A 56,264-nucleotide genomic window follows, 5' to 3' on the forward strand; every position below is an offset into this window, starting at 1 on the left:
TGTATAGTCAAATGAGAAAATGTTTGAAGTTGTAACGAAGGGAGCATGTTCTCTTACGAACAGCTCCCGTCTTCGTGAATAACTTACTCGCCAGGCTGATCCCGCAAAAACACCAGATGATCCGCCTTCGACTGCTCGGCACTGTAGTAGTACCCCTGCACGTCGAACTGCTTCAACTGCTCTGGGTCGCTGATGCGCTGCTCGATCACGAATCGGCTCATCATCCCGCGGGCTTTCTTGGCGTAGAAGCTGATGATCTTGTACTGGCCGTTCTTGAAGTCTTTGAAGTCGACGTTGATCACGCGGGCCTTCAGGGCGCTGCGTTTTACCGCGCTGAAGTACTCATTGCTGGCCAGGTTCAGCAGCACGTCATCACCTTGGTCGGCCAGGGCCTGGTTCAGCCATTCGCTGATGCGCGTGCCCCAGAAGGCATACAGGTCCTTGCCGCGGGCGTTGGCCAGCTTGGTGCCCATTTCCAGGCGGTACGGCTGCATCAGGTCGAGCGGGCGCAGCAGGCCGTAAAGGCCAGAGAGCATGCGCAGGTGGTCCTGGGCGTAGCTGAAGTCGTCTTCGCCAAGGCTCTCGGCATCGAGGCCGGTGTACACGTCACCTTTGAACGCCAGCAACGCTTGCTTGGCGTTGGCCGGTGTGAAGTCTGGGGTCCAGCTGCCGAAACGGGCGGCGTTGAGGCCGGCGAGTTTGTCGGACAGGTGCATCAGTTCACTGATCTGGGCGGGCGACAGCTCGCGCAGTTGCACGATCAGTGCCTGGGAGTCGTCCAGGTACTGGGGGAGGGTGAAACGCTCGGTCACCGGCGGGGTGTCGTAGTCGAGGGTCTTGGCGGGGGAAATCACCGTCAGCATCGGGTCGGCTCCTGGAATCGTTGCCGGGGATTCTACGGGCTGGGCCTGGCAAGTCCAAACTATGCCGACGATAGTCACAGACCATCGCCAAGCCAGGCGCTATAGTGCGCGTTTTGCTGTTGCGGAGCTTCCCACCGTGCGCATTGCATCGGCCTTGCTGGCCACGTTGTTGAGCCTGGCCGTGCAGGCCGCCCCATCACCCCAGGCAAGCCTGGACCGCAGCCTATGGCCCGAGCAGTTGGACAGCCCGGCGCTGTTCGATGTGGCCTCGCGGGCCGAGATCCTCTCGTTCGCCCAGGTGCTGCACGAGAGCGAACTGCTGGACGATGGCGCACTGGCAGCCCGGTTAGGGTTGCGGCAGATCAACCTGCAAAAGGTCCGCCTGGTGCGGGCACGCCTGTGGCAGCGTTTGTGGCAGGGTTATCAACAGGCCCAGCGCAGCTGCGAACAGGATGCTTCGTTCTGCTACCCGGTCACGTCGATGGCGGAATTGCGTACGCAGGCAGCGACGTTCGCTGCAGATGTCGGCACATTTTATACCGGCTGGGTCGAGCCGAGCCATCAGTTCCATGTCCGTTACCTGGATGAGCAGCTGCGCAAGGCAGCCCTGTTGCCGAACACCAGCAGCGAGGTCGAGCGCCTTTCCAACCGGGAACGCAATGGCGATGAGCTCAACGATCGCATGTTCCTGCTGACCTTCGTGGGGGGCCCAGGGCCCGACGGGGGCTATACCGATACCCTCACCCATTACCTGCGCCGGCAAAAGCTTGAAGGCACGTTCTTCGTGCTTGGCAATCGCCTGCAGCAACGCCGTGACGCTGCCACCGTGGAGGCCCTGCGACAGGTCTATCGCGGGCAATGCGTGGGTATTCAGGGCTGGGAGTACCGCTCTCATGCCCAGTGGCAGGGCTGGCAGGATTCGTTGCGGCGCAGCCAGGCGCGGGTGCAGGCTGACCTGCCGGCGCAGTACGTGCCGCTGTTCCGCCCGCCTTATGGCCAGCGTCGGGCCGATGGCGAAGCGTTCATGGCCAGCCAGCAGTTGCAGGTGTCGTTGTGGGATATCGATGCACAGGATGAGGGCCCGTTGAGCGCAGAGGCCTCGGCGCAGCGGGTGCTGACCTTGATGCTGCTGTGGCGCAAGGGGGTGATCCAATTCCACGACAGCCTGCCCAAGGCACAGCCGGCGGTGGAATGGTTGTTGCGCAACACCGCGCAGAGCGGCATTGGCTGGGAGGGCTGCCAGGCTTATGGGCATCGTGAGCAGGGGGACTAATATCTGACTGTAGACCTCACTCGCCCCCTCGCCAACCCCTGTTCGTCAATCGGAAAAATAAACTTCACCTGCGCGTAAAAATGCTTTTTTTAGTCATCGTTTATGCGGTATGAAGAAACCAGACAGCCGAGCCCTGCAGCACAGGTGGCGTCATCCACCGTGTCAGGTTCGCTTCCCGCCCGTAGCAACGCGGATACGGGAAGACCGGCAGTCACTCTGCGGCGCAGCAGACCGCGCCGTGTGGCTTCGACATAAGGTGACCGAGTATGGATGACCAAGGACGCAACCCTTCCTCCAGCAAGCCAATCCTGTATGTGCTCGATACCAACGTCCTGATTCACGACCCCAACGCATTGCTCAACTTCGAGGAGCACCACGTCGCCATTCCGATGACGGTGCTGGAGGAACTCGACAAGCTCAAGACCGGTAAACAAAGCATCGCCGCCGAATGCCGCCAGGCCATTCGCCTGATCGACCAGACCTTAGGTAACGCCTCGCCCAGCGATGTCGAGCAGGGCGTGCCGATCCAGCGCAACAAGAGTGGGCCCAAGGGCTTCCTGTCCATCCTGATGACCCCGCGCAACGAGCCGAACAAGCTGCTGCCGGAAAACCTCAACGACAACATCATCATCAACCAGTTGCTCGAAGTACGGGCCCGGCGCACCGACCTTGACGTGGTGCTGGTCACCAAAGACATCAACATGCGCCTGAAGGCGCGTGCTTGCGGTATCGCGGCCGAGGACTACAGCACCGACCAGTTGGTCGATGACGTGTCGCTGTTGTCCAAGGGCTACCATTCGGTCACCGGCTCGTTCTGGGACCGGGTCAGCAAGGTCGACACCCGCCAGGAACGGGGCCGCACCTGGCATCGTGTGCAAATGATCGACAACTTGCCGGCAGTGCACATCAACGAGTTCATCATCGATGAACAAGGCTTCGTCGGCTGGATCAAGGGCATCCGCGATGATGAACTGCTGCTGCTCGACCTTCACCAGGAACCCCTGTTGCACCAGGAAGCCTGGGGCCTGAAACCGCGAGACATCCATCAGAGCCTGGCCCTGTTCGCCTTGCTCGACCCGGATATCCACCTGGTCAACCTGACCGGCGCCGCTGGCTCGGGCAAGACCATCCTGGCCCTGGCCGCGGCCATCGAGCAGACCATGGTCAGCAAGCGTTACCGGCGCATCATCGCTACCCGCAGCGTGCAGGGGCTGGACCAGGAGATCGGCTTCCTGCCGGGCACCGAAGCGGAGAAGATGGAACCCTGGCTGGGTGCCATCACCGACAACCTCGAAGCCTTGCACATGGATGACGAGAGCACCCACGGCAGCGTCGAGTACATCCTTGAGCGGGTGCCGCTGCAGTTCAAGTCGCTGAACTACATTCGCGGTCGCAGCTTCCAGCAGAGCCTGATCCTGATCGACGAGTGCCAGAACCTCACGCCGCACCAGATGAAAACCATCATCACCCGTGCCGGTTCCGGTTCCAAGGTGGTCTGCCTGGGCAACCTGGCGCAGATCGATACCCCTTACCTGTCCGCGACCAGCTCGGGCCTGACCTACCTGACCGAGCGCTTCAAGGACTTCCCCCATGGCGTGCACATCACCCTGCAGGGTGTGCCACGGTCGGTACTGGCCGAGTACGCCGAGTCGCATCTGTAACCCACCCAGCCGGGCGGTACGCCGCCCGGCCTCTTCGCGGGGCAAGCCCGCTCCCACAGTAGATCCACTCGATTCAAGGCCAGTGGAGATCCTGTGGGAGCGGGCTTGCCCCGCGAAGAGGCCAGCACCGACAGTACATGCCACTGCTCAAACCTGACCCACAGGTTTACACTCTGTGTTCCCTTCACAGGAGCAGAGCAGTGCTGACACATCTTGATTCCCAGGGGCGGGCCAACATGGTCGACGTCACTGAAAAGGCCGTGACCGAGCGCGAGGCGATTGCCGAGGCGCGGGTGCGCATGTTGCCGCAGACCTTGCAGATGATCGTCGACGGTGAGCACCCCAAGGGCGATGTGTTCGCCGTGGCGCGCATTGCCGGTATCCAGGCGGCGAAAAAAACCAGCGACCTGATCCCGCTGTGCCATCCGCTGATGCTGACCAGCGTCAAGGTCGAGCTCAGCGCCGAAGGGCAGGACGCAGTGCGCATCGTCGCCCGCTGCAAGCTGGCCGGCCAGACAGGCGTCGAGATGGAGGCACTGACCGCTGCCAGCGTTGCCGCACTGACGATCTACGACATGTGCAAGGCCGTGGACAAGGGCATGGTGATCGAGCAGGTGCGCCTGCTGGAAAAACTCGGCGGCAAGAGCGGCCACTACAAGGTGGACGCGTAATGAAGGTCAAGGTGATGTATTTCGCCCGTTACCGGGAATTGCTCGGGCTCGATGCCGAACGTGTGGAAGGTGACTTCGCGGTGATCGACGATGTGCGCAAGGCGCTGGTGGCCAAGGGCGGGCAATATGAATTGCTGGCGGAGCAGAACCTGATGTGCGCGCGCAACGAAGAGCTGTGCCGGCTCGACGAGCCGCTGCAAGAGGGCGACGAAGTGGCGTTCTTCCCACCGGTGACCGGAGGCTGAGCATGACGGTGCGAGTGCAGCACGGGGCGTTTGACCCGGGTGTCGAGGTCAATGCCATGCATGCCGCGAATGTCGGCGTGGGCGCGGTGGTCGGGTTTGTCGGCTACGTGCGTGATTTCAATGATGGCCGCGAGGTGGCCGGGATGTTCCTTGAGCACTACCCGGGGATGACCGAGAAGGCGTTGGCCAAGATCGTGGTCGAGGCCGAGCAGCGCTGGCCCTTGCTCAAGGTCGAGGTGTTGCACCGGATTGGCGCGTTGGAGCCTGGCGAACCGATCGTTTTCGTCGGTGTGGCCAGTGCCCATCGGCAGGCGGCGTTCGATGCCTGCAACTTCATCATGGATTACCTGAAGACCCGGGCGCCGTTCTGGAAGAAGGAAAACACCCAGGACGGGCCGCGCTGGGTGGAAGGGAAGCAGAGTGACCAGGATGCGGCGGGGCGCTGGTTAGCCGATCGGTGTACTTCGGAAGCAGCACGGCCTCTGTAGGAGCAGCCTTGTGCTGCGAAAGGGCCAGTGCTAACACCAACGATGACTGTGTTGTCACCGGCCTCTTCGCAGCACAAGGCTGCTCCTACAGAGATCGCGAATTACCTGGGCTCTGCGTGCCTCAATGATGCTTGCGCGGCACCGGCTTGAGCAGCTCATCCGGCGGCATCTCGCATTTGATCTTGCGCCCCAGCAGCTCTTCGATCGCCGGCAGTTGGTAGGAATCGTCCTCGCCGGCAAAGCTGATCGACACGCCACTGGTCCCCGCGCGGCCGGTACGGCCGATGCGGTGAACATAGTCATCGGCATCTTCGGGCAGGGTGAAGTTGATCACGTGGCTGATGCCATCGATATGGATACCGCGGCCCGCCACGTCGGTGGCCACCAGCACGGTAATCCGGCCTTCACGGAAGCTCTCCAGCGTACGAATGCGCTTGTGCTGCGGCACGTCACCCGACAGTTGGGCGGCGTTGATGCCGTCGCGCACCAGCTTCTCTTCGATACGCCGTACTTCATCTTTGCGGTTGGCGAACACCATCACCCGTTCCCACTTGTTCTGGGTCACCAGGTTGTACAGCAGCTTGTACTTGTCGCTGCCGGCCACCGCGTAGACGTGCTGCTCGACCGTCTCGCTGGCGACGTTTTCTGGCTCGATCTCGACGATGGCGGGGTTGGTGGTCCACTGCTTGGCCAGGTTCATCACGTCTTCGGTGAAGGTGGCGGAGAACAGCAGCGTCTGGCGTTCGCTTTTCGGCGGGGTCTGGCGAATGATCTGACGTACCTGTGGGATAAAGCCCATGTCGAGCATGCGGTCGGCTTCGTCCAGCACCATCACTTCGACCATGTCCAGGTGCACTTCACCGCGCTGGTTGAAGTCCAGCAGGCGGCCCGGCGTGGCGACCAGGATGTCGCAATGACGCGCTTCCAGGGCCTTGAGCTGCTTGTCGAAGTCCATGCCACCGACAAAGCTCATGACGTTCAGGCCGGTGTACTTGGTCAGGGCGGCGGCGTCCTTGGCGATCTGCACCACCAGTTCGCGGGTTGGCGCGATGATCAGCGCGCGCGGTTCGCCCATGAAGCGTTCTTTGGGCGGCGGCGTCTGCTGCAGCTGGGAAATGATCGAGATCAGGAACGCGGCGGTCTTGCCGGTGCCGGTCTGGGCCCGGCCGATAGCATCCTGGCCGCGCAGGGTGTAACCCAATACCTGCGCCTGAATCGGCGTGCAGTAGGGGAAGCCCAGGTCGTGGATCGCGTGCATCACTTCACTGGACAGCTTGAAGTCGTGGAAGCGGGTTTTACCTTCCTGCGGCTCTACCGCGAAATCTTCCAGCTTCCACAGGCTGGCCTGCGGCTTTGGCTTGCGTTCGCGGCGCGGTTTGTCCTTGGCCGGTTTGTCGGTGGCGGCAGGCGCTTGGGCCTCAGGGCTGGCGTCGGCGAGTGTTGGGGCCGGCTGAGGCGCTGGCTGAGACTGGGGCTGAGCCACAGCAGCGGGAGCAGGCGCGGGCGTTTTCACGCTGGCAGCGGGATCGACGGCCTGAGGCGCGGCGTCTCCTTTGCCGAATATTTTTTTGAGTGCCTTGAGCACGATCGTCTCATCAACTGGTTAAGGAATGTACGCCGGGCAGTGTAAAGCAAGAACTGGACACGGCGTAGCGGAATACACCTACAACGACGGGCGAGCCTGGCTTATTGCAATTGCTTGCTCAACCAGTCGTGGATATCGCTCAGTTCCTCGATGGCCACTTCATGCTCCATCGGGTACTCGTGCCATTGGGCGGCAACACCCCAAGTATTCAGGTATTCGAAGGCCGTGCGCCCCATCGAAGGGATCACCACCGGGTCGTGCACGCCATGCAGGCACAGGGCCGGGGTGCGTTGCTGGCAGGCGCTGAGTTCGTGGGCATCGTTGAAGGTTGGCGCGTAGGTGGACAGCGCGATCACCCCGCCAAGGGCTTCTTGCCACTTTATATAAGCCGTGTGCAGCACCACGGCGCCACCTTGGGAGAAACCGGCCAGGAAAATCCGCGACAGATTGATGCCCTTGGCCTGTTCGGCCTTGATCAGGGCGATCACCTGGTCGGCCGATTCCTCCAGTTGCGCCTCGTCGATGGCGCGCGCTGGGGTCATGGCCTTGATGTCATACCAGCTGGGCATGGCATAGCCGCCATTGATGGTGACTGGGCGGGTAGGGGCCTGGGGCATGATGAACCGGGTACTGAGCAGTCGTTCCTGCATGAATTCGGCAACCGGTAGGAAGTCGTAACGGTCGGCGCCCAGGCCGTGCAACCAGATCACACAGGCGTCGGCGGTTTTCTGCGGTTCGAGAATCAGCGGGTTGGTCATGACTGCTCCGAAAGTGTGCGTGTCTTGTTTTCGTGTGCGTAAAAAGAAGGCGCTGCAAATGATTGTCGGAAAAAGAATGTCGCAACGATACAACTTTCCCTACTTGACGAGCGCTTAAACGCTTTAGCCGTCAACTGTGGTACGCCCTTTGCTATGAATCATTCGATGCAAGGGTCAGGCCGTGACGGTAACACCCTTTGCACGTGAAGGCTGTCATAGAACAGCCCATTGCGCCATTGACCCAATAACAAGCCAACACGGGTCGGATACGCCTCAAAAGGGTGCGGTGCAATTCCGGCTCGGTACAACAAGAGCGATTTGGAGGTTGTGAATGAAGATGTTGAAAACCACCCTGGCAGTCCTGACCGCTGCCGCTGCGCTGGGCGCTGTGACAACCGCCCAGGCCGGCGCCACGCTTGATGCGGTAAAGAAGAAGGGCTTCGTCCAGTGTGGCGTGAGCGACGGTCTTCCAGGCTTCTCGGTACCTGATGCGCAAGGCAAGATCGTCGGTATCGACGCCGATGTCTGCCGCGCCGTCGCTGCCGCCGTGTTCGGCGATGCGACCAAGGTCAAGTTCAGCCAGCTCAACGCCAAGGAACGCTTCACTGCGCTGCAGTCTGGCGAAGTCGACGTGCTGTCGCGCAACACCACCTGGACCAGCTCGCGCGATGCCGGCATGGGCCTGGTGTTCGCCGGTGTCACCTACTATGACGGCGTCGGCTTCCTGGTCAACAAGAAGCTGGGGGTTTCCAGTGCCAAAGAGCTCGATGGCGCGACCATCTGCATCCAGGCCGGTACCACCACCGAGCTGAACGTTTCCGACTACTTCCGCGCCAATAACCTGAAGTACACCCCGATCACCTTCGACACCTCCGACGAAAGCGCCAAGTCGCTGGAGTCCGGCCGTTGCGACGTGCTGACCTCGGACAAGTCGCAGCTGTTCGCCCAGCGTTCCAAGCTGGCCGCGCCGACCGACTACGTGGTGCTGCCGGAAACCATCTCCAAGGAACCCTTGGGCCCGGTGGTACGCAAGGGCGACGAAGAATGGTTCAGCATCGTCAAGTGGACCCTGTTCGCCATGCTCAACGCCGAAGAGGCCGGCATCACTTCGAAGAACGTCGAGGCTGAGGCCAAATCCACCAAGAACCCGGACAACGCCCGCCTGCTTGGCGCTGACGGCGAGTACGGCAAAGACCTCAAGCTGCCCAAAGACTGGGTAGTCCAGATCGTCAAGCAAGTGGGCAACTATGGCGAAGTGTTCGAGAAGAACCTGGGCCAGAGCACTGACTTGAAGATCGACCGTGGCATGAACGCCCTGTGGAACAACGGCGGCATCCAGTACGCGCCACCTGTGCGCTGATGGCTGCACCCTGCGGCGGCATCCCGCCGCCGCAGGCTGTTCGAATCCCTACTGTCCGGGGCACTTCATGCAAAATCGAATCGGCGCACAAAAGGGGCTATCCCTGAACGATCCGCGTGTGCGCGCGTGGTTGTTCCAGGTTCTCACGATCGTCTTCGTGGTGGGCCTGGGCTGGTACCTGTTCCACAACACGCAAACCAACCTGCAACACCGGGGCATCACCTCGGGCTTCGACTTCCTCGACCGCAGTGCCGGCTTCGGCATCGCCCAGCACCTGATTCCTTATGTGGAATCCGACAGCTACGCGCGGGTGTTCGTCATCGGCCTGCTCAACACGCTGCTGGTGACGTTCATCGGCGTCATCCTGGCGACCGTTTTGGGGTTCATCATCGGTGTGGCACGGCTTTCACCGAACTGGATGATCAACAAACTGGCGACCGTGTATGTGGAGACGTTTCGCAACATTCCGCCTTTGCTGCAGATTCTGTTCTGGTATTTCGCGGTGTTCCTGACCCTGCCAGGGCCGCGGGGCAGCATCAACATCAACGACCTGTTCTTCATCAGCAACCGGGGCCTGAACATGCCCGGCGCCTCGATGGCCGATGGCTTCTGGCCGTTTGTCATTGCCCTGGCGCTGGCGATCGCGGCCATCGTGGTGATGGTGCGTGTTGCCAACAAACGCTTCAACGAGACCGGTGAGCCGTTTCACAAGTTCTGGGTGGGGCTGGCGCTGTTCATTGCCATCCCTGGCCTCTGCGTGCTGCTGTTCGGCAGCCCCGTGCACTGGGAAGTGCCGCAGTTGAAGGGCTTCAACTTCGTCGGTGGCTGGGTGCTGATCCCCGAACTGCTGGCATTGACCCTGGCGCTGACGATCTATACCGCGGCGTTCATTGCCGAAATCGTGCGCTCCGGTATCCGTTCGGTCAGCCATGGCCAAACTGAAGCTGCGCGTTCGCTGGGCCTGCGCGAGGGCCCGACCCTGCGCAAGGTGATCATCCCCCAGGCACTGCGGGTGATCATTCCGCCGCTGACCAGCCAGTACCTGAACCTGGCGAAGAACTCGTCGCTGGCGGCCGGTATCGGCTACCCAGAGATGGTCTCGCTGTTCGCCGGTACGGTGCTCAACCAGACCGGCCAGGCCATCGAGGTGATTGCCATCACCATGAGTGTCTATCTCGCCATCAGCATCAGCATTTCGCTGCTGATGAACTGGTACAACAAGCGCATTGCGCTGATCGAGCGGTGAGGATACGCCCGTGAATGCTCACGTTTTCAAACCTGACATGCCGCCACCGGTGAAGACCGTCGGCGTGCTCGCATGGATGCGTGCCAACCTGTTCTCCAGCTGGCTCAATACCCTGCTAACCCTGTTCGCCCTTTATTTGGTGTGGCTGATCGTACCGCCTTTGCTGCAGTGGGCGCTGATTGATGCCAACTGGGTCGGCACCACCCGCGCAGACTGCACCAAGGAGGGCGCCTGCTGGGTGTTCGTGCAGCAGCGCTTTGGCCAGTTCATGTACGGCTACTACCCGACGGAACTGCGCTGGCGCGTGGACCTGACCGTGTGGCTGGCCGTGCTCGGCGCCGCGCCGCTGTTCATCAAGCGCTTCCCGCGCAAGGCCGTGTATGGCCTGGGCTTCCTGGTGCTGTACCCGGTTCTCGCCTACACCCTGCTGCATGGCGGCTACCTGGGCCTGGAAAGCGTGCCGACTAGCCAGTGGGGCGGGCTGATGCTGACCCTGGTGATCGCCACCGTGGGTATCGTCGGTGCGTTGCCGCTGGGCATCCTGCTGGCATTGGGGCGGCGTTCGCGGATGCCGGCGGTGAAGGTGGTCTGCGTGACCTTCATCGAGTTCTGGCGCGGCGTACCGTTGATCACCGTGCTGTTCATGTCCTCGGTGATGCTGCCGCTGTTCCTGCCCGAAGGCATGAGCTTCGACAAGCTGCTGCGGGCGATGATCGGCGTGATCCTGTTCCAGTCGGCGTACATCGCCGAGGTGGTGCGCGGTGGCCTGCAGGCGATCCCCAAGGGGCAATACGAAGCGGCTGCGGCCATGGGCCTGGGCTACTGGCGGTCGATGGGCCTGGTGATCCTGCCCCAGGCGCTGAAGCTGGTGATCCCCGGCATCGTCAACACCTTCATTGCCCTGTTCAAGGACACCAGCCTGGTCATCATCATCGGCCTGTTCGACCTGCTCAACAGCGTCAAGCAAGCGGCGGCCGACCCGGCCTGGCTGGGCATGGCCACCGAGGGCTACGTGTTCGCTGCGCTGGTTTTCTGGATTTTCTGTTTCGGTATGTCCCGCTACTCCATGCACCTGGAGCGCAAGCTGGACACTGGCCACAAGCGTTAGGAGTTTCGAAATGAGTGAAGCGATCAAGCAGCCTGCTGGCCCCGAAGGCATCATCCAGATGCAGGGTGTGAACAAATGGTACGGCCAGTTCCATGTGCTCAAGGACATCAACCTGAATGTGCGCCAGGGCGAGCGCATCGTGCTGTGCGGGCCATCCGGGTCGGGCAAGTCGACCACCATCCGCTGCCTTAACCGGCTTGAAGAGCACCAGCAGGGGCGCATCGTCGTCGATGGCGTCGAGCTGACCAACGACCTCAAGCAGATCGAGGCGATCCGCCGTGAGGTGGGCATGGTGTTCCAGCACTTCAACCTGTTCCCGCACCTGAGCATTCTGGAAAACTGCACACTGGCGCCGATGTGGGTGCGCAAGATGCCGCGGCGCAAGGCCGAGGAAATCGCCATGCATTATCTGGAGCGGGTGCGGATCCCTGAGCAGGCGCACAAGTACCCGGGGCAGTTGTCGGGTGGCCAACAGCAGCGTGTGGCGATTGCCCGGGCGCTGTGCATGAAACCGAAGATCATGCTGTTCGACGAGCCGACGTCGGCGCTCGACCCAGAGATGGTCAAGGAAGTGCTCGATACCATGGTGGGCCTGGCCGAGGATGGTATGACCATGCTCTGTGTCACCCACGAGATGGGCTTTGCCCGCACCGTGGCGAACCGGGTGATCTTCATGGACAAGGGGGAGATTGTGGAGCAGGCGGCGCCGGATGATTTCTTCGACCGGCCGCGCAGTGATCGGACCAAGTTGTTCTTGAGTCAGATTTTGCATTGATGCTGGTGGGGCCGCTTTGCGGCCCATTCGCAGCGCAAGGCTGCTCCTACAAGGCAATGCGATCCCCCTGTAGGAGCAGCCTTGTGCTGCGAATGGGCTGCACAGCAGCCCCAGTGTTACTTCTCTTCCTGCGTCGTCGCCGGAGCAGGCGGCGGCCGCAGCCCCACTTCGGCGACCAGCTTCAATTGCTGCCCATTGCGCATCACCTCGATGGTGATCTTCTCGTTGGGCTTGATCCGCGCCACCTGGTTCATCGACTTGCGCCCGTCACCCGCCGGCTCGCCGTTGATGCTCATGATCACGTCACCCAGCTGCAGCCCGGCTTTTTGCGCCGGCCCTTCGCGGAAGATCCCCGCCACGACGATGCCTGGGCGATTCTGCATACCGAACGACTCAGCCAGTTCCTGGCTCAGCGGCTGCACTTCGATGCCCAACCAGCCACGGATCACCTGGCCGTGTTCGACGATCGACTTCATCACCTCCAGCGCCAGCTTCACCGGGATGGCGAAACCAATGCCCTGAGAGCCGCCGGACTTGGAGAAAATGGCCGTGTTGATGCCGATCAGGTTGCCGTTGGCATCGACCAGTGCACCGCCGGAGTTACCCGGGTTGATCGCCGCGTCGGTCTGGATGAAGTCTTCGTAGTTGTTCAGGCCCAGCTGGTTACGGCCGGTGGCACTGATGATGCCCATGGTCACGGTCTGGCCGACGCCAAAGGGGTTGCCGATGGCCAGCGAGACATCACCAATGTGGATGTTGTCGGAGCGGCCGATGGTAATGGCCGGCAGGCTCTTCAAGTCGATCTTCAGCACCGCCAGGTCGGTTTCCGGGTCGCTGCCGATCACCCGCGCCAAGGTCTCGCGGCCATCCTTGAGCGCTACCACGATCTGGTCGGCGCCACTGGTGACGTGGTTGTTGGTCAGCAGGTAGCCCTCGGGGCTCATGATTACCGCCGAGCCCAGGCTCGACTCCCAGCGCTTCTGCTTGGGCAGGTTGTCGCCAAAGAAGCGGCGGAACTGCGGGTCTTCGAACAGTGGATGGGCGCTCTTGTTGACCACCTTGGTGGTGTACAGGTTGACCACCGCCGGTGCGGCCAGGGTCACGGCGTCGGCATACGACACCGGGCCCTGCATGATCCGGGTGGTTTGCGGGGCCTGCTGCAGGTTGACGTCCTGGCTGGGCAGGCCGACCCATTGCGGGAAGCGCTGGATGATCAGCATGGCGATCAACACACCGGTGAGCAGGGGCCAGCCAAAGTAACGCAGAGCCTTGAACATGAACGAATCCTGGGAGTAGGGCGGGAGCCAGATAGCAGCGCCACGGGGCGCGAGCGCGCGCGATCATACACCTGAAACCGCTGATCGGCGAAGGCTTGTCTGGCCTGCACCCAGGCGGCTGACGCCGGTTTCCCCAAGGCCGGCGACGGCTCATAATGGCGGCCAGTATACGGGTGTTGAACCCGGCAAAAACGCAGATTTCGAGGAGATTTTCATGGCCGTCGCTCTGAACACCCTGGTCGAGGAAGCCGAGCGCTACCTGGGCAGTGCGAAGATCCAGGATTATTGCCCCAACGGGCTGCAGGTCGAGGGCCGTCCGCAGGTCAGCCGCATTGTCAGCGGTGTCACGGCCAGCCAAGCGTTGCTGGATGCCGCAGTCGAGGCCGAGGCCGACCTGGTGCTGGTGCACCATGGCTACTTCTGGAAGGGCGAGAACCCGTGCATCACGGGGATCAAGCAGCGCCGTTTGAAAACCCTGCTCAAGCACGACATCAGCCTGCTGGCGTTCCACCTGCCGCTGGATGTACACCCGGAGGTGGGCAACAACGTGCAGCTGGCGCGCCAGTTGGATATCACCGTCGAGGGGCCGCTGGACCCGGAAAACCCGAAAGTGGTTGGCTTGGTCGGGTCGCTGGCTGAGCCGATGACTGCACGGGATTTTGCCCGGCGGGTGCAAGAGGTGATGGGGCGTGAGCCGTTGCTGGTTGAAGGCGAGCAGATGATCCGCCGCGTGGGCTGGTGCACCGGGGGCGGGCAGGGGTATATCGATACCGCGATTGCCGCAGGGGTGGACCTGTTCATCAGTGGCGAGGCGTCGGAACAGACCTTCCACAGTGCTCGCGAAAACGGCGTCAGCTTCATCGCCGCCGGGCACCATGCCACCGAGCGCTATGGCGTGCAGGCCCTGGGCGACTACCTGGCCCGGCGCTTCGCCGTGGAACATCTGTTCATCGATTGCCCCAACCCGATCTAACCCTTCCGGATCTCCCACAACCCCTGTAGGAGCAGCCTTGCGCTGCGAAGAGGCCGGTACAGGTAAAGTGCCACCACTGGCCTCTTCGCAGCCCAAGGCTGCTCCTACAACGGCTGGTGGTGAGTAGCCAGAGCCCAAACCCCCAGTCATATCGTTAGATTGTTTCGATCTAGCCCGCCTCCTAAATAGAATCAGCCGCTGTGATAAAGTGGCTCGCTCGAACACGGCCCGCAGGCCGTCCATAAGATCGTTTTTCGTGAGTAGCCATGGTCGACAAACTGACGCACTTGAAACAGCTGGAGGCGGAGAGCATCCACATCATCCGCGAGGTGGCCGCCGAGTTCGACAACCCGGTGATGCTGTACTCGATCGGCAAGGATTCCGCCGTGATGCTGCACCTGGCGCGCAAGGCCTTCTTCCCGGGCAAGCTGCCGTTCCCGGTGATGCACGTCGACACCCAGTGGAAATTCCAGGAGATGTACAGCTTCCGCGACAAGATGGTCGAGGAAATGGGCCTGGAGCTGATCACCCACGTCAACCCTGAGGGTGTGGCGCAGGGCATCAACCCCTTCACCCATGGCAGCTCCAAGCACACCGATATCATGAAGACCCAGGGCCTCAAGCAGGCGCTGGACAAGCATGGTTTCGACGCCGCCTTCGGTGGTGCCCGCCGTGACGAAGAGAAGTCGCGCGCCAAGGAACGCGTCTACTCGTTCCGCGACAGCAAGCACCGTTGGGACCCGAAGAACCAGCGCCCCGAGCTGTGGAACGTGTACAACGGCAAGGTCAACAAGGGCGAGTCGATCCGCGTCTTCCCGCTGTCGAACTGGACCGAGCTGGACATCTGGCAGTACATCTACCTCGAAGGCATCCCGATCGTGCCGCTGTACTTCGCCGCCGAGCGTGAAGTCATCGAGAAGAACGGCACCCTGATCATGATCGACGACGAGCGCATCCTCGAGCACCTCTCCGAGGAAGAAAAGGCCCGCATCGTCAAGAAGAAGGTGCGTTTCCGTACCCTCGGTTGCTACCCGCTGACGGGTGCTGTCGAGTCCGAAGCCGAGACCCTGACGGACATCATTCAGGAAATGCTCCTGACCCGTACGTCCGAACGCCAGGGCCGTGTCATCGACCACGATGGCGCCGGCTCCATGGAAGACAAGAAACGCCAAGGCTACTTCTAATTTCAGGGTTACTCCATGTCGCACCAATCTGATCTGATCAGCGAGGACATCCTCGCCTACCTGGCCCAGCACGAGCGCAAGGAACTGCTGCGTTTCCTGACCTGCGGCAACGTCGACGACGGCAAGAGCACCCTGATCGGGCGCCTGCTGCACGACTCGAAGATGATCTACGAGGACCACCTCGAAGCCATCACCCGTGATTCGAAGAAGTCCGGCACCACCGGCGAAGAAGTCGACCTGGCGCTGCTGGTCGACGGCCTGCAGGCCGAGCGTGAGCAGGGCATCACCATTGATGTCGCCTACCGCTACTTCTCCACCGCCAAGCGCAAGTTCATCATTGCCGACACCCCGGGCCACGAGCAGTACACCCGTAACATGGCCACCGGTGCATCCACCTGTGACCTGGCGATCATCCTGGTCGATGCCCGCTACGGCGTGCAGACCCAGACCCGTCGTCACAGCTACATCGCCTCGTTGCTGGGCATCAAGCACATCGTCGTCGCCGTCAACAAGATGGACCTCAAAGGGTTCGACGAAGGCGTGTTCGAAGAAATCAAGGCCGACTACCTGAAGTTCGCCGATGCCATCAACCTGACGCCGAGCAGCCTGCACTTCGTGCCGATGTCGGCGCTCAAGGGCGACAACGTGGTCAACCGCAGCGAGCGTTCGCCGTGGTACACCGGCCCTGCGCTGATGGAAATCCTCGAGACCGTGGAAGTCGCGGCCGACCGCAACTTCACCGACCTGCGCTTCCCGGTGCAGTACGTCAACCGTCCGAACCTGAACTTCCGCGGCTTTGCCGGCACCCTCGCCAGTGGTGTGGTGCACAAGGGCGACGAAATCGTCGTGCTGCCGTCGGGCAAGAGCAGCCGGGTCAAGTCGATCGTCACCTACGAAGGTGAGCTGGAAAACGCCGGCCCAGGCCAGGCCGTGACCCTGACCATGGAAGACGAAATCGACATCTCCCGTGGCGACCTGCTGGTGCATGCCGACAACGTCCCGCCGGTGACCGACCAGTTCGACGCGATGCTGGTGTGGATGGCCGAAGAGCCCATGCTCCCCGGCAAGAAATACGACATCAAGCGTGCCACCAGCTATGTGCCGGGCTCGATCGCCAGCATCACCCACAAGGTCGATGTGAACACCCTCGAAAAGGATGCGGCCAGCGCGCTGCAGCTGAACGAGATCGGTCGCGTCAAGGTGTCCCTGGACAGCGCCATCGCGCTGGACGGCTATGACAGCAACCGCACCACCGGTGCATTCATCGTCATCGACCGCCTGACCAACGGCACCGTTGGCGCCGGCATGATCATCGCACAGCCAGTGCTGCCGCACGGCAGCACCGGCCAGCATGGCAAGCAGGCTCACGTGTCCACCGAAGAGCGCGCCCTGCGCTTCGGCCAGCAGCCGGCCACCGTGCTGTTCAGCGGCCTGTCCGGTGCTGGCAAGAGCACCTTGGCCTACGCCGTGGAGCGCAAGCTGTTCGACATGGGCCGTGCGGTGTACGTGCTCGATGGCCAGAACCTGCGCCACGACCTGAACAAGGGCCTGCCACAGGACCGCGCCGGCCGCACCGAGAACTGGCGCCGCGCCGCCCATGTGGCGCGCCAGTTCAACGAAGCCGGCATGCTGACCCTGGCCGCCTTCGTCGCCCCGGATGCCGAAGGCCGCGAACAGGCCAAGGCGCTGATCGGCAAGGAGCGTCTGGTGACCGTTTACGTCCAGGCCTCGCCAATCGCCTGCCGCGAGCGCGACCCGCAGGGCCTGTATGCTGCCGGTGGCGACAACATCCCGGGTGAAAGCTTCCCGTTCGATGTGCCGCTGGACGCTGACCTGGTGATCGATACCCAGAACACCAGTGTCGACGAAGGCGTGAAGCAGGTGCTGGATGTGCTGCGCCAGCGTGGCGCGATCTAAGCGCTGAGGCTGCATGAAAAACCCCGCTTCGGCGGGGTTTTTTGTTTGTGTCCGGACGTGCAAATCTCACAGGTCTGGAACGCACTATTTTTTAAGGAGTAACACCCCGTATGAGCGGGGTGTTGGATTTACTCTGCTTTAAATCCTGGCTTGCCGTTAGCTGCGCGCCACTCTTTTATGATGCGTACGATTTCCTCTGGCGTATCAAGGCCGTCTGCCTCAGGCCAGTATATTAAGTCCGAGCCATTCGGATGTTCGCTTAGCGATTTAAATCTCATGATGTGTGAATCTAAATCCTGTTCGCTTATATTGTTGGGTGGGTTTGTAATTGAGGTTATAAATTCAAGGAATTCCAGTTCTGTGAATTCAGATATGCTGTTTTTTGGAGTCATTCTGATGCCCCGTAATGTATGTTGTGATGCGCTGCCGGCGTGACAATCTTCAAGTTGTCAGCATCGTATACAGCTCCATGTTCGGAAATTGGAATCACGTGATGGAGTATAAAAGTAGCGTGCCCCTTGTAGTGATCTTTGTCACGTGCTTTGGGGGCGTGTCCTCTAGCCATGAGATTTCTATTTGCAGTGTTAAATTGACTAGACAGCTCGGGGTGTTCGGCTACAGCCTTCCAGAATGCGGCTCGGAAAGCATCGAAATCTCGAAATTCCCGTCCCCTCAGCACATCCGCAATCTGTGTTGGAATTTCTGCCCCGGTCTGCCTGGCTGCTTCATCGAGCCAGATACCAGTGATTGGCGAGCCTAACCCTGTAGCAATCCCTGGCTCATATCGCGGGCTCTTGAACACCACCAGAATAGGCGGCAAACCCGAATCCAGCGGAAAGGTGATTATCAGCCGTTCTTGATCCAGTAGCTCCAGAGCCGGATAACCGTCCTGCTCGGTGCTTACAGGATTAAGGCTGCTGCCGGTGTAAACGACAGTCCCAGGTGGTGCCGGCGGAAGACTGGTAGAGCTTCCCTGTTCATCCCCCGGTGCGCTGGCTGGGGTCCAGGTCAGAATTCGCTGAGGGTTCTCCAGTGCCAGGCTGTAAAGCTGGCGCTCGCTGTCGAAAGTCGCGGCGCGAACGGGTACTGGCTTAGCGCCAGGTACCACGTAGAGATCCAGCCCATGTTGGTCTTCGGCCCCTGCAAGAAGGTAAGGTAAATCGATACTGGTTGATGAGAGGGCAAGGGCGACTAGATCCGGACCGTTCGGAGGTGAAAGGTTAGCGAGGGGCGTGCTGATGAGGTAGTGACGTTCGCTGTTGGCCAACGTCGACGGCCAGGCCATAGCCAGGGAGCCCACCGCTAGGGCGGGAGTGGAAGCCGCAATAATCCTGGTCAAAGCTGCAGATATTGCAGCCCCTAACGCTGTATAGGCGGTCTCGGCGATTGCGAACGTTGCAGCACCGATGGGGATGATTGCAGGGACCGATGCCGCCAGTCGGCCTTCGTGGTTGTAACTTATACGTTTGAGCAACGTCTCGAGCTGCTGCCGTTCCGCCTCGGCAGCTAAACGCTCAGTTTCGGCTTGCTGGCGTGCCGCTTCTTCTGCGGCCAATCGCTCAGCTTCGGCTTGCTGCCTCACCACTTCCTCGGCAGCCAGGCGCTCAGCCTCAGCCTGTAGCCAAGCGGCTTCCTCAGCCGCCGCCTGTTGCGCTGCAAACTGAGCTTGTAAGTGTTCAACTTCGGCCGCGCGCTGGTTAAGATTCTGCGTAGCACTTGTGAAGGTATCGAGGAACCTGATCGATTCGCTCAATGCAAGGGCCTGGTGATATTCCTTCCAGCGCTGACCAGCTCGGCGCAATCTTTGCTCATCCACAAGATGCAACAGCCCTTCCAGTTGGGGTTTCGACAGAGGGCTGCTGATCCGCGGATTTTGATCTGGGTACTGCGGTATTTGCGATTGTTTGCTCTGCACCAGAGCAGAGGCGGTGGCCAAGTAAGCATTGAACGTTTGGGCGAATGTGTACGCGTCCCCAATGACGGTTTGCCCGAGCTCATGCTGAATAACATTAGGCAAACATTCGAAGTGAATTTGCCGCTCTACGTGAATCTGCGCTGTTCTACGCGCAATCACCTTCAGCAGGTCTAAAGGCTGCTGGGTCAGCTCCTCTTGATCTACCTGTCCTGCCAGCCCTTTGAGTTCATCCGCTAGCGACTGATGCTTCTGGGCTAGCAGGTGTAAACGATAGGCGCCGTCCCACGACCTCTGCAGTTTTGTGGCCCATTCCGCACCCAAGGCTTCACCCGTTGTTGATTCGATGAAGCCAGGGTCGAGAAACCGACTCATCATTGAATCGCCGCGCTTATAGAACGCGGGTACGCCAAAATAGCTATTTGCGTCGGGTAAAATCTGCAGGTAGTCCTCACGCATCTGGCTGATACGTGAGGTCAAAACCTGTTGTTCAACTATTGCTTTTAAAGATTGGTTGGGTGTGTTCTGCGCGTCGGATCTGATTTGAGCTTTTAATGCGGCAATCGTTTCTGGGAGCTGGTTTATCTCTTGAGTATATTTTTCTTCGTGGTCTTTCTCGATGACCTGATATTCCTCTGTCAACACTCTCCGTGTTGAAATGACCCGCGCAATATCATTTTTGGTTGGGCTGGTACCGCGAGGGTAGCCTTCACTCAGCCCCCAGCCCCCAGCCCCCTCCGCCTGGTCCGCCTCCACCGCCACCCATTAACCTGAGTTCAGCACCCGTGGGGGCAGCGGCGCTAATCCAAAGCCCTTCGGTGAGATAATACGTTTTGTCCTGTGCCATGTAGGTTCTCCTGATCACTACATGGCAAAGCTTTTCGTGTATTGAATGTGCAGTATGTCAGTTGCGGCCTATCCATCGGTAGGACCCTTCCTGCCGTTCGGAAAGGTCTGAATCAGATATGCTTCTCCGACACAGGAATCACGCGCCTCTCTTTCACTGCCTTGTACGAAAAACTCGAATAAATTTCTTTAACTCCTGGCAACCGCTGCAGTACTTCCCGGGTGAATTCCCCAAACGATTCAAGGTCCCGCGCCAGTATTTCCAGCAAGAAGTCATAGCGCCCGGAAATATTATGGCAGGCAACGATTTCGGGTATTTCCATCAACCGCTTCTCAAAGGCCAAGGCCATGTCTTTGGTATGCGAATCCATCATGATGCTGACAAAAGCGGTGACGCCAAACCCCAATGACTTAGGGGAAAGAATGGCCTGGTAGCCGGTGATATAACCGTTATCTTCCAGCAATTTGACCCGCCGCCAGCAAGGCGAGGTGGTCAGCGCTACCTGGTCGGCAAGCTCGGAGACGGTAAGGCGGGCGTTGTCCTGCAGGGCGGCGAGCAGGGCGCGGTCGGTGCGGTCGAGGCTCGAAGGCATGTTTTGCCCTCCTGATCGAATAATTGTTGTTTTTGTTCCAAAAAGTGCTCGATTGCGTGGGCTATTTTGGAAAAACTCAGGCAGCTCGGTGGCATAAGCTTATAACAAACCACCAGAGGCTGTTGCCATGCGCGACTCCCATAACAACACCGGTTTTTCCACACGGGCCATCCACCATGGTTATGACCCGCTTTCCCACGGGGGCGCACTCGTGCCGCCGGTGTATCAAACAGCGACCTATGCCTTCCCCACCGTCGAATACGGCGCTGCCTGCTTTGCAGGGGAGGAAGCGGGGCACTTCTACAGCCGTATTTCCAACCCGACGCTGGCCTTGCTGGAACGGCGCATGGCGTCGCTGGAAGGGGGTGAGGCCGGGCTGGCGTTGGCTTCGGGGATGGGGGCCATTACCTCGACGATCTGGACCCTGCTGCGGCCGGGTGATGAACTGATTGTCGGGCGCACGTTGTATGGCTGTACCTTTGCCTTCCTGCACCATGGCATTGGCGAGTTCGGGGTGAAAATCCGTCACGTCGACCTTAACGACATCAAGGCACTCAAGGCGACGATCACCAGCAAAACACGGATGATCTACTTCGAAACACCCGCCAACCCCAACATGCAACTGGTCGATATCGCGGCCGTGGCGGATGCCGCGCGTGGGCATGATTTGCATATCGTGGTCGACAACACCTACTGCACGCCTTATTTGCAGCGGCCCCTGGAAATGGGAGCCGAACTGGTGGTGCATTCGGCCACCAAGTACTTGAGCGGCCATGGTGATCTCACCGCAGGGCTGGTGGTGGGGCGCAAGGCGCTGATTGACCGGATACGCCTGGAAGGCCTCAAAGACATGACAGGCGCGGTGCTGTCGCCCCATGACGCTTCGCTGTTGATGCGCGGTATCAAGACCCTGGCCCTGCGCATGGACCGCCATTGCGCCAACGCCCAGCAGGTGGCGGAGTTTATCGCGCGCCAGCCGCAGGTCGAGTTTATCCACTATCCAGGGCTGCCCTCGTTTACCCAGTACCAACTCGCTCAACGGCAGATGCGCCTGCCGGGCGGCATGATCGCCTTTGAGCTCAAGGGCGGCATCGAAGCCGGGCGGCGCTTCATGAATGCCCTGCAGCTGTTCGCGCGGGCGGTGAGCCTGGGCGATGCCGAGTCGCTGGCGCAGCATCCGGCGAGCATGACCCATTCCAGCTATACGCCGAAGGAGCGGGCGCATCACGGGATATCAGAAGGTTTGGTTCGTTTATCGGTGGGGCTTGAGGATGTGGAGGATCTTATCGAGGATGTACGACAGGCGTTGACGGTTTGCAATTGATTCGGTTGTGCTGGTCCTGACGCTGGCTTGCCAGCGCCAGAGGCCAACGCCTGGCGATCAAACTTCGTCAGGGTCGTTCAAGTAGGCGGCGTTTCTTTCCAGAATATTCAGGCGCAGTTCCAGAGGTTGCTGGCCCTGCGTGGAAACATAGGTGAAAGGATTATCTTTGAACGTTTGCAGCATGAGTGGCGCACGTTCGCCAGCTGGGGTCAGGCGCACGGTGGCTTGGTCATCAAGGTCGCCGAATGCCAGAGGTGCGTTGTTGGTATCCAACAAGTCGAACGGTGTTGGGTAGACGCCATTGAACGGTGAGGTTAAAGCACACACACAGTTCTCGTCGTGAAGGTAAAGTGCGTGCTTGTAGCGCACGGAAGAACGAACAAACAGCCGATAACCCTCATCCACGCAGCGAAAGTACAGTTGCAAGGGGGCGACGTCGATTGTGTCAGGTGAATGTCCCCAATAATTCGACTTGATTTTTTTCTTGCCGGGTATTACCTCGGCTGGCAGATCTACATAATGCGGTGCAAATCGTGGTAGTGAGATGTTGGTTCTTCTGGCAGGGAGGTAGGTTGAAGGGGTCATGAATTCGGCTGGCTTGCCCAGCAGTTCGTCGAGAAAGTTCAAGCTACCGTCCACAGCCTCAACAGTGGCAATGAATGAGCGTTGTCGGTGAGTCAGCATAAGAGTTCTCCTGGGTTGGATAGACTTATGCAGGTTCAGGTAATACGTGGCCGAGAGGCACTCGGAAATGTGTGCTGAGTAAGTTGCGTGAACCTGTTGCAGGCTCGGTGCCGATTGCTAGGCAATGCTGCCCCTCAGAAAAACAAAAGGCCTCTTTCGAGGCCTTTTTCAATGCATCAGCTCAACGCTTGAGCCCGTAGCTCTCATCGAGCATACCCGGCGAGTTCGGCGTTTTTGGCGCGTAGTCGCGTGGCACTTCGGCGGTGTCCTTCGGCGGGGTCAGACGGTCGCGTGGGCCTTGGGCCGCTTCGGAGTGCAGGGCGGCCAGCAGGCGCTGGCGGGTGACGTCGTCGAGGGCCAGGGTGTTGGCGCCATCGGCGAGGTGATCCTGGACATCCTGGTAGCTCTGGGTGAGTTTCTTGACCAGTACGGCGGTGCTGTTGAAGTGGGTGACCACTTCGTTCTGGTAGCTGTCGAAACGCTGCTGGATGTCATCCAGTTGACGTTGCGTGCTGCTCGGCGCGGCATTGGGCAGCAGGCGGGCTACGACGAAACCAACCACCACGCCGATGACCAGGGCCAGGGTCGGCAACAACCAAACAAGGAGCGAGAGTTCCACGAGTCCTTCCTCTATAAACGGCTTTGCTTTACGTTAACGGCTCAGACCTGCGCTGTATACCGCGAGCGATCGCAAATCAGAACAGAATTCCTCACCTAGACGAATCGACCCTTCCCGAGGTCACGGAGTAGTGCCTTGCTTGTCCGCGAAACCCCCTTGTTCATCGATGGCCCTTGTGGCCAGTTGGAAGCCTTGTACCTGGACGTGGCCGATGCCCGCGGCGTGGTGCTGATCTGCCACCCCAACCCGGTCCAGGGCGGCACCATGCTCAACAAGGTAGTTTCGACGTTGCAACGCACCGCGCGTGACGCCGGTTACGTGACCCTGCGCTTCAACTACCGGGGTGTCGGCCAAAGCGCCGGCAGCCATGATATGGGCGCGGGCGAGGTAGCCGATGCCGAGGCAGCGGCTGCCTGGTTGCGCGCAAAGCACCCTGAGCTGCCGGTGGTGCTGATGGGCTTCTCGTTCGGTGGTTTCGTCGCGACCAGCCTGGCAGGGCGCCTGGAAAGCGCTGGCGTTGAGTTGCAACACCTGTTCATGATCGCCCCGGCGGTGATGCGCCTGACAGACGAATTCCCGTTGCCGCAGCGCTGCCCGATCACCCTGGTGCAGCCCGACAGCGACGAGGTCGTCGATCCGCAGTTGGTCTACGAATGGTCTGACACCCTGTCGCGCCCCCATGAGCTGCTGAAAGTGGCAGAATGCGGACACTTCTTCCATGGCAAGCTGACCGATCTGAAGGATCTGCTGCTGCCGCGCCTTTCGAATTGAGCCAAGCCTGAATAAGCGAACACCCATGACCACGCGCATCCTTACCGGTATCACCACCACCGGCACCCCGCACCTGGGCAACTACGCCGGCGCCATTCGCCCGGCGATCCGCGCCAGCCAGCAACCCGGTGCCGATTCGTTCTACTTCCTGGCCGACTACCACGCCCTGATCAAGTGCGACGACCCGCTGCGCATCCAGCGCTCGCGCCTGGAAATCGCTGCCACCTGGCTGGCCGGTGGCCTCGATCCGGACAAGGTGACCTTCTACCGCCAGTCCGACATCCCGGAAATCCCCGAGCTGACCTGGTTGCTGACCTGCGTTGCTGCAAAGGGCCTGCTTAACCGTGCCCATGCCTACAAGGCCTCGGTGGACAAGAACGTCGAGAACGGTGAAGACCCGGACGCCGGCGTGACCATGGGGCTGTTCAGCTACCCGGTGCTGATGGCCGCCGACATCCTGATGTTCAACGCCCACAAGGTGCCGGTCGGCCGTGACCAGATCCAGCACGTGGAAATGGCCCGTGACATTGGCCAGCGCTTCAACCACCTGTTCGGCCAGGGCAAGGACTTCTTCGCCCTGCCGGAGGCGGTGATCGAAGAGAGCGTGGCGACGTTGCCGGGCCTGGACGGGCGCAAGATGTCCAAGAGTTACGACAACACCATCCCGCTGTTCACCAGCGCCAAGGACATGAAAGACGCCATTTCGCGCATCGTGACCGACTCGCGCGCGCCGGGCGAAGCGAAAGACCCGGACAATTCGCACTTGTTCACCCTGTATCAGGCCTTCTCGACGCCGGAGCAATGCGCCGGGTTCCGCGAAGAGCTGCTGCAGGGCCTGGGCTGGGGCGACGCCAAGCAGCGTCTGTTCCAGCTGCTGGATGGGCAACTGGCCGAGAAGCGCGACCACTACCATCAACTGATCTCGCGTCCATCGGACCTGGAAGACATCCTGTTGGCCGGCGCCGCCAAGGCCCGCAAGATCGCCACGCCGTTCCTCGAGCAGCTGCGCGAAGCCGTTGGCCTGCGTTCGTTCCGCAGCAGCGTGCAGGCCAACACCGAAGTGAAGAAAAAGGCCGCCAAGAGCGCGCGTTTCGTCAGCTTCCGTGACGAGGATGGCAGTTTCCGCTTCCGCCTGCTGGCCGCCGACGGCGAGCAACTACTGCTGTCGCGCAGCTTCGCCGACGGCAAAAGCGCCGGCGCCGTAAGCAAGCAACTGCAGCAAGGTGGCGAAGCCGATGTGCGTGCTGAAGGGCTGAGCTTCAGCCTGTGGCTGAATGGCGAGCAGGTGGCTGAAGGGCCGCAGTTCGACACGGCCGAAGCCCGTGATGCGGCTGTTCAAAGCCTGCACGAGGCCCTGGTGCCACAGCAGGACTGAGACAGTTTGACGCAAGTCTGATTGCCATTAAGCGGGCCTGTCGCTACAGTGACGGCCCGTTTTTTGTTGCCTCGCTAACGAAATCATGACGCCCCTAGAACGATACCAAGCAGATCTGAAACGTCCCGACTTCTTCCATGATGCGGCGCAGGAGACTGCGGTGCGTCACTTGCAGCGCCTGTACGACGACCTGGTACACGCGCAGAACAACAAGCCGGGCGTGTTCGGCAAGCTGTTCGGCAAGAAAGAGCAGACGCCGGTCAAGGGCCTGTACTTCTGGGGTGGGGTAGGGCGTGGCAAGACCTACCTGGTCGACACCTTCTACGAGGCGCTGCCGTTCAAGCAGAAGATGCGGACGCACTTCCACCGCTTCATGAAGCGCGTGCACGAGGAAATGAAAACCCTCAAGGGCGAGAAAAACCCGCTGACCCTCATCGCCAAGCGTTTCAGCGATGAAGCCAAAGTCATCTGCTTCGACGAGTTCTTCGTCTCCGACATTACCGATGCGATGATCCTCGGCACCTTGATGGAGGAGCTGTTCAAGAACGGCGTGTCCTTGGTGGCGACGTCCAACATCGTGCCGGACGGCCTGTACAAGGACGGCCTGCAGCGTGCGCGCTTCCTGCCTGCCATTGCCATGATCAAGCAGTACACCGACGTGGTGAACGTCGACAGTGGCGTCGACTATCGCTTGCGTCACCTGGAGCAGGCCGAACTGTTCCACTTCCCGCTCGATGACGCCGCACACCAGAGCATGCGTGCCAGCTTCAAGGCGCTGACCCCTGAGTGCACCCAGGCTGTCGAGAACGACGTGCTGATGATCGAGAACCGCCCGATCAACGCCCTGCGCACCTGCGATGACGTCGCCTGGTTCGACTTCCGCGCCCTGTGCGACGGGCCGCGTAGCCAGAACGACTACATCGAGCTGGGCAAGATCTTCCATGCCGTGTTGCTGAGCAATGTCGAGCAGATGGGCGTTGCCACCGATGATATCGCCCGCCGGTTCATCAACATGGTCGACGAATTCTACGACCGCAACGTCAAGCTGATCATTTCGGCTGAGGTGGAGTTGAAGGACCTGTACACCGGTGGCCGTCTGAGCTTTGAATTCCAGCGGACCTTGAGCCGGTTGCTGGAGATGCAGTCGCACGAGTTCCTGTCGCGCGCGCACAAGCCGTAAGGCATGGGGGCTGCTGCGCAGCCCTTTCGCGACACAAGGCCGCTCCTACAAGAGATCGCGTTCTTTTGTAGGAGCGGCCTTGTGTCGCGATGGGGCGCGTAGCGGCCCCCTAGGCCTCAAGCCTCTTGCATGAACTGCTGCCGATACTGGTTCGGCGACAACTCCGTGTGCTGGCGGAACAACCGGGCAAAGAAGCTGGCGTCGTCGTAGCCCACTTCGTAGCTGATGGTCTTGATGCTCTTGCGCGTGCTCGACAACAAGCCCTTGGCGGTCTCGATCCTTAGCCGTTGCAGGTAATGCAGCGGCTTGTCGCCCGTTGCGCCCTGGAAGCGGCGCATGAAGTTGCGAATGCTCATGCCGTGGTTGCGGGCCACGTCCTCGAAGCGGAACTTGTCGGCGAAGTGCTCTTCCAGCCAATGCTGGATCTGCAGAATGATCAGGTCCTGGTGCAGTTTCTGCCCACCAAAACCCATGCGCCCCGGGGTGTAGTTGCGCTGCACTTCGTAAAGGATGTCGCGGGCCACGGCGCGGGCCACGTTGGCACCGCAGAAGCGCTCGATCAGGTAGATATACAGGTCACAGGCCGACGTCGCGCCGCCCGCGCAATAGATATTGTCGGCATCGGTCAGGTGCTTGTCCTGGTTCAGGCGGATTTTCGGAAAACGCTCGGCAAAATTGGCGAAGAAACGCCAGTAGGTCGTCGCCTCCTTGCCGTCGAGCAGGCCGGACTCGGCCAGCCAGAACACGCCAGAGGCTTCAGCGCACAGCACGGCGCCACGGGCATGTTGCTCACGCAGCCACGGCAACACTTGTGGATAACGCTGCATGAGGTTGTCGAAGTCGTCCCAGAACGCTGGGAGGATGATGATATCGGCATCGTTCAGGCCGCCGTCTACCGGCAGCTGGACATTACTGAAGCTGTCCACGGGCTGGCCGTCTGGGCTCACTAGGCCAATTTCGAACATGGGCTGCAGGCCCAGGCCCAATTGCTTGCTGTACCGCAGGCTGGCGAGGTGGAAGAAATCCTTGGCTTGCATCAAGGTCGAAGCGAACACCTTGTCAATGGCCAGGATGCTGACGCGCCGCAGCGACGCGGAGGGTTGGGTAAACATCATTGTCATTGTTCTTATAGGGTAGAGTGGTCAATCACCGGCTGGATCGTCTTATTTTTTGGCGATTGTGTCTACCCCGCAGAATTGCACGGTCCCTTTCGCGAGTTCACCCGCGAAAGGGACAGCGCTGCACTGGGTTCAGGGCGCCGGGTTGGGCTGGTCCTGATGGATCGCCTCGATCGCCGCCAGCAGCTCATCGCTCAGCTTCAGGTCCAGGCTCGCCAGGTTGCTCTTGAGCTGTTCGACGCTAGTCGCACCGATAATGTTGCTGGTCACGAACGGCTGGCGTGTGACGAACGCCAAGGCCATCTGCGCCGGGTCCAGCCCATGTGCCTGGGCCAGTTGCACATAGCGGCTGCAGGCCGCCACGGTCTGCGGGTTGGAGTAGCGGGCGAAGCGGCTGAACAGCGTCAGGCGGCCTTTTTCTGGCCGGGCGCCGTTCTCGTATTTGCCCGACAGCATGCCAAAGGCCAGCGGCGAATAAGCCAGCAGCCCGCATTGCTCACGGATGGCGATTTCCGCCAGGCCCACCTCGAAACTGCGGTTGAGCAGGTTGTACGGGTTCTGGATCGACACCGCGCGCGGCCAGCCGCGGGCTTCTGCCAGTTGCAGGAACTTCATGGTGCCCCACGGCGTTTCGTTGGACAGGCCAATGTGGCGGATCTTGCCCGCGCGCACCTGCTCGTCGAGCACTTCGAGGGTTTCTTCCAGTGGGGTGAAGTGGTCCTGTGGCAGGTGCTGATAGCCCAGCTTGCCGAAGAAGTTGGTGCTGCGCTCCGGCCAGTGCAGCTGGTACAGGTCGATGCGGTCGGTTTGCAGGCGTTTCAGGCTTTCGTCCAGCGCCGCGACGATGTGCTGGCGGTTGTGCTTGAGCTGGCCATCACGGATGTGGCTGATGCCGTTGCCGGGGCCTGCGACCTTGCTGGCCAGGATCCAGTCGTCGCGATCACCCTGCTCGCGGAACCAGTTGCCGATGATGCGCTCGGTGGCGGCATAGGTCTCTGGGCGCGGTGGCACCGGGTACATTTCGGCGGTGTCGATGAAGTTGACCCCGGCGGCCTTGGCCATCGCAATCTGCTTGAAGGCCTCGTCCTGAACGTTCTGTTCGCCCCAGGTCATGGTGCCCAGGCACAGGGCGCTGACGTTGAGATCGGTACGGCCGAGCTGGCGGTATTCCATCGGGAAAACTCTCCTTGGTAAAGAAGCCCATAAAAGCAGGTTGAAATTTTTCGCGCAATCTGGATAATTCGGCACCTCTCCGTGTGGCGGAAGTGATGCACCACCACGCAGGAAGAACCCCGTCGAACATTGGCGTGCCCGACCCGAGCCCCCAAAAGCGTCTGTGTTCGGCTGCGCGCTTGCCCTTGGCAAGCTGTGCACTATCCAGTAAGATTCGCCGTCTATTTTTCGCTGGGCGGCCTCTGAGGCTTTAGAGAATGAAAACTTTTACTGCTAAACCGGAAACAGTAAAGCGCGAGTGGTTCGTAGTCGACGCCGCTGGCCAGACCCTGGGTCGTCTGGCTACCGAAATCGCTAGCCGTCTGCGTGGCAAACACAAACCAGAATACACCCCTCACGTTGACACCGGCGACTACATCGTCGTCATCAACGCCGAGCAAATCCGTGTAACTGGCGCCAAGTCTTCCGACAAAATGTACTACTCCCACTCCGGCTTCCCAGGCGGTATCAAGGAAATCAACTTCGAGAAGTTGATCGCCAAGGCCCCTGAGCGTGTTATCGAAACCGCGGTCAAAGGCATGCTGCCGAAGAACCCGCTGGGTCGCGACATGTACCGTAAGCTGAAAGTGTACGCGGGTGCTGCTCACCCACACACTGCTCAGCAGCCTCAAGAACTGAAGATCTAACGGGATAGTTCATTATGTCGGCGACTCAAAATTACGGCACTGGCCGTCGCAAGACCGCAACCGCTCGCGTTTTCCTGCGTCCGGGTACTGGTAACATTTCCATCAACAACCGTTCTCTGGACGTGTTCTTCGGCCGCGAAACCGCTCGCATGGTTGTTCGCCAGCCGCTGGAACTGACCGAGACCGTTGAGAAGTTCGACATCTACGTCACCGTTGCTGGTGGTGGTGTCAGCGGTCAAGCCGGTGCGATCCGTCACGGTATCACCCGCGCTCTGATGGAATACGACGAAACCCTGCGTGGCGCTCTGCGTCGTGCTGGCTACGTCACCCGCGACGCTCGTGAAGTTGAGCGTAAGAAAGTGGGTCTGCGTAAAGCGCGTAAGCGTCCTCAGTACTCCAAGCGTTAATTTCGCTTCGGCAGTCGAAAAAGCCCGGTTCCTTTGGAACCGGGCTTTTTTTATGTCTTGAACTAACCTGTCAGCATGTCCGTGACGGCTTACCGCATAGACGCAGATCAAGCAAAGCGAGGGTTGTAGCCCGTAACCGGGTAATCACCTTGTCAGTGTGTGGATTTGTTTCTTACCATGGCGGCCAATTTTTAGTGCCACAGACATTACCTAAGTACAGGCCTGATCCAACAGGCCAAGCAAGCTGATGGGAGAGGACTGAATGAGCAATGACGGCGTCAACGCAGGCCGGCGCCGCTTCCTCGTAGCCGCGACCTCTGTGGTCGGGGCGGCGGGGGCAGTGGGGGCTGCGGTACCGTTCGTGGGGTCATGGTTTCCCAGTGCCAAGGCGAAAGCCGCGGGTGCACCGGTGAAGGTGAATATCGCCAAGGTCGAGGCCGGGCAGCAGATGGTGGCCGAGTGGCGTGGCCAGCCTGTGTTCATCGTACGGCGAACGGAGGAGATCCTCGGGAACCTCAAGAAGATTACCGCAGACCTGTCCGACCCCGAGTCGAAGGCCTCGGTGCAACCCACCTACGTTGACCCGCAGGTGCGCTCGATCAAGCCGGAAATACTCATTCTTGTAGGCCTGTGCACCCACCTGGGCTGCTCGCCGACGTTCCGTCCTGAAGTGGCGCCCGCCGACCTGGGGCCAAAGTGGGTAGGGGGCTATTTCTGCCCGTGCCACGGTTCCCACTACGACCTGGCTGGCCGTGTCTACAAGTCGCAGCCGGCGCCTCTCAACCTGCCAGTGCCGCCGCACTCGTATGAGTCGGACGACATCATTGTCATCGGCGTCGATCAGGAGAACGCATGATGAGCAAGTTCATGGACTGGATTGATGCGCGCTTCCCCGCCACCAAGATGTGGGAAGACCACCTGAGCAAGTATTACGCGCCCAAGAACTTCAACTTCCTGTATTTCTTCGGCTCCCTGGCGTTGCTGGTGCTGGTCAACCAGATCGTCACCGGTGTGTGGCTGACCATGAGCTTCACGCCCTCGGCGGAAGAGGCCTTCGCCTCGGTCGAGTACATCATGCGTGACGTGGAATACGGCTGGATCCTGCGCTACCTGCACTCCACCGGCGCGTCGGCGTTCTTCATCGTGGTCTACCTGCACATGTTCCGCGGGCTGCTCTACGGCTCCTACCAGAAGCCACGTGAGCTGGTCTGGCTGTTCGGCATGCTGATCTACCTGGCGCTGATGGCAGAAGCCTTCATGGGCTACCTGCTGCCTTGGGGGCAGATGTCGTACTGGGGTGCCCAGGTGATCATCTCGCTGTTCGGTGCGATTCCGGTGATCGGCGACGACCTCACCCAGTGGATTCGTGGTGACTACCTGATTTCCGGTATTACCCTGAACCGCTTCTTCGCCCTGCATGTGGTAGCCCTACCGATCGTGATCCTGGGCCTGGTGGTGCTGCACATCCTGGCCTTGCATGAAGTGGGTTCGAACAACCCCGATGGCGTCGACATCAAGAAGAAAAAGGACGAAAACGGTATCCCGCTGGACGGCATTCCGTTCCACCCGTACTACACCGTCAAGGACATTGTCGGCGTGGTCGTGTTCCTCTTCGTGTTCTGCGCCGTGGTGTTCTTCTTCCCGGAAATGGGCGGTTACTTCCTGGAGAAACCGAACTTCGAGCAGGCGAACGCCTTCAAAACGCCTGAGCACATTGCGCCGGTGTGGTACTTCACGCCGTTCTACGCGATCTTGCGTGCGGTGCCTGACAAACTCATGGGTGTGATCGCCATGGGTGCCGCCATCGCCGTGCTGTTCGTGTTGCCTTGGCTCGACCGCAGCCCGGTGCGCTCCATGCGTTACAAAGGCTGGATCAGCAAGCTCTTCCTGCTGGTGTTCTGCGTGGCCTTCGTCATCCTCGGCATATTGGGCGTGCTGGCACCGACACCAGGGCGCACCTTGCTGTCGCAGGTGTGCACGGTGTTGTACTTCGCCTACTTCCTGCTGATGCCGTTCTACACAAGGCTCGAGAAGACCAAACCGGTTCCGGAAAGGGTGACTGGCTGATGAAAAAGTTGATTGCAGTATTTTTGCTGGCAGTGATGCCTGCCTTTTCCTTCGCTGCGGAACACGGCCTGGAGCTGGACAAGGTCGACATCGACCTGACCGACAAAGCTGCCATGCAGGATGGTGCGCGTACCTTTGCCAACTATTGCATGGGTTGCCACAGCGCCAAGTTCCAGCGCTACGAGCGGGTCGCCGATGACCTGGGTATCCCCCACGAGCTGATGCTTGAAAAGCTAGTGTTCACCGGTGCCAAGATTGGTGACCACATGAACATCGGCATGAAGCCAAGCGATGCCAAGACCTGGTTCGGCGCCGCGCCACCCGACCTGACCCTGGTCGCCCGGGTGCGGGGTACCGATTGGCTGTACACCTACCTGCGCAGCTTCTATGAGGACAAGTCGCGTCCTTATGGGGTGAACAACAAGGTGTTCCCTAACGTCGGCATGCCCAACGTGCTGGTCGGCCTGCAGGGTAACCAGGTGGTTGGCTGCAAGCAGGTGCAGAGTGTGGTCGATGGCAAGAAGCAGTTTGACCCGCTGACGGGCAGCCCATTGACCCATGAAGCGTGCGACCAGCTGACCATCACGCCGAATTCCGGTACCCTGACGACCGAGCAGTTCGACGAGAAGGTCAAGAACCTGGTGACCTTCCTGGCCTATTCGGCCAACCCGGTCAAACTGGAAAGCCAGCGCATTGGTACCTATGTGTTGCTGTACCTGGCTTTCTTCTTCGTATTCGCCTATTTGCTCAAGCGTGAATACTGGAAGGACGTGCACTGATCACGCAGTAATTTCTGGTAGTTGAACGCGCCCGGGGGGCCCTAGCAGATTTGCCAGGGTACCCCGGGCGCGTTTTCATTTAGAGTTTTACGAGCATCTCGTGCGAGGAGGCGCTACATGGGCGCAACCAACAGGTTAGCCTGCTATTCCGATCCCGCTGATCACTATTCTCATCGGGTACGCCTCGTTCTTGCCGAAAAAGGCATCAGCGTGCAGATCGTCGACGTCGATCCTGGCCGTTTGCCGCCCAAGCTGGTTGAGGTGAACCCCTATGGGAGCGTGCCGACCTTGGTCGACCGCGACCTGGCGTTGTATGAGTCGACCGTGGTGATGGAATACCTCGAAGAGCGTTACCCGCATCCACCCTTGATGCCGGTGTACCCTGTGGCGCGCGGCAACAGCCGCCTGCTCATGCACCGCATCCAGCGTGACTGGTGTGCCCTGGCGGACACCGTGCTCGACGCGCGCAGCACTGACGCTGCCCGGGCCGAGGCGCGCAAGGCGCTGCGTGAGAGCTTGACCGGTGTCTCGCCGCTGTTCGGTGAGTTCGCCTGCTTCATGAGTGATGAGCAAAGCCTGGTCGATTGTTGTCTATTGCCCATACTCTGGCGTTTGCCGGTCATGGGTATCGAATTGCCGCGGCAAGCCAAGCCGCTGCTGGATTACATGGAGCGACAGTTCGCCCGCGAGCCTTTCATGGCGAGCCTGTCCTCTGTAGAACGTGAAATGCGCAAGCTTTAAGGAGCTGTTGATGAACTCCAGTCGCCCCTATCTGGTTCGAGCACTGTACGAGTGGATCGTCGACAACGATTGCACGCCCCATATGCTGGTCAATGCCGAATTCCCGGCAGTCCAGGTGCCGCAAGGTTTTGCCAGTGATGGTCAGATTGTCCTGAATATCTCGCCGAGCGCCGTGCGCAGCCTGCACATGGATAACGATGCGGTGAGCTTCGAGGGCCGCTTCGGCGGCGTCGCCCACACGTTGTTCGTGCCGATTGGTGCGATCCTCGGTATCTACGCCCGTGAGAACGGGCAGGGCATGGTCTTCGAGCTGGAGCCGTCGTTGGAAGACGATGAGCTGGAAGACGACGACGTCGAGCCGGATGATGACGGCCCACCTGAAGGGGGTGGCCAGCCGCCGCGTCCGACGGGCCGGCCGAGCCTCAAAGTGGTCAAGTAACAAAAAAAGGCGATCCAACCGGATCGCCTTTTTATTTGCGTTGCACCTGCGATTACAGGTCGCTGATGGTGCGCACCTGGTCTTTGTTGATGCGGGTGCGTTTGCCGTCGAGTTGCTGGAACTCGTAGAAGCCGGTGGCCTTCTCGTAGCGCGGCGCGTCGACGGCCTGGAACTCGCGGCCGTCGTTCAGGGTGATCAGGCTAGGGGTGGAGCAGCCGGCCAGGGTGGCGAAGGTGCCAATCAGCAGGGCAGGCAGCAGGAGCTTCTTCATGCGGTGTTTCCTGAATTTCTGAAGGGTAAAGCTTTGTGGTGGCCTGTATGCGCCTCATCGCCGGCAAGCCGGCTCCCACAGGTAAACCACGAACCCTGCGAGAGCCGGCTTGCCGGCGATGAGATCGGAACAGGCCGATGAATCAGTCGATGTACTCGAACAGCTTGACGATCTTCTGCACGCCCGACACGCTCTGGACCACGCCGGTGGCGGCGTTGGCCTCTTGCTGGGTCACCAGGCCGAGCAGGTAGACGATACCGTTTTCGGTAATCACCTTGATCCGCGAGCTTGGCACGGCGTTGTCGGTCAGCATCTGGGTCTTGATCTTGGTGGTCAGCCAGGCGTCGTTGTTGCGCGCGAGGATGGAGGACGGCTGCATCACCTGCAGTTCGTTGTGCACCTTCTTCACGCGCTGCACTTGGCCTGCAGTCTGCTCGGCCAGGCTCTTGAGGTCGGCGCGCGGGGTTTGGCCGGCGAGCAGGACAATACCGTTGTAGCTGCTGACAACGATGTGCGAGCCCTTGTCCAGGTCTGGGCTGGCCTTGGAAATATTCACCGCAGCCTTGGTTTCGATCAGCGAGTCATCGATCTTGCTGCCGATGGTGCGCGTGCCGCGATCGTCCTCGATTGGCGAATTGCGGGTGGAGGTCAGCACCGAGCTGCAGCCGGTAACGCTCAGGCACAGGGTCAGGGCCATCAGGCCGAGGCGCATAGGGGTCATTCTTCACTCCCGAACAGTTGGCTGTCGATCAGGTCGCACAGGCAGTGGATCGCCAGCAGGTGGACTTCCTGGATACGCGCGGTGACTGTCGAGGGCACGCGGATTTCCACGTCCTCGGGCAGCAGCAGCGAAGCCATGCCGCCACCGTCACGTCCAGTCAATGCTACGACAATCATTTCGCGATCATGTGCGGCCTGGATCGCTTGAATCACGTTGGCCGAGTTGCCGCTGGTGGAAATCGCCAGCAACACATCGCCGGGCTGGCCCAGGGCGCGAATCTGTTTGGAAAAGACTTCGTTGTAGCTGTAGTCATTGGCAATCGAGGTCAGCGTCGAGCTGTCGGTTGTCAATGCGATGGCCGGCAGGCTCGGGCGCTCGCGCTCGAAGCGGTTGAGCAGCTCTGACGAGAAGTGCTGGGCATCGCCGGCCGAGCCGCCGTTGCCGCAGGCGAGCATCTTGCCCTCGTTGAGAAGCGCATTGACCATGACCAGGCTGGCCTGCTCGATGTGCGGTGCCAGGATGTCCATTGCCTGTTGCTTGGTATCGATGCTGGCCTGGAACAGCCGGCGAATTCGGGATTGCATGTCCATCTGGTGACCTTAAGTGGGGCGGTGGCCTTTGCTGCGCGCATCAACGACCAGCCCGCGAAACATAGAGCAAAAAATATGAAGTGGGTTCAGCATTCGAAGGCGTTTTTCAGCCATTGAAGCGGTCTGCCTGCGTGGTGGCTGCCCTGCAGGGCGACAACGTCGAAGCGGCAGGGGTGTGTGGCCCAGCGGCGTTCCTTCTGCAGGAAAAGGCTGGCAGCCAGCACCAGCCGTTTCTGCTTGCGCCCGTCGATACTGCCGAGGGCGCCACCGAAGCTCGCGTGCAGCCGGTAGCGGACTTCGACGAATACTACTGTATCGGCGTCGAGCATGACCAGATCAAGCTCACCGCCTTTGCATCGCCAATTGCGTGTCAGCAGCTGCAAACCTTGCCCTTGGAGGTACTCAAGGGCTTGGTTTTCGGCTGCATGGCCGGCCTGGGTAGGCGATGCGTCGGGCATCAGCGGGCGGTGTCTGGCAGGCGCTTGACCTGGCCACCTGCGAACTCGGCCCACGGCAGTTGACGTTCGATGCGCTGGTTGGCGTTCATGCTCAGGCTGCCGGACAGGCCCTGGATGCGGTTATCCGGCAGGGCTTTCAGCTGGCCCAGGCGGGGTGCCAGGCTGTACGCATCCACACCCATGGCGTACAGGCGGCCGAGGCTGCCGGCTGCTTGTGGCCATTGCTGGACCACTTGCTGGCGCAGGCTGTTGCTGGTGTCGAGCAGCCACGGTGTTTCGCAGAAGCGAATGCCGTTCATGTCGTTGTACTGGTTGACGTCACCGCTGGCGCTGTACAGGTTCGAGGTGGCGTAGACCGGCACGTCGCCCGCGTACTGGAAGTTCAGCGTTGGCTTGATCTGCTGGGCCTGCTGCGGCGTCGAGGCGAGGAAGATGAAGTCGATGTCCTGGCGGCGCGATGGCTGCGCGGCGATGTTGCCGCCTACCGTGCTTTGCAGGCTCTTGGCGCGGCCTTCGCTTTGGCGCAGTTGGAACAGGTCGGCAATTTGCTGGGCCAGGGCGACCGGCTGGGCGATGCGCTCGGCGGCGAGCAGGGTGCCGCCGTTGCTTTCCCAGTCTTTGCGGAAAGCGGCGAGCACGCGGTCGCCCCATTCACCGCTTGGCACCAGGGCAACGGCACGTACCTTGCCGTCGGCGCGGGCGCGGCGCGAGACTTCACGGGCTTCGTCTTCAGCGGCGAGGCCGAACTGGAAGAGTTGCGGCGGGGCTGTTTGGCCGGCGTCTGCGTAGTTCAGTGCCAGTGTGGTGATTGGCAACTGCTGATTAGCAGCGAGCTTCTTCACCAGGGGCTTTTCCAGTGGGCCGACTACAAGTTGCACACCAGCGGCCTGGGCCTGGCGGTAGAAGTCGTCCAGCGAGGTGATGCGCGAGCTGTCGAATACCTGCACGGCTGGCGCCGGTTGGCCCGACTGCTGGGCTTGGAAGTGAGCGGCCATGAAGCCATCGCGCAGCGCGCGGGCGACACCCGCCAAAGGCCCTTCCTGGGGCAGCAGCAGAGCGATCTTGGTCAATGGCTGGCTGGCCAGCTCCTTGAGCTTGACCAGCGCCATCGGCAGTTGCTGGGCGGCTGGGTGGTCCGGGTGCTGTTTGCGCCAGGCATCGATGGCGGCTTGCTGTTGCTCCAGGGTGCCGGCGGTTTTCACCGCCAGGGCCAGGCTGGTCCAGCCGGCCAGGACCGGGTCGGTGGCGGGCTGCTGCAACTGCTCTGCCGGCAATGCGGCGACCAATGCCCAGATGGCGTCATTGTTGGCGCTGGCGGCCTGGCCGCTGAGCAGCGGGGCGAGCAGGATGCGCTGTTGTGCCGCTGCCAGCGACTGGCCATCGGCTTCAAGGGCGGCCGCGTGGACGCTGTAGGTGCGTGCTTGCTGTTCTACCGGCAGTTCGCCAACGCGCTGCAGGCTGGGGTGCGACAGCGCGCTCAGCGCCGCTTTGGGCTGGTTGCGGCTCATCGCCAGCTCGGCGCCAAGGGTGCTGGCGAACACTTGCTGGGCGGGCTTGAGCGTGTCCATCGGGACCTGCTCGAGAATGCGTGCGGCGCGCGGGTAGTCCTTCTGCTTGTACGCAAGGTCTGCGGCGCTCAGGCGCAGCAGGGCGGCGTCTTCCGCGGACTTGCTGGAGGCGGCCTTTTCGAGCAGTTGCTCGATACTGGCGTCCGGAGTGCGCGGCAGCTCGCCCAGGCTGGATGAGGGCGAGCTGGCGCAGGCTGCCAGCAGGGTAGCGAGGCAGAGGGCTGAGAGCAGCCGCAGGCAAGCGATCATGTAAAGGTCCTGTTACTCGATCAAGTTGGCCGGCAATTGTACCCAAGCACTGGCCGGGGCGCGATGTTGCTGATGCTGATCCTTCACTATAGGCGGCTGGCCGGTGAACGCCTGCGAAGTTCTTTGCGCCCTGTTGCGGGCGCTCGGGCTACAATGGCGCCTTTGATCCGAAAGACAGGTGTGCGCAGTGACTGATGTGGCAGGGGCTTCGAAATCCACCGTGGGTACGCTGTATGTGGTCGCAACGCCCATCGGCAACCTCGACGACATGAGCGCCAGGGCGCTGAAGGTGCTGGCGGATGTCGCCCTGATCGCGGCCGAGGACACGCGCCACTCGATCCGCCTGCTGCAGCATTTCGGTATCGACACGCCGCTGGCGGCCTGCCATGAGCACAATGAGCGTGACGAAGGTGGGCGTTTCCTGACCAAGCTGTTGGCCGGCGACAACGTGGCGCTGGTGTCCGACGCCGGTACGCCGTTGATTTCCGACCCTGGCTACCACCTGGTGCGCCAGGCGCGGGCGGCGGGTGTGAATGTGGTGCCGGTGCCCGGTGCGTGCGCGCTGATCGCCGCGCTTTCTGCCGCGGGCCTGCCCTCCGACCGTTTCATCTTCGAAGGCTTTTTGCCGGCGAAGACGGCGGGGCGCCGGGCACGCCTGGAGCAGGTGAAGGAAGAGCCACGTACGCTGATCTTCTATGAGGCCCCTCACCGCATCCTCGAGTGCCTCGAAGACATGGAGGCAGTGTTCGGTGCTGAGCGCCCGGCGCTGTTGGCGCGCGAGCTGACCAAAACCTTCGAAACCCTCAAAGGGCTGCCCTTGGCTGAGTTGCGTGCTTTTGTCGCGGCCGATAGCAATCAGCAGCGCGGAGAGTGCGTTGTATTGGTGGGCGGCTGGAGTGCGCCTGAGGGCGAGCAGGCCATCAGTGTCGAGGCGCAGCGTGTGCTGGACTTGCTGTTAGCGGAGTTGCCGCTCAAACGGGCGGCGGCACTTGCGGCGGAAATTACCGGCGTACGTAAGAACCTGTTGTATCAACTTGCCTTGGAAAAGCAGAAAGCACAGTAGTGGCAATTTGATATAGTTTACGGTATCGCTTGTTCTTGAGCGCGGCTGCCGTTAACCTTGTCAGCGGAGAGTCGATTGGACAGTCGCTGCCTGCTTTTGTTCCGCAGCTTTTGTTGCGAAACGGCAGGGGGAGGAAAGTCCGGGCTCCATAGGGCAGAGTGCCAGGTAATGCCTGGGAGGCGTGAGCCTACGGAAAGTGCCACAGAAAATAACCGCCTAAGCACTTCGGTGCCGGTAAGGGTGAAAAGGTGCGGTAAGAGCGCACCGCGCGACTGGCAACAGTTCGTGGCTAGGTAAACCCCACTCGGAGCAAGACCAAATAGGGTTCCATTAGGCGTGGCCCGCGTCGGAACCGGGTAGGTTGCTAGAGGCGTCCAGTGATGGCCGTCGTAGAGGAATGACTGTCCTCGACAAAACCCGGCTTACAGATCGACTCTCCACCTCTCCCTCCCTGCTTGAATCGATAGCAGGCGCGCTCTGGTAATACCGAAAAAATCTTACTCTTAATAAATCACTTTAACTTCGAACTCCATACGCTTGCGTGGGTTTGATTTTTCTCGTGTTTTTTTCCCGCCTGAACTCTTTCCACATTCCTTTATCGCGCTAAATCTCGGTCCTGTAAGGCTTTTCCTTATGAACGTGCCTTGACGGTGCAGCGGGCGGATTCCTATAGTGTGCGCAAGTGGCAGAAAGTGGGATGAAGTGGGTTTTCTGGCACAAAAAAGCTACCATTGTGGGGAATCGCAGCCGTGTTCCGCGGAGCCAACGCCGTCAGCCTCGATGCCAAAGGCCGTCTCGCCATGCCGAGCCGGTACCGCGACGAGCTCGATTCGCGTTGCAATGGTCAGCTGATCGTGACCATCGATGCTGTAGACCCCTGCTTGTGTGTCTACCCCCTCGATGAGTGGGAACAGATAGAAGCCAAGTTGCGTGCCTTGCCGTCGTTGCGTGAGGAAAACCGCCGCCTGCAGCGTTTGCTGATCGGTAATGCGGTTGACCTGGAGCTCGATGGCAGTGGGCGTTTCCTGGTACCGCCCCGCCTGCGTGAGTACGCCAAGCTCGACAAGAAGGCGATGCTGGTGGGGCAACTGAACAAATTCCAGCTGTGGGATGAGGATGCCTGGAACGCGGTTTCGGCAGCCGACCTTGCAGCTATTCAACAACCGGGCGCCATGCCCGACGAATTGCGTGACCTGATCCTGTGACCATAGATAGCGGCTTCAACCACATTACCGTCCTGCTCGACGAAGCTGTCGAGGCATTGGCCCTGCGCGCCGACGGTTGCTATCTGGACGGCACCTTTGGCCGTGGCGGACACAGCCGTCTGATCCTCAGCAAGCTCGGGCCGCAAGGGCGGCTGCTGGGCTTCGACAAAGATCCACAGGCGATTGCCACAGGGCAAGCGCTGGCGGCCGAAGACGGCCGCTTTGTCATTGTGCAGCGCAGCTTTGCCGAGTTGGGCGCGGAAGTGGCCGAACGCGGCCTGGCTGGCAAGGTCAGCGGTATCCTGCTTGACCTGGGCGTTTCCTCGCCGCAGCTGGATGATCCTGAGCGCGGCTTCAGTTTCCTCAACGATGGCCCGCTGGACATGCGCATGAACCCTGACCAGGGCATCAGCGCTGCCGAGTTCATCGCTACCGCACCCGTGGAAGAAATAGCCCGCGTATTCAAAGAGTACGGCGAGGAGCGTTTTGCCGGGCGCATGGCGCGCGCGGTCGTTGAACGCCGCGAAAAGCAGCCCTTCACCCGTACTGCCGACCTGGCCGAAGTGCTCAAGGTCGCCAACCCGGCGTGGGAAAAGGGCAAGAACCCGGCCACCCGCGCCTTCCAAGGCCTGCGCATCCACGTCAACAACGAGTTGGGTGACCTTGAGGCTGGGCTTGAGGCCGCGCTTGATGCGCTGGAAATCGGTGGTCGCCTGGCGGTCATCAGCTTCCACTCGCTCGAAGACCGCATCGTCAAATTGTTCATGCGCAAGCTGGTCAAGGGCGAGGCAGACAACCTGCCGCGCAACCTGCCGGTACAGCACAAGGTCTTTGAACCGAAAATCAAGCTCATCGGCAAGGCGCAGTTCGCGTCCGAGGCTGAGCTCAAGGCCAACCCGCGGTCGCGCAGCGCCGTGATGCGGGTGGCGGAGAAGCTGCGGTGAGCAGGCTGTTTGCCAAGCCATTGCCAGGCGGAAGCTTCCTGATGCTTCTGCTGTTCGTCGGTGTCCTGGTTTCGGCCATCGCCGTGTCCTACAGCGCCCACTGGAACCGTCAGTTGCTCAATACCCTGTACGGCGAATTGAGCGAGCGCGACAAGGCCCAGGCTGAATGGGGGCGCTTGATCCTTGAGCAAAGCACCTGGACCGCCCACAGCCGTATCGAGAGCCTCGCTTCCGAGCAATTGAAAATGCGCGTCCCTGCGGCTGACGAAGTGCGGATGGTGGCGCCATGATGAAGCTCGAAGGCGCACTCTACCCCTGGCGCTTCCGGGTAGTGATCGGTTTGCTGGCACTGATGGTGGGTGCCATCTGCTGGCGCATCATCGACCTGCAGGTCGTCGACCGTGACTTCCTCAAGGGCCAGGGTGATGCCCGCAGCCTGCGGCATATTCCGATTCCTGCGCACCGTGGCCTGATCACCGACCGCAACGGCGAGCCGCTGGCGGTCAGTACGCCGGTCACCACCCTGTGGGCCAACCCCAAGGAAATGCAGGCCGCCAAGGACCGTTGGCCGCAGCTGGCGGCTGCATTGGGGCAAAATGCCCAGCAGTTGACCGAGCGCCTGACTCAACAGGCCAACAAGGAATTCATCTACCTGGTCCGCGGGCTGACCCCGGAGCAGGGCCAGCAGGTGCTCGACCTGAAAGTGCCGGGCGTGTATGGCCTGGAAGAGTTCCGCCGGTTCTACCCGGCCGGTGATGTCACCGCGCACATGGTCGGCTTTACCGACCTCGATGACCACGGGCGTGAAGGGGTAGAGCTGGCCTACGACGAATGGCTGGCCGGCGTGCCGGGCAAGCGACAGGTGATCAAGGACCGGCGTGGCCGGCTGATCAAGGACATTCAGGTCACCAAAAACGCCAAGGCCGGTAAGACCTTGGCGTTGTCGATAGACCTGCGCCTGCAATACCTGGCCACTCGCGAACTGCGCAACGCCATTGCCGAACAGGAAGCCAAGGCCGGCAGCCTGGTGATCATGGACGTCAAGACCGGTGAAGTCCTGGCCATGGTCAACCAGCCGACCTACAACCCGAACAACCGCCGCAGCATGTTCCCTGCCGCGATGCGTAACCGGGCGATCATCGACGTGTTCGAGCCAGGTTCGACCGTCAAGCCGATCTCCATGAGTGCGGCGCTGCAGAGCGGGCGCTGGAAAACCACCGACAAGGTCGAGGTTTACCCGGGCAGCCTGCAGATCGGCCGCTACACCATCAAGGACGTTTCCCGCAGCGAGGGCCCGATCCTCGACCTGACCGGCATCCTGATCAACTCCTCCAACGTCGGCATGAGCAAGATCGCTTTCGACATCGGTGGCGAGGCCATCTACCGGGTCATGTCCCAGGTTGGCCTGGGGCAATACACCGGCCTGGGCTTCCCGGGCGAGCGGGTGGGCAACCTGCCTAACCACCGTGAGTGGCGCAAGGCCGAGACCGCGACCCTGTCCTATGGCTATGGCGTATCGGTGACTGCTCTGCAGCTGGTGCATGCCTACGCGGCGCTGGCCAACGACGGCAAGATGGTGCCGCTGTCGATCCTCAAGGTGGACAAGGCGCCCGAGGCTGTTCAGGCGATTCCGAAAGAAACCGCCGAAACCGTCCAAGGCATGCTGCAGCAGGTGATCGAGGCGCCGCGCGGGGTATTCCGTGCGCAGGTGCCGTTCTATCACGTGGGTGGCAAGTCCGGTACGGCGCGTAAGGCGACCGTTGGTTCCAAGGGCTACACCGAAAACGCCTACCGCTCGCTGTTCGCAGGCTTCGGCCCGATGAGCGATCCGCGTTACGCCATCGTCGTGGTCATTGATGAACCGAGCAAGGGCGGCTACTTCGGTGGTCTGGTTTCGGCGCCTGTGTTCAGCAAGGTCATGTCGGGCACCCTGCGTTTGATGAACGTGCCGCCAGACAACCTGCCGCCGCCACCCACCGCACAACCACAAGTCACTGCAGCTGCCGCCAAGGGAGGGCGTGGATGATGACAATGCCATTGAGCAAGCTTTTCGCCCACGCCAGTCGCGATCCGCTGATCCGCGAGCTGACCCTGGACAGCCGCGCCGTGCGTCCGGGTGACCTGTTCCTGGCCGTCCCGGGTGCCAAGGTCGATGGCCGCGACCATATCGCCGATGCCTTAGCCCGTCGTGCTGCCGCCGTTGCCTACGAAGAGCAGGGCGCTACCGTGCTGCCGATCACCGACGTGCCGCTGATTCCGGTCAAGGGCCTGATCGCCCAGCTGTCGGATATCGCCGGTCGCTTCTATGGCGAACCGAGCCGCCAGTTGAACCTGGTCGGGGTTACCGGCACCAACGGCAAGACCAGCGTGACTCAGTTGGTGGCGCAGGCGCTTGACGTGCTGGGCCAGCGTTGCGGCCTGATCGGCACCCTGGGTACCGGCTTCTACGGTGAGCTGCAGAGCGGCCGCCTGACCACGCCAGACCCAATCGCGGTGCAGTCGACGCTCTACGACCTGAAAAAGGGCGGTGCCAAGGCTGTAGCGATGGAGGTGTCCTCGCATGCCCTGGAGCAGGGGCGCGTCGCCGCGCTGGAATTCGATATCGCGGTCATGACCAACCTGTCCCGTGATCATCTGGATTACCACGGCAGCATGGAGGCCTATGAGGCCGCCAAGGCCAAGCTGTTCGCCTGGCGCAGCCTGCGCTGCCAGGTGGTCAACCTGGACGACGATTTTGGCCGCCGCCTGGCGCTGGCGTATGCCCGCCGTCCGAGTGCCGATCATATCGAGACCCGGCTGCTCAGCTACAGCCTGGAAAACCCGGAAGCGTCGTTGTATTGCCGTGAAGCCACCTTCGATGACGATGGCGTGCGCGCAATCCTCGTGACCGCCCAGGGTGAGCGTACTTTGCGCAGCCAGCTGCTTGGCCGCTTCAACCTGAGCAACATGCTCGCGGCCGTAGCCACGCTGCTGGCACTGGATTATTCGCTGGACGAAATTCTCAAGGTCACCCCGCAGTTGCAAGGGCCGGTTGGCCGCATGCAGCGCTTGGGTGGCGGCGACAAACCGCTGGTGGTGGTCGATTACGCCCACACCCCGGATGCCCTGGAAAAAGTACTCGAGGCCCTGCGCCCACATGCGCACGGCAAGCTGCTGTGCCTGTTCGGCTGCGGTGGCGACCGTGACCGTGGCAAGCGCCCGCTGATGGCCGGTGTGGCCGAGCGCCTGGCTGACCGCGTGCTGGTTACCGATGACAACCCGCGCAGTGAAGACCCACTGCGGATCTTCGACGATATCCGCCCTGGTTTTGCCAAGCCAGACAGCGTCGAGTTCGTTGCTGGCCGCGGCGAAGCCATCGCCCACCTGATCGCCACTGCCGCAGCCGATGACGTCATCGTCCTGGCCGGCAAGGGGCACGAGGATTACCAGGAGATTCACGGCGAGCGCCACGATTTCTCCGATCTGGTCGAAGCCGAGAAGGCACTTGCAGCCTGGGAGGCTCCACATGCTTAAAGCCATGACACTCAGCCAGCTGACCACAGCACTGAGTGCTCGCCTGGTCAGCGCCGACGCCAGCTTTAACGGCGTCAGCATCGACAGCCGCAGCGTCACTGCCGGGCAGTTGTTCGTCGCGCTGACGGGGCCACGCTTCGATGGCCATGATTACCTGGCCGATGTAAAAGCCAAGGGCGCCGTTGCCGCGCTGGTCGAGCGCGAAGTTGCCGATGTCGACCTGCCGCAGTTGCTGGTCGCCGACTGCCGTCTGGCCCTGGGCCAGCTCGGGGCGCTGAACCGTGCTGCGTTCGACAAGCCTGTCGTAGCCATCACCGGCTCCAGCGGCAAGACCACGGTCAAGGAAATGCTGGCCAGCATCCTGCGCACCCGTGGCCTGGTGCATGCCACCCGCGGCAACCTGAACAACGACCTCGGTGCCCCGCTGACCCTGCTGGAAATCGCCCCGGAGCACAGCGCGGCAGTGATCGAGCTCGGTGCTTCGCGCATCGGTGAAATTCGCTACACCGTCGGCCTGACCCAGCCCCAGGTGGTCATCATCAATAACGCCGGCACCGCCCACGTGGGTGAGTTCGGCGGCCCTGAGAAAATCGTCGAAGCCAAGGGCGAGATCCTCGAAGGCCTGGGCGAGGGCGGCACGGCCATCCTCAACCTGGACGACAAGGCCTTTGGCATCTGGAAAGCACGTGCAGGGGCGCACACGGTCATCAGCTTCGCCCGCAATGACGCTAGCGCCGACTTCCATGCCACCGACATTGGTCGTGATGCGCGTGGTTGCCCGTCGTTCAAGCTGCATGGCGCCGGTGAAACCGTAGACGTGCAACTCAACGTGCTGGGCGAGCACAACGTCAGCAACGCGCTGGCCGCCGCCGCCGCTGCCCATGCCGTCGGTCTGAGCCTGAGCGGCATTGCCGCCGGGCTGAACGCCGTGCAACCGGTCAAGGGCCGCACCGTGGCGCAGATCGCGCCGAACGGTGTGCGCGTGATCGACGACAGTTACAACGCAAATCCCACCTCCATGTGCGCGGCCATTGATATACTCGCCGGCTTTTCCGGCCGCACCGTCCTGGTGCTCGGGGATATCGGCGAATTGGGCCAATGGGCGGAAGAAGGCCACCGTCAGGTGGGTGACTACGCGCGTGGCAAGGTCGACGCCCTGTACGCAGTGGGTACCAACATGACACATGCGGTCAAGGCGTTCGGCGCCAATGGCCGTCATTTCGCTACTCAAGCTGAGCTGATCGACGCGGTTAGCGCCGAAAATGCCAGCGACACCACAATCTTGATCAAGGGCTCGCGCAGCGCTGCGATGGAAAACGTCGTGGCGGCTTTGTGTGGTTCAAGCGGGGAGAAACATTAATGCTGCTGCTGTTGGCTGAGTATCTGCAACAGTTCCATAAAGGCTTCGCGGTCTTCCAGTACCTGTCCCTGCGCGGGATCCTGGGTGTACTGACCGCGTTGTCACTGGCGCTGTGGCTGGGCCCGTGGATGATCCGTACCCTGCAGATCCGCCAGATCGGTCAGGCTGTCCGTAACGACGGCCCGCAATCGCACCTGTCCAAATCCGGCACCCCCACCATGGGCGGCGCGCTGATCCTGTCTGCAATCGCCATCAGCACCCTGCTGTGGGCTGACCTGTCCAACCGCTACGTGTGGGTCGTGCTGATCGTCACCCTGGCGTTTGGCGCCATTGGCTGGGTCGACGACTACCGCAAGGTGATCGAAAAGAACTCCCGTGGCTTGCCAAGCCGCTGGAAGTACTTCTGGCAGTCGGTGTTTGGCCTGGCTGCTGCGGTCTTCCTTTACAAGACCGCCCCGACCAGCGTCGAAACCACACTGATCCTGCCGTTCATCAAGGATGTCACCATCCCGCTGGGCGTTGGCTTCATCGTTCTGACCTACTTCGTCATCGTCGGCTCCAGCAACGCGGTCAACCTCACCGATGGCCTCGACGGCCTGGCCATCATGCCAACGGTCATGGTGGGCGGTGCATTGGGCATCTTCTGCTACCTGTCGGGTAACGTGAAATTCGCTGAGTACCTGCTGATCCCGTATGTGCCGGGTTCAGGGGAACTGATCGTGTTCTGCGGGGCATTGATCGGCGCCGGCCTGGGCTTCCTGTGGTTCAACACTTACCCGGCGCAAGTCTTCATGGGTGACGTTGGTGCGCTGGCGCTGGGCGCCGCGCTGGGCACCATCGCGGTGATCGTTCGCCAGGAAATCGTCCTGTTCATCATGGGCGGCATCTTCGTGGTGGAGACCCTGTCGGTGGTGATCCAGGTCGCCTCCTTCAAGTTGACCGGCAAGCGTGTGTTCCGCATGGCGCCGATCCACCACCACTTTGAACTCAAGGGCTGGCCTGAGCCACGGGTGATCGTCCGTTTCTGGATCATCACCGTGATTCTGGTGCTGGTCGGCCTTGCAACCCTGAAACTGAGGTAGATGAGCGTGTCACTGATCGCTTCCGACCAATTCCGCATCGTTGTCGGCCTCGGCAAGAGCGGCATGTCCCTGGTTCGCTTCCTGGCGAGCCGGGGCATTGCCTTTGCGGTCGCCGACACCCGCGAGCAACCGCCGGAACTGGACACCCTGCGCCGTGATTACCCGCAGGTGGAAGTGCGCTGTGGCGAGCTGGACGTGGACTTCCTGTGCCGCGCCAACGAACTGTACGTGAGCCCGGGCCTGGCCTTGTCCACCCCGGCGCTGCAACAGGCTGCGGCACGGGGTGTGGCCCTGTCGGGCGACATCGAGCTGTTCGCCCGCCATGCCAAAGCGCCGATCATCGCCATCAGCGGCTCCAACGCAAAAAGCACAGTGACCACCCTGGTTGGCGAAATGGCCGCCAAGGCGGGCAAGCGCGTGGCCGTGGGCGGTAACCTCGGCACGCCAGCCCTGGACCTGCTGAGCGATGAGGTGGAGCTGTATGTGCTGGAGCTGTCCAGCTTCCAGCTGGAAACCACAGACCAGCTCAACGCCGAAGTCGCCACCGTGCTGAACATCAGCGAAGACCACATGGACCGCTACAGCGGCCTGCCGGCTTACCACCTGGCCAAGCACCGTATCTTCCGGGGCGCTCATCAGGTGGTGGTAAACCGCCAGGACGCGCTGAGCCGGCCATTGCCGGTGGAAGGCCGGCCGTGCTGGAGCTTTGGCCTGAACCAACCGGACTTCAAGGCCTTCGGCCTGCGTGAGGTCGACGGCGAGAAGTACCTGGCGTTCGAATTCCAAAACCTGATGCCCGTGCGCGAACTGAAAATTCGCGGTTCGCACAACCACAGCAACGCCCTCGCAGCCCTGGCCCTCGGCCATGCCGCAGGCTTGCCGTTTGCACCGATGCTCGACGCCCTGCGCGAGTTTGGCGGCCTGGCCCATCGTTGCCAGTGGGTGCGCGAGCGCAACGGTGTCAATTGGTACGACGACTCCAAGGCCACCAACGTCGGTGCTGCGCTGGCGGCCATCGAAGGCCTGGGCGCGGATATCGCCGGCAAGCTGGTGTTGATCGCCGGCGGTGACGGCAAAGGTGCCGACTTTGCCGCGTTGCGTGAGCCAGTGGCGCGCTTCTGCCGTGCGGTGGTGCTGTTGGGCCGTGATGCCGAGCGCCTCGCCGAAGCGTTAGGCGAAGGTGTACCGCACGTGCGGGTCAAGACCCTGGAAGACGCCGTCGAGCAGTGCGCCGCCCTGGCTCAGCCGGGTGATGCCGTGCTGTTGTCGCCGGCCTGCGCCAGCCTCGACATGTTCAAGAACTTTGAAGAACGCGGGCGCCTGTTCGCCCAAGCGGCGGGAGGGCTGGCATGATCTTCGGCATCTTCAAGCCGTACCCGTCGCCGCTGATCAGCGGCCGTGGCATCGACCTCGACTTCGCCATGCTTGCCGGCTGTCTTGCATTGCTGGGCCTGGGCCTGGTGATGATCACCTCGGCGTCCTCGGAAGTGGCCGCGGTGCAGTCGGGCAACCCGCTTTACCACATGTTCCGTCACCTGGTGTACGTGGTCATCGGCCTGGTCGCCTGCGGCGCCACCATGCTGGTGCCGATTGCCACCTGGCAGCGCATGGGCTTCATGATGCTGCTGGGCGCTTTCGGCCTGCTGGTGCTGGTGCTGGTGCCGGGTATCGGCCGGGAAGTGAACGGTTCCATGCGCTGGATCGGTTTCAGCTTCTTCAACGTGCAGCCGTCGGAGATCGCCAAGGTCTTCGTGGTCATCTACCTGGCCGGCTACCTGGTGCGCCGGCAGACCGAGGTGCGCGAGAGCTGGATGGGCTTCTTCAAGCCGTTCATCGTGCTGCTGCCGATGGCTGGCCTGCTGCTGATGGAGCCGGACTTCGGTGCCACCGTGGTGATGATGGGCGCTGCGGCGGCCATGTTGTTCCTCGGCGGGGTGGGGTTGTTCCGCTTCAGTTTGATGGTGGTGCTGGCGGTGGTCGCGGTGTTTGTCCTGGTGCAGGCCCAGCCGTACCGGATGGCACGTTTGATCACCTTTACCGACCCCTGGTCCGACCAGTTCGGCTCGGGCTACCAGTTGACCCAGGCCTTGATCGCTTTCGGCCGCGGTGAGTGGCTGGGCGTTGGCCTGGGCAACAGCGTGCAGAAGCAGTTCTACCTGCCCGAGGCGCACACCGACTTCGTGTTCTCGGTGCTGGCTGAAGAGCTTGGCGTGGTCGGCTCGCTGGTCACCATCGCGCTGTTCGTTTTCGTCACCGTGCGCGCCTTGTACATCGGCCTGTGGGCCGAAAAGGCCAAGCAGTTCTTCGCTGCCTACATGGCATTCGGCCTGGCCTTCCTGTGGATCGGCCAGTTCCTGATCAATATCGGCGTGAACGTCGGCCTGCTGCCGACCAAGGGCCTGACCTTGCCGTTCCTCAGTTACGGGGGCAGCTCGCTGGTGATCTGTTGCGCTTGTGTGGGCTTGCTGCTGCGTATCGAGTGGGAGAGCCGCACGCACCTGGGCAGCGAGGAACACGAATTCAACGAAAGCGATTTTGCCGAGGAGACCAGTCATGGCCGCTGACGGCAAAAACGTACTGATCATGGCAGGCGGTACCGGGGGCCACGTGTTCCCGGCCCTGGCCTGCGCCCGTGAATTCCAGGCGCGGGGTTACAGCGTGCACTGGCTGGGCACGCCGAAAGGTATCGAAAACGAACTGGTGCCCCAGGCCGGTCTGCCGTTGCACCTCATCCAGGTCAGCGGCCTGCGCGGCAAGGGCAAGCTGTCGCTGCTCAAGGCGCCGTTCACCCTGGTCAAGGCGGTACTGCAGGCACGGCGCATCATTCGTCAGCTCAAGCCTGTGTGCGTGCTGGGCTTCGGCGGCTACGTGACCGGGCCGGGCGGTGTGGCCGCGCGGCTGTGCGGTGTGCCGCTGGTCATTCACGAACAGAACGCGCGCGCGGGTACCGCCAATCGGTTGCTGGTGCCACTCTCGGCACGCGTCTGCGAAGCTTTCCCGAACACCTTCGCGGCCAGCGGCAAACGCCGCACCACCGGCAACCCGGTGCGCCCGGAGCTGTTCATGGACGCGCAACGCGCACCCTTGGCCGAACGCCGTGCACGCCTGCTTGTGCTCGGGGGCAGCCTGGGTGCGGAACCATTGAACAAATTGTTGCCTAAGGCCCTGTCTGAAGTGCCTGCAACACTGCGGCCAGAGGTGTTCCACCAGGCTGGCAAGCAACACGCGCCGATCACCGCCGAGCGTTATCACGAGGCGGGCGTCGAGGCTCAGGTAGAGCCTTTCATCAAGGACATGGCCCAAGCCTATGGCTGGGCCGACATCGTGGTGTGCCGGGCCGGTGCCCTGACCGTCAGCGAACTCGCGGCGGCGGGCCTGCCTTCGATGCTGGTGCCGTTGCCCCATGCGATCGACGATCACCAGACCCACAACGCCCACTATCTGGCTCGGGAAGGCGCTGCCTTCCTGATGCCACAAGCGACAACTGGCGCAGCGCAGCTCGCTGAACGCCTGAACGAGGTGCTGATGCAACCCGAGAAACTCAACACCATGGCTGGCACCGCACGGCGCCTGGCCAAACCTGCCGCAACCAGCACCGTGGTCGATATCTGCCTGGAGGTGGCCCATGGTTGAAAGCCAGAAAGCCATGCCGCAGCCAAAAATGGGCCGCATCCGTCGCATCCACTTCGTCGGTATCGGCGGCGTGGGCATGTGCGGCATCGCCGAAGTGCTGCTGAACCTGGGCTATGAAGTGTCCGGTTCCGACCTCAAGGCCTCGCCGGTTACCGAGCGGCTGGAGTCGTTCGGCGCAGAGATCTTCGTTGGCCACCGTGCCGAAAACGCTGCCAACGCCGACGTACTGGTGGTGTCCAGTGCCATCAACCCGGCCAACCCGGAAGTCGCCACTGCCCTGGAACGTCGTATTCCCGTGGTGCCGCGCGCCGAGATGCTCGCCGAGCTGATGCGCTACCGCCATGGCGTGGCCGTTGCCGGCACGCACGGCAAGACCACCACCACCAGCCTGCTGGCCTCGGTGTTCGCCGCTGGCGGCCTGGACCCGACGTTCGTCATCGGCGGGCGCCTGACCGCAGCGGGCACCAATGCCCAGCTGGGCACCAGCCGCTATCTGATCGCCGAAGCGGACGAGAGCGACGCCAGCTTCCTGCACCTGCAACCGATGGTCGCCGTGGTCACCAACATCGACGCCGACCACATGGCCACCTACGAGGGTGACTTCAACAAACTGAAGAAAACCTTCGTCGAGTTCCTGCACAACCTGCCGTTCTATGGGTTGGCAGTGATGTGCCTGGACGACCCGGTGGTGCGCGAGATCCTGCCGCAGGTCAAACGCCCGACGGTCACCTACGGCTTCAGCGAAGAGGCCGACATCCGCGCCATCAATGTGCGCCAGCAGGGCATGCAGACGCACTTCACCGTGCTGCGCCGCGACTGCGAGCCGCTGGAGGTGTCGGTGAACATGCCCGGCAACCACAACGTGCTCAATGCCCTGGCAACCATTGCCATCGCCTCTGACGAAGGCATCAGCGACGAGGCCATCGTCCAGGGGCTGTCCGGCTTCCAGGGCGTTGGCCGACGCTTCCAGGTCTATGGCGAGCTGCCGGTCGACGGCGGCAGCGTGATGCTGGTCGACGATTACGGTCACCACCCGACTGAAGTGGCTGCAGTGATCAAAGCCGTGCGCGGGGGCTGGCCAAGCCGCCGCCTGGTGATTGTCTACCAGCCGCACCGTTACAGCCGCACCCGCGACCTGTACGACGACTTCGTACAAGTGCTGGGCGACGCCAACGTGCTGCTGCTGATGGAAGTCTACCCGGCCGGTGAAGAGCCGATCCCGGGTGCGGACAGCCGTCAGCTGTGCCACAGCATCCGCCAGCGCGGCAAGCTGGACCCGATCTACATCGAACGTGGCGCCGAGCTTGCGCCCCTGGTCCAGCCGCTGCTGCGTGCCGGCGACATCCTGCTGTGCCAGGGTGCCGGTGATGTCGGTGGCCTGGCCCCGCAATTGATGAAAAGCCCGCTGTTCGCTGGCGCCAAGCAGGAGAAGTCGAAATGACCAGCGCCTACGACAAGCTGCACTCGACCCTGGACGTCAAGGCGTTCGGCCGCGTCGCCGTGCTGTACGGCGGCAAGAGTGCCGAGCGTGAAGTCTCGCTCAAGTCCGGCGCCGCCGTGATCGACGCCTTGACCCGCGCCGGTGTCGACGTGGTTGCCATCGATGTGGGCGACGACCTGCTCGACCGCTTGCAAAGCGAGAAGATCGACCGCGCCTTCATCATCCTCCACGGCCGTGGCGGTGAAGACGGCAGCATGCAAGGCCTGCTCGAGTGCCTGGGCATCCCTTACACCGGCAGCGGCATCCTCGCGTCGGCCCTGGCCATGGACAAACTGCGCACCAAGCAGGTGTGGCAGAGCCTGGGCATTCCGACCCCGCGCCACGCGGTATTGGCCAGCGAAAGCGATTGTTTGAAGGCCAGTATGGAACTGGGCTTCCCGCTTATCGTCAAACCCGCCCATGAAGGCTCTAGCATCGGCATGGCCAAGGTGAACAGCGAGCAGGAACTGGTCGCCGCCTGGCAGGACGCCGCCAAATACGATTCCCAGGTACTGGTGGAGCAGTGGATCCACGGGCCGGAGTTCACCATCGCGGTACTGCGCGGCCAGGTGCTGCCGCCGATCGCCCTGGGTACGCCGCACGTGTTCTACGACTACGACGCCAAGTACATCGCCAACGATACCCAGTACCGCATTCCGTGCGGCCTGGACAGCGTCAAGGAACAGGAACTCATCGACCTGACCGCGCGCGCCTGCGATGCCATCGGCATCGAAGGCTGGGGGCGGTTGGATGTGATGCAGGACGAGCAGGGCCGGTTCTGGCTGCTCGAAGTCAACACCGCACCCGGCATGACTGATCATAGCCTGGTGCCCATGGCGGCCCGCGCGGCCGGCTTGGACTTCCAGCAACTGGTGCTGGCAATCCTGGCCGCCAGCGTCGAGACGCGAGGTTAACAGCCATGCAAGGCGCGATGTTACGTCATCAGCAACCCGCCACCGGCCGTAACAAGCCGGTGCCGCGCGGTGCCAGTCGAATGGTGGCCAAAGAGCCCATGTCGGCGCGCCTGCCCAAGGCCAACTTCAGTGGACTCAAGCGCCTGCTCTGGCCGGTGCTGCTGGTGGCAGCAGGCTTCGGCGCCTATGAGGGCGCCATTCGCCTGATGCCCTACGCCGACCGGCCGATCACCAAGATCGCGGTGCAGGGCGACCTCAGCTACATCAGCCAGCAGGCGGTGCAGCAGCGGATCGCCCCGTTCATGGCGGCGAGCTTCTTCAGTGTCGACCTGCCGGCGATGCGCGCAGAGCTCGAGCAGATGCCGTGGATCGCTCACGCCGAGGTGCGGCGCGTGTGGCCGGACGAGGTGGTGATCCGCCTGGAAGAACAGCTGCCAGTGGCACGCTGGGGTGACGAAGCCTTGCTCAATAACCAGGGCCAGGCCTTTACCCCGCGTGAGCTGGCCAACTATGAGCACCTGCCGCAGCTGTTCGGGCCGCAGCGTGCTCAGCAACAAGTCATGCAGCAGTATCAGGTATTGAGCCAGATGCTGCGCCCCATGGGCTTTTCCATCGCTCGCCTGGAACTGCGCGAGCGAGGCAGCTGGTTCCTGACCACCGGTGCGGGCAGCACCGGGCCAGGTATCGAACTGCTGTTGGGGCGCGACCATCTGGTGGAGAAGATGCGCCGTTTCATTGCCATTTACGACAAGACGCTTAAAGAGCAGATCACCAACATCGCCCGCATCGATCTGCGATACGCCAACGGACTTGCCGTTGGTTGGCGGGAACCGATTGCACCGACGACGGCCCAACCCGCCGTTGCGAAGAATTAGAGAGAGGCAGGACCATGGCAAACGCGCATAGCGGCAAAATGATCGTCGGGCTGGACATTGGCACCTCCAAGGTGGTGGCGCTGGTCGGCGAAGTGGGCGAAGACGGCACCCTGGAGATCGTCGGGATCGGTACCCATCCGTCCCGCGGCCTGAAGAAGGGCGTGGTGGTGAACATCGAGTCGACCGTGCAGTCGATCCAGCGCGCGGTGGAAGAAGCGCAGCTGATGGCGGGCTGCCGCATCCACTCGGCCTTCGTCGGCGTGGCCGGCAACCATATCCGCAGTCTGAACTCCCACGGCATTGTTGCCATTCGCGACCGTGAGGTCAGCGTTGCTGACCTTGAGCGCGTGCTCGACGCCGCCCAGGCCGTGGCCATCCCGGCTGATCAGCGCGTGCTGCACACCCTGCCGCAGGACTACGTGATCGACAACCAGGAAGGCGTGCGCGAGCCGCTGGGCATGTCCGGCGTGCGCCTGGAAGCCAAGGTCCACGTGGTCACCTGTGCGGTCAACGCGGCGCAGAACATCGAGAAGTGCGTACGCCGCTGCGGCCTGGAAATCGACGACATCATCCTCGAGCAGCTGGCGTCGGCCTACTCGGTGCTGACCGACGACGAAAAAGAGCTCGGCGTGTGCCTGGTGGACATCGGTGGCGGTACCACCGACATCGCCATCTTCACCGAAGGCGCGATCCGCCACACCGCGGTCATCCCGATTGCCGGCGACCAGGTGACCAACGACATCGCCATGGCCCTGCGCACTCCGACCCAGTACGCCGAAGAAATCAAGATCCGCTACGCCTGCGCACTGGCCAAGCTGGCCGGCGCCGGCGAAACCATCAAGGTGCCGAGCGTGGGTGATCGCCCACCGCGCGAGCTGTCGCGCCAGGCCCTGGCCGAAGTGGTAGAGCCGCGTTATGACGAGCTGTTCACCCTGATCCAGGCCGAACTGCGCCGTAGCGGCTACGAGGACCTGGTGCCGGCCGGCATCGTCCTGACCGGCGGCACCGCGAAGATGGAAGGCGCCGTTGAACTGGCCGAGGAAATCTTCCACATGCCGGTACGCCTGGGCGTACCGCACAGCGTTCGGGGGCTGAGCGACGTGGTGCGCAACCCGATCTATTCCACCGGCGTGGGCCTGCTCACCTACGGCCTGCTGAAGCAGTCCGAGGACATGGTCCTGACCGGTAACAGCAACAGCAGCAGCAACAGCTATGGCGATGAACCGAAGGCCCCAGTGCTTGAGCGCTTCAAGCGGTGGGTCCAGGGCAATTTCTAAGTTTCAAAGCAGTAGTGGTAGGCGCAACAACTAGAGAACTGTAAGGAGAGGGAAAATGTTCGAGCTCGTAGACAACGTCCCGCAAAGTCCGGTCATTAAAGTGATCGGCGTCGGCGGTGGTGGCGGCAACGCCGTCAACCACATGGTCAAAAGCAGCATCGAAGGCGTGGAATTCATCTGCGCCAACACCGATGCTCAGGCGCTGAAAAACATCGGCGCGCGTACCATCCTGCAATTGGGCACTGGCGTGACCAAAGGCCTGGGTGCAGGTGCCAATCCAGAAGTCGGCCGTCAGGCCGCGCTGGAAGACCGTGAGCGCATCGCCGAGGTGCTGCAGGGCACCAACATGGTGTTCATCACCACCGGCATGGGTGGCGGTACCGGTACCGGTGCAGCCCCGATCATCGCCGAAGTGGCGAAGGAAATGGGCATCCTCACCGTCGCCGTGGTGACCCGTCCGTTCCCGTTCGAAGGTCGCAAACGTATGCAGATCGCCGATGAAGGCATCCGCATGCTGGCCGAGAGCGTCGACTCGCTGATCACCATCCCCAACGAGAAGCTGCTGACCATCCTGGGCAAGGATGCCAGCCTGCTGTCCGCCTTTGCCAAGGCTGACGACGTGCTGGCCGGTGCCGTGCGCGGTATCTCCGACATCATCAAGCGCCCTGGCATGATCAACGTCGACTTCGCCGACGTGCGTACCGTGATGGGTGAAATGGGCATGGCGATGATGGGTACTGGCTGCGCCAGCGGCCCGAACCGTGCGCGTGAAGCCACCGAGGCGGCGATCCGCAACCCGTTGCTCGAAGACGTCAACCTGCAGGGCGCCCGCGGCATCCTGGTGAACATCACCGCCGGCCCTGACCTGTCGCTGGGTGAGTACTCCGACGTAGGTAGCATCATCGAAGCCTTCGCCTCTGACCACGCGATGGTCAAGGTCGGCACCGTGATCGACCCAGACAT

Annotated in this window: 55 protein-coding genes and 1 other RNA gene (1 of these 56 running past the window's edge); 40 read left to right on the top strand and 16 right to left on the bottom strand. The window is 61.5% G+C overall.

What is annotated here, in order from left to right; all coding sequences use genetic code 11:
• Positions 1-83: 83 nt before the first annotated feature.
• Positions 84-863 carry a peroxide stress protein YaaA gene (gene yaaA, locus OO306_RS10110; RefSeq protein ID WP_265968552.1) on the bottom strand — a complete coding sequence of 260 codons (780 nt, stop codon included), beginning with the start codon at positions 861-863 and terminating at the stop codon, positions 84-86.
• 136 nt (positions 864-999) lie between these two features.
• Here yaaA and OO306_RS10115 point away from each other — a divergent pair, with 136 nt between their 5' ends.
• From OO306_RS10115 to moaE, 5 genes are all read left to right on the top strand, one after another.
• Positions 1,000-2,136, top strand: a complete 1,137-nt coding sequence (locus OO306_RS10115; RefSeq protein ID WP_265968553.1) for a polysaccharide deacetylase family protein — start codon at positions 1,000-1,002, stop codon at positions 2,134-2,136.
• Between the two features lie 266 nt (positions 2,137-2,402).
• Positions 2,403-3,797 (top strand): PhoH family protein, encoded by a 1,395-nt coding sequence (locus OO306_RS10120; protein ID WP_027595314.1) that lies wholly within the window; start codon positions 2,403-2,405, stop codon positions 3,795-3,797.
• Between the two features lie 200 nt (positions 3,798-3,997).
• A complete protein-coding gene (gene moaC / locus OO306_RS10125; RefSeq protein ID WP_027595315.1) occupies positions 3,998-4,468 on the top strand; it encodes a cyclic pyranopterin monophosphate synthase MoaC in 471 nt (156 codons plus the stop codon).
• Positions 4,468-4,713, top strand: a complete 246-nt coding sequence (moaD, locus tag OO306_RS10130; RefSeq protein WP_099430383.1) for a molybdopterin converting factor subunit 1 — start codon at positions 4,468-4,470, stop codon at positions 4,711-4,713. The genes moaC and moaD overlap by 1 nt, the downstream gene beginning before the upstream one ends.
• Before the next feature lie 2 nt (positions 4,714-4,715).
• Entirely contained in the window at positions 4,716-5,201 is a 486-nt protein-coding gene (gene moaE / locus OO306_RS10135; protein ID WP_265968554.1) for a molybdopterin synthase catalytic subunit MoaE, read from the top strand.
• Positions 5,202-5,322: 121 nt separating this feature from the next.
• On the opposite strand, the gene rhlB is transcribed toward moaE, so the two are convergent.
• Both rhlB and OO306_RS10145 read right to left on the bottom strand, forming a co-directional pair.
• Complete coding sequence (gene rhlB, locus OO306_RS10140) at positions 5,323-6,786, bottom strand: ATP-dependent RNA helicase RhlB (protein ID WP_265968555.1); 1,464 nt, start codon at positions 6,784-6,786, stop codon at positions 5,323-5,325.
• 101 nt (positions 6,787-6,887) lie between these two features.
• Positions 6,888-7,544 (bottom strand): alpha/beta hydrolase, encoded by a 657-nt coding sequence (locus OO306_RS10145; protein WP_099455253.1) that lies wholly within the window; start codon positions 7,542-7,544, stop codon positions 6,888-6,890.
• 331 nt (positions 7,545-7,875) lie between these two features.
• On the opposite strand from OO306_RS10145, the gene OO306_RS10150 reads away from it, so the two are divergent.
• From OO306_RS10150 to OO306_RS10165, 4 genes are all read left to right on the top strand, one after another.
• On the top strand, positions 7,876-8,904 hold the full coding sequence (locus OO306_RS10150; RefSeq protein ID WP_027595320.1) for an amino acid ABC transporter substrate-binding protein: 1,029 nt from the start codon (positions 7,876-7,878) through the stop codon (positions 8,902-8,904).
• A 67-nt stretch (positions 8,905-8,971) separates the two neighbouring features.
• Complete coding sequence (locus OO306_RS10155) at positions 8,972-10,150, top strand: amino acid ABC transporter permease (protein ID WP_099455252.1); 1,179 nt, start codon at positions 8,972-8,974, stop codon at positions 10,148-10,150.
• A gap of 10 nt (positions 10,151-10,160) precedes the next feature.
• Positions 10,161-11,258 carry an amino acid ABC transporter permease gene (locus OO306_RS10160; RefSeq protein WP_265968556.1) on the top strand — a complete coding sequence of 366 codons (1,098 nt, stop codon included), beginning with the start codon at positions 10,161-10,163 and terminating at the stop codon, positions 11,256-11,258.
• Between the two features lie 10 nt (positions 11,259-11,268).
• Complete coding sequence (locus OO306_RS10165; protein WP_003251792.1) at positions 11,269-12,033, top strand: amino acid ABC transporter ATP-binding protein; 765 nt, start codon at positions 11,269-11,271, stop codon at positions 12,031-12,033.
• Positions 12,034-12,149: 116 nt separating this feature from the next.
• Here the strand turns inward: OO306_RS10165 and algW are convergent, their stop codons facing one another.
• Positions 12,150-13,310: a Do family serine endopeptidase AlgW gene (gene algW / locus OO306_RS10170; protein WP_027595323.1), complete on the bottom strand. Its 1,161-nt coding sequence runs from the start codon at positions 13,308-13,310 to the stop codon at positions 12,150-12,152.
• Positions 13,311-13,524: 214 nt separating this feature from the next.
• Here algW and OO306_RS10175 point away from each other — a divergent pair, with 214 nt between their 5' ends.
• The 3 genes from OO306_RS10175 to cysN all read left to right on the top strand — a co-directional run bounded on the left by OO306_RS10175 (position 13,525) and on the right by cysN (position 17,384).
• On the top strand, positions 13,525-14,283 hold the full coding sequence (locus tag OO306_RS10175; RefSeq protein ID WP_027595324.1) for a Nif3-like dinuclear metal center hexameric protein: 759 nt from the start codon (positions 13,525-13,527) through the stop codon (positions 14,281-14,283).
• A gap of 266 nt (positions 14,284-14,549) precedes the next feature.
• The gene (gene cysD, locus OO306_RS10180) at positions 14,550-15,467 is read left to right on the top strand and encodes a sulfate adenylyltransferase subunit CysD (protein ID WP_003251799.1); all 918 of its coding nucleotides are present in this window, start codon (positions 14,550-14,552) and stop codon (positions 15,465-15,467) included.
• A 15-nt stretch (positions 15,468-15,482) separates the two neighbouring features.
• Positions 15,483-17,384, top strand: a complete 1,902-nt coding sequence (cysN, locus tag OO306_RS10185) for a sulfate adenylyltransferase subunit CysN (RefSeq protein WP_027595325.1) — start codon at positions 15,483-15,485, stop codon at positions 17,382-17,384.
• Between the two features lie 128 nt (positions 17,385-17,512).
• Here cysN and OO306_RS10190 read toward each other — a convergent pair whose 3' ends face one another.
• The 3 genes from OO306_RS10190 to OO306_RS10200 form a co-directional block, all read right to left on the bottom strand.
• A complete protein-coding gene (locus tag OO306_RS10190) occupies positions 17,513-17,776 on the bottom strand; it encodes a bacteriocin immunity protein (protein WP_265968557.1) in 264 nt (87 codons plus the stop codon).
• Positions 17,773-19,938 carry an S-type pyocin domain-containing protein gene (locus OO306_RS10195; RefSeq protein WP_265968558.1) on the bottom strand — a complete coding sequence of 722 codons (2,166 nt, stop codon included), beginning with the start codon at positions 19,936-19,938 and terminating at the stop codon, positions 17,773-17,775. Before OO306_RS10195 ends, OO306_RS10190 begins: the two co-directional genes overlap by 4 nt.
• Positions 19,939-20,255: 317 nt before the next feature.
• Positions 20,256-20,735, bottom strand: coding sequence for an Lrp/AsnC family transcriptional regulator (locus OO306_RS10200; protein WP_027595326.1), 480 nt, complete (start codon positions 20,733-20,735; stop codon positions 20,256-20,258).
• A gap of 127 nt (positions 20,736-20,862) precedes the next feature.
• On the opposite strand from OO306_RS10200, the gene OO306_RS10205 reads away from it, so the two are divergent.
• Complete coding sequence (locus tag OO306_RS10205; protein WP_265968559.1) at positions 20,863-22,059, top strand: methionine gamma-lyase; 1,197 nt, start codon at positions 20,863-20,865, stop codon at positions 22,057-22,059.
• A gap of 57 nt (positions 22,060-22,116) precedes the next feature.
• On the opposite strand, the gene OO306_RS10210 is transcribed toward OO306_RS10205, so the two are convergent.
• Both OO306_RS10210 and OO306_RS10215 read right to left on the bottom strand, forming a co-directional pair.
• Positions 22,117-22,743, bottom strand: a complete 627-nt coding sequence (locus OO306_RS10210) for a hypothetical protein (protein ID WP_265968560.1) — start codon at positions 22,741-22,743, stop codon at positions 22,117-22,119.
• Positions 22,744-22,924: 181 nt separating this feature from the next.
• Positions 22,925-23,362, bottom strand: a complete 438-nt coding sequence (locus OO306_RS10215; protein ID WP_027593992.1) for a YhcB family protein — start codon at positions 23,360-23,362, stop codon at positions 22,925-22,927.
• 135 nt (positions 23,363-23,497) lie between these two features.
• Here OO306_RS10215 and OO306_RS10220 point away from each other — a divergent pair, with 135 nt between their 5' ends.
• From OO306_RS10220 to zapE, 3 genes are all read left to right on the top strand, one after another.
• Positions 23,498-24,133, top strand: coding sequence for an alpha/beta hydrolase (locus tag OO306_RS10220; protein ID WP_027593993.1), 636 nt, complete (start codon positions 23,498-23,500; stop codon positions 24,131-24,133).
• A 25-nt stretch (positions 24,134-24,158) separates the two neighbouring features.
• Positions 24,159-25,508 carry a tryptophan--tRNA ligase gene (locus OO306_RS10225; protein ID WP_238209530.1) on the top strand — a complete coding sequence of 450 codons (1,350 nt, stop codon included), beginning with the start codon at positions 24,159-24,161 and terminating at the stop codon, positions 25,506-25,508.
• Positions 25,509-25,593: 85 nt separating this feature from the next.
• On the top strand, positions 25,594-26,688 hold the full coding sequence (gene zapE / locus OO306_RS10230; protein ID WP_186677762.1) for a cell division protein ZapE: 1,095 nt from the start codon (positions 25,594-25,596) through the stop codon (positions 26,686-26,688).
• 116 nt (positions 26,689-26,804) lie between these two features.
• Here zapE and OO306_RS10235 read toward each other — a convergent pair whose 3' ends face one another.
• Entirely contained in the window at positions 26,805-27,725 is a 921-nt protein-coding gene (locus OO306_RS10235; protein WP_172960431.1) for a GlxA family transcriptional regulator, read from the bottom strand.
• A 213-nt stretch (positions 27,726-27,938) separates the two neighbouring features.
• Positions 27,939-28,979, bottom strand: coding sequence for an NADP(H)-dependent aldo-keto reductase (locus OO306_RS10240; protein ID WP_265968561.1), 1,041 nt, complete (start codon positions 28,977-28,979; stop codon positions 27,939-27,941).
• Positions 28,980-29,236: 257 nt separating this feature from the next.
• Between OO306_RS10240 and rplM the strand changes: the two genes are divergently transcribed.
• The 7 genes from rplM to OO306_RS10275 all read left to right on the top strand — a co-directional run bounded on the left by rplM (position 29,237) and on the right by OO306_RS10275 (position 34,098).
• Entirely contained in the window at positions 29,237-29,665 is a 429-nt protein-coding gene (rplM, locus tag OO306_RS10245) for a 50S ribosomal protein L13 (protein WP_008097538.1), read from the top strand.
• A 14-nt stretch (positions 29,666-29,679) separates the two neighbouring features.
• Complete coding sequence (rpsI, locus tag OO306_RS10250) at positions 29,680-30,072, top strand: 30S ribosomal protein S9 (protein WP_009404633.1); 393 nt, start codon at positions 29,680-29,682, stop codon at positions 30,070-30,072.
• A gap of 262 nt (positions 30,073-30,334) precedes the next feature.
• Positions 30,335-30,928: a ubiquinol-cytochrome c reductase iron-sulfur subunit gene (petA, locus tag OO306_RS10255; RefSeq protein ID WP_027593998.1), complete on the top strand. Its 594-nt coding sequence runs from the start codon at positions 30,335-30,337 to the stop codon at positions 30,926-30,928.
• A complete protein-coding gene (locus OO306_RS10260; RefSeq protein ID WP_027593999.1) occupies positions 30,928-32,139 on the top strand; it encodes a cytochrome bc complex cytochrome b subunit in 1,212 nt (403 codons plus the stop codon). The genes petA and OO306_RS10260 overlap by 1 nt, the downstream gene beginning before the upstream one ends.
• Positions 32,139-32,918, top strand: a complete 780-nt coding sequence (locus tag OO306_RS10265; protein ID WP_027594000.1) for a cytochrome c1 — start codon at positions 32,139-32,141, stop codon at positions 32,916-32,918. Before OO306_RS10260 ends, OO306_RS10265 begins: the two co-directional genes overlap by 1 nt.
• A 117-nt stretch (positions 32,919-33,035) precedes the next feature.
• Complete coding sequence (locus tag OO306_RS10270; protein WP_099430373.1) at positions 33,036-33,659, top strand: glutathione S-transferase N-terminal domain-containing protein; 624 nt, start codon at positions 33,036-33,038, stop codon at positions 33,657-33,659.
• 10 nt (positions 33,660-33,669) lie between these two features.
• Positions 33,670-34,098 carry a ClpXP protease specificity-enhancing factor gene (locus OO306_RS10275; RefSeq protein WP_265968564.1) on the top strand — a complete coding sequence of 143 codons (429 nt, stop codon included), beginning with the start codon at positions 33,670-33,672 and terminating at the stop codon, positions 34,096-34,098.
• A 52-nt stretch (positions 34,099-34,150) separates the two neighbouring features.
• Here the strand turns inward: OO306_RS10275 and OO306_RS10280 are convergent, their stop codons facing one another.
• The 5 genes from OO306_RS10280 to OO306_RS10300 all read right to left on the bottom strand — a co-directional run bounded on the left by OO306_RS10280 (position 34,151) and on the right by OO306_RS10300 (position 37,955).
• Positions 34,151-34,369 (bottom strand): YgdI/YgdR family lipoprotein, encoded by a 219-nt coding sequence (locus OO306_RS10280; protein WP_099430372.1) that lies wholly within the window; start codon positions 34,367-34,369, stop codon positions 34,151-34,153.
• A 142-nt stretch (positions 34,370-34,511) separates the two neighbouring features.
• Positions 34,512-35,090, bottom strand: a complete 579-nt coding sequence (locus OO306_RS10285) for a BON domain-containing protein (RefSeq protein WP_027594004.1) — start codon at positions 35,088-35,090, stop codon at positions 34,512-34,514.
• Positions 35,087-35,680: a phosphoheptose isomerase gene (locus tag OO306_RS10290; RefSeq protein WP_012274070.1), complete on the bottom strand. Its 594-nt coding sequence runs from the start codon at positions 35,678-35,680 to the stop codon at positions 35,087-35,089. Before OO306_RS10290 ends, OO306_RS10285 begins: the two co-directional genes overlap by 4 nt.
• An 86-nt stretch (positions 35,681-35,766) precedes the next feature.
• Complete coding sequence (locus OO306_RS10295; RefSeq protein ID WP_265968566.1) at positions 35,767-36,138, bottom strand: YraN family protein; 372 nt, start codon at positions 36,136-36,138, stop codon at positions 35,767-35,769.
• On the bottom strand, positions 36,138-37,955 hold the full coding sequence (locus OO306_RS10300; RefSeq protein ID WP_099430371.1) for a penicillin-binding protein activator: 1,818 nt from the start codon (positions 37,953-37,955) through the stop codon (positions 36,138-36,140). Before OO306_RS10300 ends, OO306_RS10295 begins: the two co-directional genes overlap by 1 nt.
• 187 nt (positions 37,956-38,142) lie before the next feature.
• On the opposite strand from OO306_RS10300, the gene rsmI reads away from it, so the two are divergent.
• The 17 genes from rsmI to ftsZ form a co-directional block, all read left to right on the top strand.
• Complete coding sequence (rsmI, locus tag OO306_RS10305) at positions 38,143-39,018, top strand: 16S rRNA (cytidine(1402)-2'-O)-methyltransferase (protein ID WP_027594007.1); 876 nt, start codon at positions 38,143-38,145, stop codon at positions 39,016-39,018.
• Between the two features lie 67 nt (positions 39,019-39,085).
• Positions 39,086-39,459: RNase P RNA component class A (rnpB, locus tag OO306_RS10310), an RNA gene on the top strand.
• Positions 39,460-39,767: 308 nt separating this feature from the next.
• Positions 39,768-40,223, top strand: a complete 456-nt coding sequence (gene mraZ, locus OO306_RS10315) for a division/cell wall cluster transcriptional repressor MraZ (RefSeq protein ID WP_004575120.1) — start codon at positions 39,768-39,770, stop codon at positions 40,221-40,223.
• A gap of 2 nt (positions 40,224-40,225) precedes the next feature.
• On the top strand, positions 40,226-41,167 hold the full coding sequence (gene rsmH / locus OO306_RS10320) for a 16S rRNA (cytosine(1402)-N(4))-methyltransferase RsmH (protein WP_172960430.1): 942 nt from the start codon (positions 40,226-40,228) through the stop codon (positions 41,165-41,167).
• Complete coding sequence (gene ftsL / locus OO306_RS10325) at positions 41,164-41,457, top strand: cell division protein FtsL (protein WP_027594009.1); 294 nt, start codon at positions 41,164-41,166, stop codon at positions 41,455-41,457. Before rsmH ends, ftsL begins: the two co-directional genes overlap by 4 nt.
• Entirely contained in the window at positions 41,457-43,193 is a 1,737-nt protein-coding gene (locus OO306_RS10330; protein WP_172960429.1) for a penicillin-binding protein 2, read from the top strand. Before ftsL ends, OO306_RS10330 begins: the two co-directional genes overlap by 1 nt.
• Positions 43,190-44,680: a UDP-N-acetylmuramoyl-L-alanyl-D-glutamate--2,6-diaminopimelate ligase gene (locus tag OO306_RS10335; RefSeq protein ID WP_265968567.1), complete on the top strand. Its 1,491-nt coding sequence runs from the start codon at positions 43,190-43,192 to the stop codon at positions 44,678-44,680. The genes OO306_RS10330 and OO306_RS10335 overlap by 4 nt, the downstream gene beginning before the upstream one ends.
• Positions 44,673-46,040 carry a UDP-N-acetylmuramoyl-tripeptide--D-alanyl-D-alanine ligase gene (gene murF, locus OO306_RS10340; RefSeq protein ID WP_186677737.1) on the top strand — a complete coding sequence of 456 codons (1,368 nt, stop codon included), beginning with the start codon at positions 44,673-44,675 and terminating at the stop codon, positions 46,038-46,040. The genes OO306_RS10335 and murF overlap by 8 nt, the downstream gene beginning before the upstream one ends.
• Positions 46,040-47,122, top strand: coding sequence for a phospho-N-acetylmuramoyl-pentapeptide-transferase (gene mraY, locus OO306_RS10345; RefSeq protein ID WP_099430367.1), 1,083 nt, complete (start codon positions 46,040-46,042; stop codon positions 47,120-47,122). Before murF ends, mraY begins: the two co-directional genes overlap by 1 nt.
• 6 nt (positions 47,123-47,128) lie before the next feature.
• The gene (gene murD, locus OO306_RS10350) at positions 47,129-48,475 is read left to right on the top strand and encodes a UDP-N-acetylmuramoyl-L-alanine--D-glutamate ligase (RefSeq protein WP_099455899.1); all 1,347 of its coding nucleotides are present in this window, start codon (positions 47,129-47,131) and stop codon (positions 48,473-48,475) included.
• On the top strand, positions 48,475-49,686 hold the full coding sequence (gene ftsW, locus OO306_RS10355) for a putative lipid II flippase FtsW (RefSeq protein WP_172961411.1): 1,212 nt from the start codon (positions 48,475-48,477) through the stop codon (positions 49,684-49,686). The genes murD and ftsW overlap by 1 nt, the downstream gene beginning before the upstream one ends.
• Positions 49,676-50,755, top strand: a complete 1,080-nt coding sequence (gene murG, locus OO306_RS10360; protein ID WP_099430365.1) for an undecaprenyldiphospho-muramoylpentapeptide beta-N-acetylglucosaminyltransferase — start codon at positions 49,676-49,678, stop codon at positions 50,753-50,755. Before ftsW ends, murG begins: the two co-directional genes overlap by 11 nt.
• The gene (gene murC / locus OO306_RS10365; protein WP_027594017.1) at positions 50,748-52,196 is read left to right on the top strand and encodes a UDP-N-acetylmuramate--L-alanine ligase; all 1,449 of its coding nucleotides are present in this window, start codon (positions 50,748-50,750) and stop codon (positions 52,194-52,196) included. The genes murG and murC overlap by 8 nt, the downstream gene beginning before the upstream one ends.
• Positions 52,193-53,149: a D-alanine--D-alanine ligase gene (locus OO306_RS10370; protein ID WP_099430364.1), complete on the top strand. Its 957-nt coding sequence runs from the start codon at positions 52,193-52,195 to the stop codon at positions 53,147-53,149. Before murC ends, OO306_RS10370 begins: the two co-directional genes overlap by 4 nt.
• Before the next feature lie 5 nt (positions 53,150-53,154).
• Entirely contained in the window at positions 53,155-54,024 is an 870-nt protein-coding gene (locus tag OO306_RS10375) for a cell division protein FtsQ/DivIB (RefSeq protein ID WP_027594019.1), read from the top strand.
• 14 nt (positions 54,025-54,038) lie between these two features.
• Positions 54,039-55,301, top strand: coding sequence for a cell division protein FtsA (gene ftsA / locus OO306_RS10380; RefSeq protein WP_027594020.1), 1,263 nt, complete (start codon positions 54,039-54,041; stop codon positions 55,299-55,301).
• Between the two features lie 55 nt (positions 55,302-55,356).
• Positions 55,357-56,264 carry the 5' portion of a cell division protein FtsZ gene (gene ftsZ, locus OO306_RS10385; protein WP_003251871.1) on the top strand. 289 nt of this gene lie beyond the right edge of the window, so 908 of the gene's 1,197 nt are visible here — the first part of the coding sequence; its start codon is at positions 55,357-55,359; its stop codon lies beyond the right edge, outside the window.

The sequence above is a fragment of the Pseudomonas sp. DCB_AW genome (assembly GCF_026240895.1).
Taxonomy (GTDB): Bacteria; Pseudomonadota; Gammaproteobacteria; order Pseudomonadales; family Pseudomonadaceae; genus Aquipseudomonas; species Aquipseudomonas kermanshahensis.

Bases quoted from the DNA above. Each gene is read 5' to 3' on its own strand.
- rpsI (WP_009404633.1), top strand. From the start codon at position 29,680: ATGTCGGCGACTCAAAATTACGGCACTGGCCGTCGCAAGACCGCAACC.
- OO306_RS10155 (WP_099455252.1), top strand. From the start codon at position 8,972: ATGCAAAATCGAATCGGCGCACAAAAGGGGCTATCCCTGAACGATCCG.
- OO306_RS10285 (WP_027594004.1), bottom strand. From the start codon at position 35,090: ATGACCCCTATGCGCCTCGGCCTGATGGCCCTGACCCTGTGCCTGAGC.
- OO306_RS10275 (WP_265968564.1), top strand. From the start codon at position 33,670: ATGAACTCCAGTCGCCCCTATCTGGTTCGAGCACTGTACGAGTGGATC.
- OO306_RS10335 (WP_265968567.1), top strand. From the start codon at position 43,190: ATGATGACAATGCCATTGAGCAAGCTTTTCGCCCACGCCAGTCGCGAT.
- OO306_RS10265 (WP_027594000.1), top strand. From the start codon at position 32,139: ATGAAAAAGTTGATTGCAGTATTTTTGCTGGCAGTGATGCCTGCCTTT.
- OO306_RS10225 (WP_238209530.1), top strand. From the start codon at position 24,159: ATGACCACGCGCATCCTTACCGGTATCACCACCACCGGCACCCCGCAC.
- OO306_RS10145 (WP_099455253.1), bottom strand. From the start codon at position 7,544: ATGACCAACCCGCTGATTCTCGAACCGCAGAAAACCGCCGACGCCTGT.
- rplM (WP_008097538.1), top strand. From the start codon at position 29,237: ATGAAAACTTTTACTGCTAAACCGGAAACAGTAAAGCGCGAGTGGTTC.
- OO306_RS10150 (WP_027595320.1), top strand. From the start codon at position 7,876: ATGAAGATGTTGAAAACCACCCTGGCAGTCCTGACCGCTGCCGCTGCG.
- OO306_RS10210 (WP_265968560.1), bottom strand. From the start codon at position 22,743: ATGCTGACTCACCGACAACGCTCATTCATTGCCACTGTTGAGGCTGTG.
- OO306_RS10260 (WP_027593999.1), top strand. From the start codon at position 30,928: ATGAGCAAGTTCATGGACTGGATTGATGCGCGCTTCCCCGCCACCAAG.
- algW (WP_027595323.1), bottom strand. From the start codon at position 13,310: ATGTTCAAGGCTCTGCGTTACTTTGGCTGGCCCCTGCTCACCGGTGTG.
- OO306_RS10375 (WP_027594019.1), top strand. From the start codon at position 53,155: ATGCAAGGCGCGATGTTACGTCATCAGCAACCCGCCACCGGCCGTAAC.
- moaE (WP_265968554.1), top strand. From the start codon at position 4,716: ATGACGGTGCGAGTGCAGCACGGGGCGTTTGACCCGGGTGTCGAGGTC.
- OO306_RS10205 (WP_265968559.1), top strand. From the start codon at position 20,863: ATGCGCGACTCCCATAACAACACCGGTTTTTCCACACGGGCCATCCAC.
- OO306_RS10200 (WP_027595326.1), bottom strand. From the start codon at position 20,735: ATGCCTTCGAGCCTCGACCGCACCGACCGCGCCCTGCTCGCCGCCCTG.
- OO306_RS10235 (WP_172960431.1), bottom strand. From the start codon at position 27,725: ATGCAAGCCAAGGATTTCTTCCACCTCGCCAGCCTGCGGTACAGCAAG.
- OO306_RS10270 (WP_099430373.1), top strand. From the start codon at position 33,036: ATGGGCGCAACCAACAGGTTAGCCTGCTATTCCGATCCCGCTGATCAC.
- murG (WP_099430365.1), top strand. From the start codon at position 49,676: ATGGCCGCTGACGGCAAAAACGTACTGATCATGGCAGGCGGTACCGGG.
- petA (WP_027593998.1), top strand. From the start codon at position 30,335: ATGAGCAATGACGGCGTCAACGCAGGCCGGCGCCGCTTCCTCGTAGCC.
- ftsA (WP_027594020.1), top strand. From the start codon at position 54,039: ATGGCAAACGCGCATAGCGGCAAAATGATCGTCGGGCTGGACATTGGC.
- cysD (WP_003251799.1), top strand. From the start codon at position 14,550: ATGGTCGACAAACTGACGCACTTGAAACAGCTGGAGGCGGAGAGCATC.
- zapE (WP_186677762.1), top strand. From the start codon at position 25,594: ATGACGCCCCTAGAACGATACCAAGCAGATCTGAAACGTCCCGACTTC.
- OO306_RS10280 (WP_099430372.1), bottom strand. From the start codon at position 34,369: ATGAAGAAGCTCCTGCTGCCTGCCCTGCTGATTGGCACCTTCGCCACC.
- OO306_RS10120 (WP_027595314.1), top strand. From the start codon at position 2,403: ATGGATGACCAAGGACGCAACCCTTCCTCCAGCAAGCCAATCCTGTAT.
- mraY (WP_099430367.1), top strand. From the start codon at position 46,040: ATGCTGCTGCTGTTGGCTGAGTATCTGCAACAGTTCCATAAAGGCTTC.
- cysN (WP_027595325.1), top strand. From the start codon at position 15,483: ATGTCGCACCAATCTGATCTGATCAGCGAGGACATCCTCGCCTACCTG.
- yaaA (WP_265968552.1), bottom strand. From the start codon at position 863: ATGCTGACGGTGATTTCCCCCGCCAAGACCCTCGACTACGACACCCCG.
- OO306_RS10190 (WP_265968557.1), bottom strand. From the start codon at position 17,776: ATGACTCCAAAAAACAGCATATCTGAATTCACAGAACTGGAATTCCTT.
- OO306_RS10300 (WP_099430371.1), bottom strand. From the start codon at position 37,955: ATGATCGCTTGCCTGCGGCTGCTCTCAGCCCTCTGCCTCGCTACCCTG.
- OO306_RS10175 (WP_027595324.1), top strand. From the start codon at position 13,525: ATGGCCGTCGCTCTGAACACCCTGGTCGAGGAAGCCGAGCGCTACCTG.
- OO306_RS10295 (WP_265968566.1), bottom strand. From the start codon at position 36,138: ATGCCCGACGCATCGCCTACCCAGGCCGGCCATGCAGCCGAAAACCAA.
- murC (WP_027594017.1), top strand. From the start codon at position 50,748: ATGGTTGAAAGCCAGAAAGCCATGCCGCAGCCAAAAATGGGCCGCATC.
- OO306_RS10240 (WP_265968561.1), bottom strand. From the start codon at position 28,979: ATGGAATACCGCCAGCTCGGCCGTACCGATCTCAACGTCAGCGCCCTG.
- OO306_RS10330 (WP_172960429.1), top strand. From the start codon at position 41,457: ATGAAGCTCGAAGGCGCACTCTACCCCTGGCGCTTCCGGGTAGTGATC.
- moaD (WP_099430383.1), top strand. From the start codon at position 4,468: ATGAAGGTCAAGGTGATGTATTTCGCCCGTTACCGGGAATTGCTCGGG.
- OO306_RS10370 (WP_099430364.1), top strand. From the start codon at position 52,193: ATGACCAGCGCCTACGACAAGCTGCACTCGACCCTGGACGTCAAGGCG.
- OO306_RS10165 (WP_003251792.1), top strand. From the start codon at position 11,269: ATGAGTGAAGCGATCAAGCAGCCTGCTGGCCCCGAAGGCATCATCCAG.
- OO306_RS10290 (WP_012274070.1), bottom strand. From the start codon at position 35,680: ATGGACATGCAATCCCGAATTCGCCGGCTGTTCCAGGCCAGCATCGAT.
- murF (WP_186677737.1), top strand. From the start codon at position 44,673: ATGCTTAAAGCCATGACACTCAGCCAGCTGACCACAGCACTGAGTGCT.